78 protein-coding genes and 1 tRNA gene are annotated in these 50,676 nt (G+C 71.0%); 16 read left to right on the top strand and 63 right to left on the bottom strand.

Annotation, left to right across the window (positions count from 1 at the left end; genetic code table 11):
• Window positions 1–124 precede the first annotated feature (124 nt).
• Window positions 125–532: a GntR family transcriptional regulator gene (locus ACLQ2T_RS24720; RefSeq protein ID WP_425768755.1), complete on the bottom strand. Its 408-nt coding sequence runs from the start codon at window positions 530–532 to the stop codon at window positions 125–127.
• 55 nt (window positions 533–587) lie between these two features.
• Window positions 588–821 carry a winged helix-turn-helix domain-containing protein gene (locus ACLQ2T_RS24715; RefSeq protein ID WP_425768754.1) on the bottom strand — a complete coding sequence of 78 codons (234 nt, stop codon included), beginning with the start codon at window positions 819–821 and terminating at the stop codon, window positions 588–590.
• Between the two features lie 215 nt (window positions 822–1,036).
• On the opposite strand from ACLQ2T_RS24715, the gene ACLQ2T_RS24710 reads away from it, so the two are divergent.
• Together ACLQ2T_RS24710 and ACLQ2T_RS24705 are read left to right on the top strand one after the other, a co-directional pair.
• On the top strand, window positions 1,037–1,231 hold the full coding sequence (locus tag ACLQ2T_RS24710; RefSeq protein WP_425768753.1) for a hypothetical protein: 195 nt from the start codon (window positions 1,037–1,039) through the stop codon (window positions 1,229–1,231).
• Window positions 1,228–1,428 (top strand): hypothetical protein, encoded by a 201-nt coding sequence (locus ACLQ2T_RS24705; RefSeq protein ID WP_425768752.1) that lies wholly within the window; start codon window positions 1,228–1,230, stop codon window positions 1,426–1,428. The genes ACLQ2T_RS24710 and ACLQ2T_RS24705 overlap by 4 nt, the downstream gene beginning before the upstream one ends.
• A 55-nt stretch (window positions 1,429–1,483) precedes the next feature.
• Here the strand turns inward: ACLQ2T_RS24705 and ACLQ2T_RS24700 are convergent, their stop codons facing one another.
• Window positions 1,484–2,119, bottom strand: a complete 636-nt coding sequence (locus tag ACLQ2T_RS24700; RefSeq protein WP_425768751.1) for an NUDIX hydrolase — start codon at window positions 2,117–2,119, stop codon at window positions 1,484–1,486.
• A 145-nt stretch (window positions 2,120–2,264) separates the two neighbouring features.
• Here ACLQ2T_RS24700 and ACLQ2T_RS24695 point away from each other — a divergent pair, with 145 nt between their 5' ends.
• The 5 genes from ACLQ2T_RS24695 (at window position 2,265) to ACLQ2T_RS24675 (ending at window position 6,757) form a co-directional block, all read left to right on the top strand.
• The gene (locus ACLQ2T_RS24695) at window positions 2,265–3,428 is read left to right on the top strand and encodes a hypothetical protein (RefSeq protein WP_425768750.1); all 1,164 of its coding nucleotides are present in this window, start codon (window positions 2,265–2,267) and stop codon (window positions 3,426–3,428) included.
• 82 nt (window positions 3,429–3,510) lie between these two features.
• Complete coding sequence (locus ACLQ2T_RS24690) at window positions 3,511–4,056, top strand: hypothetical protein (RefSeq protein ID WP_425768749.1); 546 nt, start codon at window positions 3,511–3,513, stop codon at window positions 4,054–4,056.
• 9 nt (window positions 4,057–4,065) lie between these two features.
• Complete coding sequence (locus ACLQ2T_RS24685) at window positions 4,066–4,440, top strand: hypothetical protein (RefSeq protein WP_425768748.1); 375 nt, start codon at window positions 4,066–4,068, stop codon at window positions 4,438–4,440.
• Window positions 4,441–4,464: 24 nt separating this feature from the next.
• Window positions 4,465–6,390 carry a conjugal transfer protein TraB gene (locus ACLQ2T_RS24680; protein ID WP_425768747.1) on the top strand — a complete coding sequence of 642 codons (1,926 nt, stop codon included), beginning with the start codon at window positions 4,465–4,467 and terminating at the stop codon, window positions 6,388–6,390.
• A gap of 148 nt (window positions 6,391–6,538) precedes the next feature.
• On the top strand, window positions 6,539–6,757 hold the full coding sequence (locus ACLQ2T_RS24675; RefSeq protein ID WP_425768746.1) for a hypothetical protein: 219 nt from the start codon (window positions 6,539–6,541) through the stop codon (window positions 6,755–6,757).
• Window positions 6,758–6,837: 80 nt separating this feature from the next.
• Here the strand turns inward: ACLQ2T_RS24675 and ACLQ2T_RS24670 are convergent, their stop codons facing one another.
• A complete protein-coding gene (locus tag ACLQ2T_RS24670) occupies window positions 6,838–7,116 on the bottom strand; it encodes a hypothetical protein (protein ID WP_425768745.1) in 279 nt (92 codons plus the stop codon).
• Between the two features lie 88 nt (window positions 7,117–7,204).
• Between ACLQ2T_RS24670 and ACLQ2T_RS24665 the strand changes: the two genes are divergently transcribed.
• Window positions 7,205–7,480, top strand: a complete 276-nt coding sequence (locus tag ACLQ2T_RS24665) for a hypothetical protein (RefSeq protein ID WP_425768744.1) — start codon at window positions 7,205–7,207, stop codon at window positions 7,478–7,480.
• 107 nt (window positions 7,481–7,587) lie between these two features.
• Here the strand turns inward: ACLQ2T_RS24665 and ACLQ2T_RS24660 are convergent, their stop codons facing one another.
• Entirely contained in the window at window positions 7,588–7,944 is a 357-nt protein-coding gene (locus ACLQ2T_RS24660) for a hypothetical protein (RefSeq protein ID WP_425768743.1), read from the bottom strand.
• A gap of 31 nt (window positions 7,945–7,975) precedes the next feature.
• Here ACLQ2T_RS24660 and ACLQ2T_RS24655 point away from each other — a divergent pair, with 31 nt between their 5' ends.
• Complete coding sequence (locus tag ACLQ2T_RS24655; protein WP_425768742.1) at window positions 7,976–8,197, top strand: hypothetical protein; 222 nt, start codon at window positions 7,976–7,978, stop codon at window positions 8,195–8,197.
• Here the strand turns inward: ACLQ2T_RS24655 and ACLQ2T_RS24650 are convergent.
• The 3 genes from ACLQ2T_RS24650 to ACLQ2T_RS24640 are packed head-to-tail and all read right to left on the bottom strand — an operon-like array spanning window position 8,178 to window position 9,921.
• The gene (locus ACLQ2T_RS24650; protein WP_425768741.1) at window positions 8,178–8,558 is read right to left on the bottom strand and encodes a hypothetical protein; all 381 of its coding nucleotides are present in this window, start codon (window positions 8,556–8,558) and stop codon (window positions 8,178–8,180) included. The two genes, ACLQ2T_RS24655 and ACLQ2T_RS24650, sit on opposite strands and share 20 nt — an antisense overlap.
• Window positions 8,531–8,959, bottom strand: coding sequence for a hypothetical protein (locus tag ACLQ2T_RS24645; RefSeq protein WP_425768740.1), 429 nt, complete (start codon window positions 8,957–8,959; stop codon window positions 8,531–8,533). Before ACLQ2T_RS24645 ends, ACLQ2T_RS24650 begins: the two co-directional genes overlap by 28 nt.
• The gene (locus ACLQ2T_RS24640) at window positions 8,956–9,921 is read right to left on the bottom strand and encodes a hypothetical protein (RefSeq protein ID WP_425768739.1); all 966 of its coding nucleotides are present in this window, start codon (window positions 9,919–9,921) and stop codon (window positions 8,956–8,958) included. Before ACLQ2T_RS24640 ends, ACLQ2T_RS24645 begins: the two co-directional genes overlap by 4 nt.
• Window positions 9,922–9,994: 73 nt before the next feature.
• Here ACLQ2T_RS24640 and ACLQ2T_RS24635 point away from each other — a divergent pair, with 73 nt between their 5' ends.
• Complete coding sequence (locus tag ACLQ2T_RS24635) at window positions 9,995–10,117, top strand: hypothetical protein (RefSeq protein WP_425768738.1); 123 nt, start codon at window positions 9,995–9,997, stop codon at window positions 10,115–10,117.
• Here ACLQ2T_RS24635 and ACLQ2T_RS24630 read toward each other — a convergent pair.
• From ACLQ2T_RS24630 to ACLQ2T_RS24590, 9 genes are all read right to left on the bottom strand, one after another.
• Complete coding sequence (locus ACLQ2T_RS24630; protein WP_425768737.1) at window positions 10,114–10,623, bottom strand: hypothetical protein; 510 nt, start codon at window positions 10,621–10,623, stop codon at window positions 10,114–10,116. The two genes, ACLQ2T_RS24635 and ACLQ2T_RS24630, sit on opposite strands and share 4 nt — an antisense overlap.
• Window positions 10,624–10,634: 11 nt before the next feature.
• A complete protein-coding gene (locus ACLQ2T_RS24625; protein WP_425768736.1) occupies window positions 10,635–11,894 on the bottom strand; it encodes a poly-gamma-glutamate hydrolase family protein in 1,260 nt (419 codons plus the stop codon).
• On the bottom strand, window positions 11,843–13,921 hold the full coding sequence (locus ACLQ2T_RS24620) for a hypothetical protein (RefSeq protein WP_425768735.1): 2,079 nt from the start codon (window positions 13,919–13,921) through the stop codon (window positions 11,843–11,845). The genes ACLQ2T_RS24625 and ACLQ2T_RS24620 overlap by 52 nt, the downstream gene beginning before the upstream one ends.
• Entirely contained in the window at window positions 13,918–17,250 is a 3,333-nt protein-coding gene (locus tag ACLQ2T_RS24615) for a phage tail tape measure protein (protein WP_425768734.1), read from the bottom strand. The genes ACLQ2T_RS24620 and ACLQ2T_RS24615 overlap by 4 nt, the downstream gene beginning before the upstream one ends.
• A 4-nt stretch (window positions 17,251–17,254) precedes the next feature.
• Window positions 17,255–17,569, bottom strand: a complete 315-nt coding sequence (locus ACLQ2T_RS24610; RefSeq protein WP_425768733.1) for a hypothetical protein — start codon at window positions 17,567–17,569, stop codon at window positions 17,255–17,257.
• Window positions 17,570–17,625: 56 nt separating this feature from the next.
• Complete coding sequence (locus ACLQ2T_RS24605) at window positions 17,626–18,165, bottom strand: hypothetical protein (RefSeq protein ID WP_425768732.1); 540 nt, start codon at window positions 18,163–18,165, stop codon at window positions 17,626–17,628.
• A gap of 79 nt (window positions 18,166–18,244) precedes the next feature.
• A complete protein-coding gene (locus ACLQ2T_RS24600) occupies window positions 18,245–18,727 on the bottom strand; it encodes a hypothetical protein (protein ID WP_425768731.1) in 483 nt (160 codons plus the stop codon).
• Entirely contained in the window at window positions 18,720–19,067 is a 348-nt protein-coding gene (locus ACLQ2T_RS24595) for a hypothetical protein (RefSeq protein WP_425768730.1), read from the bottom strand. The genes ACLQ2T_RS24600 and ACLQ2T_RS24595 overlap by 8 nt, the downstream gene beginning before the upstream one ends.
• Window positions 19,068–19,077: 10 nt before the next feature.
• Window positions 19,078–19,416, bottom strand: a complete 339-nt coding sequence (locus tag ACLQ2T_RS24590) for a hypothetical protein (RefSeq protein ID WP_425768729.1) — start codon at window positions 19,414–19,416, stop codon at window positions 19,078–19,080.
• Between the two features lie 76 nt (window positions 19,417–19,492).
• On the opposite strand from ACLQ2T_RS24590, the gene ACLQ2T_RS24585 reads away from it, so the two are divergent.
• On the top strand, window positions 19,493–20,002 hold the full coding sequence (locus tag ACLQ2T_RS24585; RefSeq protein ID WP_425768728.1) for a hypothetical protein: 510 nt from the start codon (window positions 19,493–19,495) through the stop codon (window positions 20,000–20,002).
• Here ACLQ2T_RS24585 and ACLQ2T_RS24580 read toward each other — a convergent pair.
• The 43 genes from ACLQ2T_RS24580 to ACLQ2T_RS24370 all read right to left on the bottom strand — a co-directional run bounded on the left by ACLQ2T_RS24580 (window position 19,999) and on the right by ACLQ2T_RS24370 (window position 44,450).
• Window positions 19,999–20,412, bottom strand: coding sequence for a hypothetical protein (locus ACLQ2T_RS24580; protein WP_425768727.1), 414 nt, complete (start codon window positions 20,410–20,412; stop codon window positions 19,999–20,001). The two genes, ACLQ2T_RS24585 and ACLQ2T_RS24580, sit on opposite strands and share 4 nt — an antisense overlap.
• Window positions 20,409–20,798 carry a hypothetical protein gene (locus tag ACLQ2T_RS24575; RefSeq protein ID WP_425768726.1) on the bottom strand — a complete coding sequence of 130 codons (390 nt, stop codon included), beginning with the start codon at window positions 20,796–20,798 and terminating at the stop codon, window positions 20,409–20,411. The genes ACLQ2T_RS24580 and ACLQ2T_RS24575 overlap by 4 nt, the downstream gene beginning before the upstream one ends.
• Window positions 20,795–21,199: a DUF6093 family protein gene (locus ACLQ2T_RS24570; RefSeq protein ID WP_425768807.1), complete on the bottom strand. Its 405-nt coding sequence runs from the start codon at window positions 21,197–21,199 to the stop codon at window positions 20,795–20,797. Before ACLQ2T_RS24570 ends, ACLQ2T_RS24575 begins: the two co-directional genes overlap by 4 nt.
• Window positions 21,193–21,606: a hypothetical protein gene (locus tag ACLQ2T_RS24565; RefSeq protein ID WP_425768725.1), complete on the bottom strand. Its 414-nt coding sequence runs from the start codon at window positions 21,604–21,606 to the stop codon at window positions 21,193–21,195. The genes ACLQ2T_RS24570 and ACLQ2T_RS24565 overlap by 7 nt, the downstream gene beginning before the upstream one ends.
• Window positions 21,607–21,672: 66 nt before the next feature.
• Window positions 21,673–22,107 (bottom strand): hypothetical protein, encoded by a 435-nt coding sequence (locus ACLQ2T_RS24560; RefSeq protein ID WP_425768724.1) that lies wholly within the window; start codon window positions 22,105–22,107, stop codon window positions 21,673–21,675.
• Window positions 22,104–23,141, bottom strand: coding sequence for a major capsid protein (locus ACLQ2T_RS24555; RefSeq protein WP_425768723.1), 1,038 nt, complete (start codon window positions 23,139–23,141; stop codon window positions 22,104–22,106). The genes ACLQ2T_RS24560 and ACLQ2T_RS24555 overlap by 4 nt, the downstream gene beginning before the upstream one ends.
• Before the next feature lie 18 nt (window positions 23,142–23,159).
• On the bottom strand, window positions 23,160–23,873 hold the full coding sequence (locus tag ACLQ2T_RS24550) for a hypothetical protein (protein WP_425768722.1): 714 nt from the start codon (window positions 23,871–23,873) through the stop codon (window positions 23,160–23,162).
• A gap of 11 nt (window positions 23,874–23,884) precedes the next feature.
• Window positions 23,885–24,616 (bottom strand): hypothetical protein, encoded by a 732-nt coding sequence (locus ACLQ2T_RS24545; protein ID WP_425768721.1) that lies wholly within the window; start codon window positions 24,614–24,616, stop codon window positions 23,885–23,887.
• 35 nt (window positions 24,617–24,651) lie between these two features.
• The gene (locus tag ACLQ2T_RS24540; protein ID WP_425768720.1) at window positions 24,652–25,716 is read right to left on the bottom strand and encodes a hypothetical protein; all 1,065 of its coding nucleotides are present in this window, start codon (window positions 25,714–25,716) and stop codon (window positions 24,652–24,654) included.
• Window positions 25,706–27,157: a phage portal protein gene (locus ACLQ2T_RS24535; protein WP_425768806.1), complete on the bottom strand. Its 1,452-nt coding sequence runs from the start codon at window positions 27,155–27,157 to the stop codon at window positions 25,706–25,708. Before ACLQ2T_RS24535 ends, ACLQ2T_RS24540 begins: the two co-directional genes overlap by 11 nt.
• Window positions 27,158–27,166: 9 nt before the next feature.
• On the bottom strand, window positions 27,167–28,858 hold the full coding sequence (locus tag ACLQ2T_RS24530; protein ID WP_425768719.1) for a hypothetical protein: 1,692 nt from the start codon (window positions 28,856–28,858) through the stop codon (window positions 27,167–27,169).
• A complete protein-coding gene (locus ACLQ2T_RS24525) occupies window positions 28,842–29,327 on the bottom strand; it encodes a hypothetical protein (RefSeq protein ID WP_425768718.1) in 486 nt (161 codons plus the stop codon). The genes ACLQ2T_RS24530 and ACLQ2T_RS24525 overlap by 17 nt, the downstream gene beginning before the upstream one ends.
• Window positions 29,328–30,139: 812 nt before the next feature.
• Window positions 30,140–30,418, bottom strand: coding sequence for a hypothetical protein (locus tag ACLQ2T_RS24520; protein WP_425768717.1), 279 nt, complete (start codon window positions 30,416–30,418; stop codon window positions 30,140–30,142).
• Window positions 30,415–30,756, bottom strand: coding sequence for a DUF6221 family protein (locus tag ACLQ2T_RS24515; protein WP_425768716.1), 342 nt, complete (start codon window positions 30,754–30,756; stop codon window positions 30,415–30,417). Before ACLQ2T_RS24515 ends, ACLQ2T_RS24520 begins: the two co-directional genes overlap by 4 nt.
• On the bottom strand, window positions 30,753–31,145 hold the full coding sequence (locus ACLQ2T_RS24510) for a DUF6221 family protein (protein WP_425768715.1): 393 nt from the start codon (window positions 31,143–31,145) through the stop codon (window positions 30,753–30,755). Before ACLQ2T_RS24510 ends, ACLQ2T_RS24515 begins: the two co-directional genes overlap by 4 nt.
• On the bottom strand, window positions 31,138–31,368 hold the full coding sequence (locus ACLQ2T_RS24505; RefSeq protein WP_425768714.1) for a hypothetical protein: 231 nt from the start codon (window positions 31,366–31,368) through the stop codon (window positions 31,138–31,140). The genes ACLQ2T_RS24510 and ACLQ2T_RS24505 overlap by 8 nt, the downstream gene beginning before the upstream one ends.
• 26 nt (window positions 31,369–31,394) lie before the next feature.
• A complete protein-coding gene (locus ACLQ2T_RS24500) occupies window positions 31,395–31,928 on the bottom strand; it encodes an endonuclease domain-containing protein (protein ID WP_425768713.1) in 534 nt (177 codons plus the stop codon).
• Between the two features lie 62 nt (window positions 31,929–31,990).
• A complete protein-coding gene (locus ACLQ2T_RS24495) occupies window positions 31,991–32,587 on the bottom strand; it encodes a recombinase family protein (protein ID WP_425768712.1) in 597 nt (198 codons plus the stop codon).
• 161 nt (window positions 32,588–32,748) lie between these two features.
• Window positions 32,749–33,012 carry a hypothetical protein gene (locus ACLQ2T_RS24490; RefSeq protein ID WP_425768711.1) on the bottom strand — a complete coding sequence of 88 codons (264 nt, stop codon included), beginning with the start codon at window positions 33,010–33,012 and terminating at the stop codon, window positions 32,749–32,751.
• 60 nt (window positions 33,013–33,072) lie between these two features.
• Window positions 33,073–33,378, bottom strand: coding sequence for a hypothetical protein (locus ACLQ2T_RS24485; protein WP_425768710.1), 306 nt, complete (start codon window positions 33,376–33,378; stop codon window positions 33,073–33,075).
• An 18-nt stretch (window positions 33,379–33,396) separates the two neighbouring features.
• A complete protein-coding gene (locus ACLQ2T_RS24480; RefSeq protein WP_425768709.1) occupies window positions 33,397–33,642 on the bottom strand; it encodes a hypothetical protein in 246 nt (81 codons plus the stop codon).
• The gene (locus ACLQ2T_RS24475; RefSeq protein ID WP_425768708.1) at window positions 33,639–34,286 is read right to left on the bottom strand and encodes a hypothetical protein; all 648 of its coding nucleotides are present in this window, start codon (window positions 34,284–34,286) and stop codon (window positions 33,639–33,641) included. Before ACLQ2T_RS24475 ends, ACLQ2T_RS24480 begins: the two co-directional genes overlap by 4 nt.
• Window positions 34,287–34,295: 9 nt before the next feature.
• Window positions 34,296–34,649, bottom strand: a complete 354-nt coding sequence (locus tag ACLQ2T_RS24470) for a hypothetical protein (protein WP_425768707.1) — start codon at window positions 34,647–34,649, stop codon at window positions 34,296–34,298.
• Window positions 34,650–34,652: 3 nt separating this feature from the next.
• The gene (locus ACLQ2T_RS24465; RefSeq protein ID WP_425768706.1) at window positions 34,653–35,669 is read right to left on the bottom strand and encodes a hypothetical protein; all 1,017 of its coding nucleotides are present in this window, start codon (window positions 35,667–35,669) and stop codon (window positions 34,653–34,655) included.
• A gap of 12 nt (window positions 35,670–35,681) precedes the next feature.
• Window positions 35,682–36,137: a helix-turn-helix domain-containing protein gene (locus tag ACLQ2T_RS24460; protein WP_425768705.1), complete on the bottom strand. Its 456-nt coding sequence runs from the start codon at window positions 36,135–36,137 to the stop codon at window positions 35,682–35,684.
• On the bottom strand, window positions 36,137–36,736 hold the full coding sequence (locus ACLQ2T_RS24455; protein ID WP_425768704.1) for a hypothetical protein: 600 nt from the start codon (window positions 36,734–36,736) through the stop codon (window positions 36,137–36,139). Before ACLQ2T_RS24455 ends, ACLQ2T_RS24460 begins: the two co-directional genes overlap by 1 nt.
• Window positions 36,733–37,926: a hypothetical protein gene (locus ACLQ2T_RS24450; RefSeq protein WP_425768703.1), complete on the bottom strand. Its 1,194-nt coding sequence runs from the start codon at window positions 37,924–37,926 to the stop codon at window positions 36,733–36,735. The genes ACLQ2T_RS24455 and ACLQ2T_RS24450 overlap by 4 nt, the downstream gene beginning before the upstream one ends.
• Window positions 37,927–38,215: 289 nt before the next feature.
• A complete protein-coding gene (locus ACLQ2T_RS24445) occupies window positions 38,216–38,587 on the bottom strand; it encodes a hypothetical protein (protein WP_425768702.1) in 372 nt (123 codons plus the stop codon).
• The gene (locus tag ACLQ2T_RS24440; RefSeq protein ID WP_425768701.1) at window positions 38,584–38,739 is read right to left on the bottom strand and encodes a hypothetical protein; all 156 of its coding nucleotides are present in this window, start codon (window positions 38,737–38,739) and stop codon (window positions 38,584–38,586) included. The genes ACLQ2T_RS24445 and ACLQ2T_RS24440 overlap by 4 nt, the downstream gene beginning before the upstream one ends.
• The gene (locus ACLQ2T_RS24435) at window positions 38,736–38,909 is read right to left on the bottom strand and encodes a hypothetical protein (protein ID WP_425768700.1); all 174 of its coding nucleotides are present in this window, start codon (window positions 38,907–38,909) and stop codon (window positions 38,736–38,738) included. Before ACLQ2T_RS24435 ends, ACLQ2T_RS24440 begins: the two co-directional genes overlap by 4 nt.
• Window positions 38,906–39,289, bottom strand: coding sequence for a hypothetical protein (locus ACLQ2T_RS24430; protein WP_425768699.1), 384 nt, complete (start codon window positions 39,287–39,289; stop codon window positions 38,906–38,908). The genes ACLQ2T_RS24435 and ACLQ2T_RS24430 overlap by 4 nt, the downstream gene beginning before the upstream one ends.
• Complete coding sequence (locus tag ACLQ2T_RS24425) at window positions 39,286–40,131, bottom strand: recombinase RecT (RefSeq protein ID WP_425768698.1); 846 nt, start codon at window positions 40,129–40,131, stop codon at window positions 39,286–39,288. The genes ACLQ2T_RS24430 and ACLQ2T_RS24425 overlap by 4 nt, the downstream gene beginning before the upstream one ends.
• A 14-nt stretch (window positions 40,132–40,145) precedes the next feature.
• The gene (locus ACLQ2T_RS24420) at window positions 40,146–40,688 is read right to left on the bottom strand and encodes a hypothetical protein (RefSeq protein ID WP_366650752.1); all 543 of its coding nucleotides are present in this window, start codon (window positions 40,686–40,688) and stop codon (window positions 40,146–40,148) included.
• Window positions 40,689–40,693: 5 nt separating this feature from the next.
• Window positions 40,694–41,731, bottom strand: coding sequence for a YqaJ viral recombinase family protein (locus tag ACLQ2T_RS24415; protein ID WP_366650753.1), 1,038 nt, complete (start codon window positions 41,729–41,731; stop codon window positions 40,694–40,696).
• On the bottom strand, window positions 41,728–41,973 hold the full coding sequence (locus tag ACLQ2T_RS24410; protein ID WP_425768697.1) for a WhiB family transcriptional regulator: 246 nt from the start codon (window positions 41,971–41,973) through the stop codon (window positions 41,728–41,730). The genes ACLQ2T_RS24415 and ACLQ2T_RS24410 overlap by 4 nt, the downstream gene beginning before the upstream one ends.
• Window positions 41,970–42,329 carry a hypothetical protein gene (locus ACLQ2T_RS24405; RefSeq protein ID WP_425768696.1) on the bottom strand — a complete coding sequence of 120 codons (360 nt, stop codon included), beginning with the start codon at window positions 42,327–42,329 and terminating at the stop codon, window positions 41,970–41,972. The genes ACLQ2T_RS24410 and ACLQ2T_RS24405 overlap by 4 nt, the downstream gene beginning before the upstream one ends.
• A 93-nt stretch (window positions 42,330–42,422) precedes the next feature.
• Window positions 42,423–42,608: a hypothetical protein gene (locus tag ACLQ2T_RS24400; RefSeq protein WP_425768695.1), complete on the bottom strand. Its 186-nt coding sequence runs from the start codon at window positions 42,606–42,608 to the stop codon at window positions 42,423–42,425.
• Window positions 42,608–42,871 carry a hypothetical protein gene (locus tag ACLQ2T_RS24395; protein ID WP_425768694.1) on the bottom strand — a complete coding sequence of 88 codons (264 nt, stop codon included), beginning with the start codon at window positions 42,869–42,871 and terminating at the stop codon, window positions 42,608–42,610. The genes ACLQ2T_RS24400 and ACLQ2T_RS24395 overlap by 1 nt, the downstream gene beginning before the upstream one ends.
• Window position 42,872: 1 nt before the next feature.
• The gene (locus ACLQ2T_RS24390) at window positions 42,873–43,127 is read right to left on the bottom strand and encodes a hypothetical protein (RefSeq protein WP_425768693.1); all 255 of its coding nucleotides are present in this window, start codon (window positions 43,125–43,127) and stop codon (window positions 42,873–42,875) included.
• Complete coding sequence (locus ACLQ2T_RS24385) at window positions 43,124–43,708, bottom strand: hypothetical protein (protein ID WP_425768692.1); 585 nt, start codon at window positions 43,706–43,708, stop codon at window positions 43,124–43,126. The genes ACLQ2T_RS24390 and ACLQ2T_RS24385 overlap by 4 nt, the downstream gene beginning before the upstream one ends.
• Window positions 43,709–43,780: 72 nt before the next feature.
• Complete coding sequence (locus tag ACLQ2T_RS24380; RefSeq protein WP_425768691.1) at window positions 43,781–44,005, bottom strand: hypothetical protein; 225 nt, start codon at window positions 44,003–44,005, stop codon at window positions 43,781–43,783.
• Complete coding sequence (locus ACLQ2T_RS24375; protein WP_425768690.1) at window positions 44,002–44,196, bottom strand: hypothetical protein; 195 nt, start codon at window positions 44,194–44,196, stop codon at window positions 44,002–44,004. Before ACLQ2T_RS24375 ends, ACLQ2T_RS24380 begins: the two co-directional genes overlap by 4 nt.
• Entirely contained in the window at window positions 44,193–44,450 is a 258-nt protein-coding gene (locus ACLQ2T_RS24370) for a hypothetical protein (protein ID WP_425768689.1), read from the bottom strand. Before ACLQ2T_RS24370 ends, ACLQ2T_RS24375 begins: the two co-directional genes overlap by 4 nt.
• A gap of 273 nt (window positions 44,451–44,723) precedes the next feature.
• Here ACLQ2T_RS24370 and ACLQ2T_RS24365 point away from each other — a divergent pair, with 273 nt between their 5' ends.
• From ACLQ2T_RS24365 to ACLQ2T_RS24345, 5 genes are all read left to right on the top strand, one after another.
• On the top strand, window positions 44,724–45,110 hold the full coding sequence (locus ACLQ2T_RS24365; RefSeq protein WP_425768688.1) for a helix-turn-helix domain-containing protein: 387 nt from the start codon (window positions 44,724–44,726) through the stop codon (window positions 45,108–45,110).
• Window positions 45,110–46,534 (top strand): recombinase family protein, encoded by a 1,425-nt coding sequence (locus tag ACLQ2T_RS24360; RefSeq protein ID WP_425768687.1) that lies wholly within the window; start codon window positions 45,110–45,112, stop codon window positions 46,532–46,534. Before ACLQ2T_RS24365 ends, ACLQ2T_RS24360 begins: the two co-directional genes overlap by 1 nt.
• A gap of 376 nt (window positions 46,535–46,910) precedes the next feature.
• Window positions 46,911–47,330, top strand: coding sequence for an HPF/RaiA family ribosome-associated protein (locus ACLQ2T_RS24355; RefSeq protein ID WP_425768686.1), 420 nt, complete (start codon window positions 46,911–46,913; stop codon window positions 47,328–47,330).
• A gap of 106 nt (window positions 47,331–47,436) precedes the next feature.
• Window positions 47,437–48,480 (top strand): alpha/beta hydrolase, encoded by a 1,044-nt coding sequence (locus ACLQ2T_RS24350; RefSeq protein ID WP_425768805.1) that lies wholly within the window; start codon window positions 47,437–47,439, stop codon window positions 48,478–48,480.
• A gap of 122 nt (window positions 48,481–48,602) precedes the next feature.
• Window positions 48,603–48,678 (top strand) — tRNA-Arg (locus ACLQ2T_RS24345).
• An 80-nt stretch (window positions 48,679–48,758) separates the two neighbouring features.
• Here the strand turns inward: ACLQ2T_RS24345 and ACLQ2T_RS24340 are convergent.
• From ACLQ2T_RS24340 to ACLQ2T_RS24330, 3 genes are all read right to left on the bottom strand, one after another.
• The gene (locus tag ACLQ2T_RS24340; protein WP_425768685.1) at window positions 48,759–48,923 is read right to left on the bottom strand and encodes a hypothetical protein; all 165 of its coding nucleotides are present in this window, start codon (window positions 48,921–48,923) and stop codon (window positions 48,759–48,761) included.
• Between the two features lie 172 nt (window positions 48,924–49,095).
• A complete protein-coding gene (locus tag ACLQ2T_RS24335; RefSeq protein ID WP_425768684.1) occupies window positions 49,096–49,578 on the bottom strand; it encodes an SRPBCC family protein in 483 nt (160 codons plus the stop codon).
• Entirely contained in the window at window positions 49,575–49,895 is a 321-nt protein-coding gene (locus ACLQ2T_RS24330; protein ID WP_425768683.1) for an ArsR/SmtB family transcription factor, read from the bottom strand. Before ACLQ2T_RS24330 ends, ACLQ2T_RS24335 begins: the two co-directional genes overlap by 4 nt.
• Window positions 49,896–50,676 lie beyond the last annotated feature (781 nt).

Genomic DNA, 50,676 nt, shown 5'->3' with positions numbered 1-50,676 from the left:
CGTCCGATTCGCGGCGGTGGATCACGGTTGCTGACGGTTATCCGCACCGTGACTTTGCGCTATCTGCAAATTGCGGGGTGCGCCCGTATCCAGCCCCGATGGCCCAATCGCCCATGATCGCCCGTCAGGCGGTGGACAAAGCCACCCGATCGGCCGCATAGACCCCGCGCAACCGGCCGCCGACAGTGACCTCCAGGACGTGCACCCCCTCCGGGATGCCCATCCGGGCTCGCTCATCCGGCGTAGGCGGCCTGGCCGTGATCAGCGCACCCCGCGGCACCGACTCACGCATCCGATCCACCGGCTCCCGTACCCGGATGCCGACACCCCGCTCCACGGTGATCAGCCCTTCGGACCGCAGCGCCGTGATGGCGGCCTGGACCGTCGCCTTCCCCACCCCGTAGTCGTACCCGATCCGGGCCTGCGCGGGCAGCAGGGTGCCCGCCGGCCACTCGCCGGCCCCGATCCGGGCGCGCAGTGCGGCAGCCAGCTGCCGATGCAGCGGTACGCCGGAATGCGGGTCGAGAGCCACGGCACGGACCGTATGGACGGCCGGCCGGACCACCGGTTCGCCGGTTAACCGGTCATCAGGTGATCTCGTCTGTTCGACGGCGGACGTACATGCCCTTGCCCTGCCACGTCTCGATGAGCCCCATCTCCTCGAGGAGCCGCAGGGCTGATTTCACCGGCGTATTGCTGGCCTGGTACTGCTCGCAGAGGGCGGCGATCGTGGGTAGCCGGTCGCCTGGCTTGAGCTGTCCGGTCTCGATGGCGGTGCGGATGTCGGCGATGATCTGCCGATACACGGGCGTGCGGGGCATGGTGGTACCTCGTCGTCTCGTTGGCACCTCCGAGCCTGCCAGGGGACATGACTCTGTGTGTGTCCTGGGTTGACTAGGAGCACTTGGAGTCCTACGTTCGGGTCGGCCGCTGGTCTCGTTGGCGCGAATCGCGGCTGATGGCCGGCGCGGTGGCGTCCCCCGTTCGCCGCCGCGCCGGCATCACCTCCCCGCACCACCGGACGGAGGCACCGACGATGGATGAGCGTCCGCACACTGGCCCGCTGCCGCCCGCACGCCCTGTGCCCTACGGCCGGGCCCCGCACCCGGACGGCAGCGAGCGGTACCCGGTGCCCCCACCCCTGCCGCGACGGCAGCTGGCCGCCGGATGGGTCGCGGCAGGCATCGTCCTGGTCGTGATGGTCGCCGGGATCGCCGGGTGGCTGGCGTGACCGCCACCGTCGACGACCTCGGCCAGGACGAGACGGCCGCCGCAGCGGGGCTGATCGTCCTCGCTCACCACGGTTGCCGGGACTGCCGGGCTGACCGGGAGCAGCCTCTGCCGGTGGCCCGCTGCGAGCCGGGCGGGTGGGCTGCTGCGCGGCTTGCCGAGCATCAGGCGCGGCGGCGCGACGCCGCCGGCCGGTAGAGACAGCACTGCGCCCCACCAGCCCAGCGGCGGTGGGGCGCAGTCGTGTCCGGGGTCAGCCCAGCTCGGCGCGAAGGTGCGCGGCCACCGGCTCGAACATGCCCGGCAGCAGCTCGACGGCCTCTGCGAGGGACAGCCACCGCACCTCGGCCAACTCGTCCTCGTCGCCCACCACCACGTCCAGCTTCCCGGCGGGCTGGCAGGCCAGGTAGATCATGGTCCGGCCGGTCTTCGGGTGCACGCGGCGGCCGATCTCCCGCTCCCCGGCGGTGACCAGCAGGCCAGTCTCTTCCTTCACCTCGCGGACCGCCGCGTCGGCGGGTGACTCGCCGGGCTCGATCTCCCCGGCGATGAACGTCCACGGGGGTTTGCTGTCGTGGCGGCGGCCGGCGAGGACACCGAGGGGGCTGGTGACGATCGCGGCGACGACCGGACTGGGTTCGGGCGTGGTTGCGGGTTCGGGCACGTGGTCCCCCTTCGGGTCACCGCCGCGTCTGCGGGCGATGAGTCGGTCGACGCCTGCTGCGGCGACTCGCCGGTGACCTCCGCGTGTGCGGTAGGAGTCGAGCGAGCCGCTGGTGACGAGGTCGTCGATCTCGCGGCGGATGGTCGATTCGGCGTCGTGGAACCCGGCGGCCCGGTATCGGGCGATGACTTCGCCGAGTGTGAGCCACGTGCCGTCGCCTGCCACCAGACCTCCCAGACCTGTCGAGTTGGTCAAGTCTCGCAGACGTGGGGCAGGTGGAGCGACGGTTGGTCGGGGTGGATCCACCGTCATCATGTCCTGAGTCTGTCAGACCTTTCTAAACTGTCAATGCTGTGCCATGCTTGCCGGCATGACGACCGAACGATCCTGGTTCCGCGCCGATGCCGCCTCCTGGGGCGAGCGCATCGCCCTCAGCACTGCGGTGGCGCTGACCGCCAGAGGTGAGTTCGACCTGGCGGTGATGGCTCACTTCACGCCGGGAATCGCCTGGATGTTCCCCGTCATGATCGACGTGTACGTGGTCACCGCCTTCCACAAGCGCCGGTGGCTCGACGTCTCGATCAGCCTCTTCCTGATGCTGTTCTGCCAGGTCGCCGTTCACCTCCTTCCGGTGTTCATCACCGAAGGCGAGGAGACGCCCTGGGCGCTGGTGATGGCGGTCGCCTGCATCGCGCCGATCGTCGTAGTCCGCGTGAAGGCGCTCGCCGGGAAGACGGCGGCCGAGCGCGAGGCGGAAGCCGCCGCAGCCCGGAAGGCGGAAGAGATCACCCGACTGCGGCAGGCGGCGGAAGACGCCGACCGGAAGAGCGCCGAACTGGAGACCGCACTCCGGGCGGAAGAGCGGAAGAGCGCCGACGCGGAGAAGCGCGCCCAGGCGGAAGCCGAGCAGCGCCGGAAGGCGGAAGAGCGGGTGGCCGCCGAGGCGGAAGCCAGGGCGGAAGAGAGCCGCGAATCGGAGGCGGAAATCGCCCGGCTGATCCGGCACGCCGAGGAAGTGCAGGCCTCCGCCCGTGACGCCCGCACCCAGGCCGCCGAGCAGTCCGAACTGGCCGCGAAAGTCGCCGGCCAGTTGACGGAAGCGCGGCTGCTCGCCGAGAGGGCCATCGCCGAGAAGTTGACCGCTGAGCAGCACATCTCCGCGGTGACTGAGTCGCGGGCGGCGGTGGTTGAAGAGCTGGAGCGGGTCCGGCAGGCGTACGGACGACTCCAGCAGCGGGCGGAAGGTGCGGGCCGGAAGACGCCTGCCGTTTCCGCCCCGGCCGGGCGGAAGAAGGTGGAAGCTCTTCCGGCTTCCGTTCCGGCGGACCTTCCGGTCGTGGACGAGGTCAGCCCGGCCACGGTCGCCCGGGTGGTTTCCGCCTACCTCCGCCTTCCGGGTGCCACCCGGGAGCAGATCGCTTCCGCTGCTTCCGTGTCGGACCGGACGGTCCGGAAGGTACTCAACTCCATCCCCGCTGACCATCCGGTGCTCGCGATCGAGGCCGGCGAGATTGACGACCGCGCTGCGGTCTGAGCCACCCACCAAGCCGCGGGGCCGGCCCCACCTCCTACAGCCGGACCGGCCCCGCCCCAATCTCCCGAAGGAGGAGACCATCATGCCCCGCACCGACAAGAACCCCACACCTACCGCGGTACCCGCCAGCCAGCTCGCCGAGTTCTGGCGCGTCGTCGAGATCTTCAACGACCTGCCCGAGAGCGCAACCAACCAGATGCAGAAGGTCTACGAGCGGCAGTGGGACGGCGGGCAGAACCGCATCGCCGGGCGCGCCCTCAAGCTGCTCGCCCAGGCCGGACGGCTGACCGACGATGTCGACTACGCCCTCGACAGCCTGTGCGGGATCGTCGGCGGCGCCTCCGACGTCGCCATCGCGATCCTGGCCCGCGACCTGATCAGCGCCGACGACTACAACCGGCTGACCCGCTGGTGGGACCAGTACTCCGACGGCACCATCGACCCGCCGGCCCGTCCGTCCGTGGCCTACCAGCTGGCCCGCGCGCTCGTCGCCCTGTCCCTGACCGCCGCGTTCGTCGCCGCGGCCGCCGGGCGGCTCGCCCTCGACTCGAAGGCGCTGCCCGGCGTCATCGCCCTGGTGACGGTCCTCGCCGCGATCACCGCCGCCCTCCGCCCCGTCAACCACTGAGGAGCACCTGTGCCGAACCAGCAGCAGGGCCAGCACGCCCGGAACTTCTTCGCGGGCGCCGACAGCCTCACCGACAACATCGCCCTACTGGAATGGTGCGAGACCAGCCGCCGCATCCTCCACGCCGGAGCCCTGGAGCTGGGCATCGTCGCGTCCGAACTGGACGCGCGGCTCCGCGCCATCCGCACCGGCCCGATGGGCGGCATGTCGGGGCGCGCCCGCGCCCGCCAGGTCGCCCGCCCCATCCAGCAGGCGTCCGAGGCCCTCGTCATCGGCGGCCGGTACATCGTCACCGCCGCCACCCGCTTCCAGGCCGTCTACATGCCGGAGCTGGAGCAGGCCGGCCACCGGCCACGCCGTAACGACTTCAAGTTCAAGGCCTGATCTGAGGATCTGAGGAGCAGCATCATGGCGAAGACCACGACGAGGATGCCCCGCAACGCCGGCTACGACGGCGTCGCGACCGTCCACACCGTGCGGATCCCCCTCTGGCCGTACCTGGTCACCCCGGCCAGCGCGGTCGGACTGTGGGCGGCCACCGCCGGAGCGCACGCCTACTGGGCGGACAGCCCCGCCGTGGCCGGCGCCGCAGCCGCCGGGCTCACCCTGGCGGGCACCGCACTCACCGGCCTGACCTGGCGGGCCGCTGCCGCCCGCGGCATCGTCCGCCAGGCCACGGCCACCCTTTCCTGCATCGCGGGTAGCGCTTGGACCATCGGGGCCATGCTGGCCGCGCCGTGGGAGCGGCCCTGGCTGGACATGTGGCTCATCGGTGCGCCTGTGGCTTCGATCGCCATGGCGGTGGTGCGGGTCATGCGCTCCGGTGGCGACGGCGATCAGGCGGACAACGGCGGGCTCAAGGAGGCCGTGAAGAGCCTGCGTGGGGCCCGATTCGGTCGGCCCCGCATCGACGGCGCCCGGGCCACCGCCCCCGTCGTCCTGGAGGCAGGCACCACCGCGGCCGACCTGGCCAGCGACCGGGGTGCGCTGGCGTCCGCCTTGGACGTCCGGACCACCGCCGTGCGGATCATTCCCGACCCTGACTCGGCGCAACGGGCCACCGTGTCGGTGGTGCCCGTCGACCAGCTCGCCGACACGCTCCACTGGCCCGGCCCCTCCGCTCCCGGCCAGTCGATCGCCGACGCCCCGGTCCGGCTTGGGGTGATGGAGGACGGGGAGCCGCTGGAGATCTGGCTGCCCGGCGACCACTCCAAGGGCCGCAACAGCGTGCACCTGTCCGTGGTCGGCATGTCGGGTGCGGGTAAGACCGAACTGGTGCTGAACCTGTGTGCTGACGTGCTCACCCGCAGCGACGTACGGCTGGTCGTCACCGACACCCGCAAGGGCGACCAGCTTCCCGAGTGGCTGCGCAAGAGCGCCCACGAGGCGCACCTCGACGGCGAGGCGGCCGAGGACTACATGGAGGACCTGCCCCGGATCATCGCCGAGCGGGCCCGCTACCTGGGTCAGCGTGGACTCAAGCAGTGGGTGAAGGGCTGCGGCCTGCCGTACGTGGTGGTGGTGAACTTCGAGGCCGCCGGCTTGGTCGCCAACAACGGAACGTTCGTGGACGTGACCGAGTCGGCCCGGTCGGTGGGCATCTGCCTGCTGGTCGAGTTGCAGCGGGCCACGCACGACCGCTTCCCGACCAGCGCTCGGGCCAACATCTCCGCCCGCATCTGCCTGGGTGTGGCGCGTCCCGAGGACGCTGAAGCGGCGCTGTCGGAGAGCACCCTCGACGCTGGTGCGGCGCCGTGGGAGTGGAAGAACATGAAGCCCGGATACCTGTACGCCGAACTGCCCGGCGTGGAGCAGGAGCGCTGGTCGATGCCGGCGCGGGCAGCCATCGCCCGCAGCGAGGACGACCGGGCGGCGGTCGTCGCCCAGCACCGGCACATCCCTGCGCCGGGCCAGCCGGAGGCCGCCCCTCGTCGAGAGGACCCACCTGTGACCACCACCCCGCTGGCCGACGACGACCAGGAGAAGCGCGAGCTGAACAAGGCGCTCGATCTGGCTGACCCGCCGGACGACGTCGACCCCGCCCAGCCCATCACTATCCCCGCCGACATGCCTCGACTCGCCCTCGGCCAGCTCCGCACTCCGCCAATGGGCACCGAGGAGGCGCGGGCGTGGATGCGGGACTACCTGCTGCGTCTGCACGACGAGGGCGTCGACCGGATCCGCCCGTCGGAGCTGGGTGACGTCATCGAGGCGACCGGCCTCACCGCGGCGTGGGTGGGCAAGGAACTGCGCCGGCTCACCAGCGGCCCGGACGCCCTGCTCCAGAAGACCGACCGGGGCGTCTACCGCATCCGCGTACCCGAACCGGCGTGACGCACAGTAACGCAGGCTGCGCCCGTCCAGACCATCCGTACGGTCTGGACGGGCGCAGCCGGGTCCAGATAAAGGCCCGTACGGATGCCGTCCGTACGCCAGGTGTACGGATTGTCCGTACGCCCGACCTGACCACGGAGAGTGAATCATGAGGAGCCTGGTCATCACCTACGGGGCCGGGGTCATCACCGGAGTCCTCGTCACCTGGGAGGCCGCCCGGCGGTGGGAGCGGGCCGCCTGGGCGTGGTCGTGGGCGGCCGGGTGGCTGTCCGAGGCGGCATGGCTGGCCCGTGCGGCTGCAGGGTGGATTCTGGCCGTGGTGGTGGTGCTCGTCGCCGCCGGCGCGCTGGTGTGGTTGGCGCTGTAGCCCCCGTAGATGCGCAGAGGCCCCGAACCCCTCTTGGGGCGGGGCCTCTGGCGTTGGGCGGCGCACAGGAAAGCGCTCTCCTATGTGGCCTTCGGGGGGCGGCCGGGACGCCGGTCGACGCCGGTCCGCTTGCCGTGGGCGGTCACCCGGCGACGCACCTCGGAGACGCTGACGCCCGCCTGCTCGGCGACCTGATCCTCGGGGGTGGCTTGCCGGGCTTCGGCGATGGCGGTGTCCTGGGCGGCGGCGAGGGCGGCCTTGATTTCGGGGGCGAGGTCGCGGAGGGCGCGGTACCGCTGGAGTGGGTCGGGGAGGTGGTTGGCGGCGGCGAGGCGGGTGCCGAGGTCGGGGAGGTCCATGCCAGAAATTCTACACCACTATGTTGCGGAGAATGCTAGGGCAGTGTAGAATTTAGGTACAGGCAAGGGGAGAACAAGGGAGACCGAGATGCGGACCATGACCACCGAGCGAGCCGCCACCGAGATCAAGCGCGCCTACGGCACCCACACCAGCCAGTACGGCCCCGGTGCCCTGATGAGCATGGCGCAGCTCGCCGAGCGGGTCGACCTGACCGCCGACGAGATCGCCGACGGCGCCCGCCACCTCGCCCGCAACGACCGCGCCCGGCTCACCCCCGAGTCCAACCAGAAGATGCTGACGCCCCTGGACCGCGAACTCGCGGTGTGGCACGGCGGCCAGTGGAAGCACCTGATCAGCTGGTGACAGCACGAAAGCGCCCCACCCGCCACAAGGCAGGTGGGGCGCTTCAACGTTGGTCGGCACCTCCGGGAGCTCACCGGCGGCACCGCATCGACGAGTCTAGCGACCGCCTACGACAGCGACCCGGCGCGGATCGACTGGCGCGGGTCCGCCGCCGGAGTGACCTGCGGCCGGACCCCGAACAGCGCGAACCCGGCCAGCACCGCCCCGCCGATCGCCGCGACCGCCTCGTCGGACACGTTGAAGCCGTACTCGGCGAGCAGCACCGCGACGGCGGCGACCGCACCCACGTACAGGGCCGGGGCGACCGGACGGGTCGTCCAGGCGGTGATGCCGGCGGTGACCAGCGCGGTGATGGCGGCGGCCTGCCCGGCGGACAGGCCGGGCAGGTTGAGCGCGGCCAGGACGGTGATGAGTGAGCCGATGGCGCCGATGACCAGCGCCGGCTCACGGCCGAAGATCTTCACGATGGGTCCTCCGTGGGTACGGTGATGAGCTGTGACGAGATTCCGGCGCACCCCTGGCGGCATCGCCGAGGTGCCCGAGGTGTGCCCGGCCGGACACGTCGATCCGGACGGCAACCCACGCACCACCCCAGGCTGGGGTGGCTGCGGAGTGTGTGACCAGATGGGCCGACAGTGGGGCTGCCAGGCACCCGGCTGCCGGTGGGTGGTGCAGACCTGCCACCAGTGGCAGCGGCCTACAGGTGACGCCCGTTGACGCCCGGTGCCGACGGACGGCCCACCAGCCGGCGCAACGCGGCGATGTCCGGCTCAGGTCGCCACACCTCCGCCGCCACCGACGTCAGCGTGTCCGTCAGCCGGGCGGCTAACCCTTGGGCCTCCCGCAGCTGCTCCATCACCCCGTCGAGCTTCGTGCGCAGTTCCTCGACATCGGCATCGGCCTCGTCGCGGATCCGGTCGGCCCGCTGCCGGGCCGCTTCCTCCGACGCGCGTAGCTGCTCGGCCCACCGCAGCAGGTTGTCCCGGCGTGACGCCCGCCCGGCGACCCGGTTGGTGATGACGCTGGCCAGTAACGCGGCCAGCCCGGACGCTATCGCCGCCGCAATGGTGGGGTCCACGCCGGCCCCTTTCCGTTGACAGGCTCAGGCCACCCCGCGATCAGCCACACCACCGCCGCGAACGCGGCCCAGATGCACGCTGACACCCACCCGTCGGGCACCTCCCCGAGCAGCCAGCCGGACAGGTAGAGGGAACACCAGAGCACCTTGATGCCGATTGCCGCCGTGAACGCGACCCGGTCGCAGTCCTGCCACGCGCCGATGGTGCACAGCGCGGCGACGGCCAGCCACAGCGCCCCCCACGCCCACAGCGGCATGGGTAGGTGCAGCCATGCGTAGAAGTCGGTGGCGGGGGGTTGCACGGTGGTGAGGCGGGTTGCGTAGGCCACGTCGAGGGCGGCGAAGACGAGCAGGGCGCTGCCGCGGCGGCCGACGCGACCTCGTAGCCGCGCCTCGGTCACGACTGCTTGCCGGCCGCCTGGAGCGCCCGGGACAGCTCGTCGACGACCTGCCGGGCCAGGGACTCCGGCATCACCGACACGATGTGCGCGGCCAGCACCTCCGGGGCCAGCCCAGCGAGCACGCCCTGCACGATGACCTGCGGGTCGACCGGCGCCTGCCCAGTCACCCGGGCCACCTCGGCGCGCAGTGCCTCGACGGCCTGGAGGGTGGCGCGGGTGCCCTCGACGCCAGTCTGGAGCGCGTACCCGAGACGCCACTCCTTGTTGGCCTCGAAATCGGCGTTGTTCCACGGCGGGCGGGCGGCGGGCACCGCGTCCACGCCGACGACCGCCTTCGGCATGCCCTCCAGCATCTTGAGCACCTGGTCGAGCTTCTTCTCCTGAGCCGGAGTCATGATGTCCCCCTTGGGCGTGATGCCGGTCGGGCCTTTGATTAGGCCGATGGTGGTCAGGTAGCGGCGGAACAGCGGCGTCTGGTCGCGGTTCGCCTTGATCGAGTCGCGGAAGAAACTGAAGTGGGTGTGCCACAGGTGGGAGCGGTCGCCGGTGTTGCGGCGGCCGAGCCGGTCCCAGCGGCGCACCACCTTGCCGTCCGGGCTGTAGATGATCTCCCGGATGTCGCGGGCGTCCGGCGCGTCGGCCTGGCACTGCGCCACACACCAGGCCGAGAAGGTGGCCAGGTTGTGGTTACGGCCACCGACGCTGACCTGGAACATGCCCACGTCGAGCGCGGCGGCGTCGAGGGTCAGGCCGTTGCGGTCGCGCGACGACTCGACCACCGAGTAGTCGTTGGTCACCACCCGGTCGGAACCACAGTGGTAGCCGCCCCGGTGGGCGGCGTCGCCGATGATCCCGACCTCGTTCGGCTCCAGGTCCTGGTCGCGGACCTTGCCGGGGTCAACGTCGAGGTGGTCGAGCAGCAGCCGGCGGACCGCCATCAGGTTTTCTGGTGCCCGCGTCATCGGGTGCCTCCGTCAGAAGTCGTGGTCCCGCGCAAGCGAGCGAGCGGGGAGTGATGGCGTTACGGTCGGTGGCATGCCTCGCCGTCGATACGAGTACACGGCCGCCGACCGAAAGCTGATGCGCCGCATGGCGTGGATCACCGTGGGCGCTCTGGTGTGGATCGCCGCGATGTGGGCGATCCTGCTGCTGCGCTAGGGCCTGCGCATCCGCCGGACCGTCGCGAAGGAAGCCGCGTGCAGGCTGGTGGCGCTGGCGTTGCTGGACGCCTGCGCGAACCGGAAGACCAGCGTGCCCGCCCCGTCAACGATCAGGCGCTCACGGATGAGCTGCGTCGTCGTCGTGCTGTACTGCGCGCTGACCTGCTCCTCGTCCAACGTGGCGATCTGCCGCCACCGCATCTCTCCGATGTTGTGGCTGGCGTCCGTGGTGGATGCCGCCGACCCGGCCGACCCGATGTCACGGGACAGGCCGGTCACCGTGCCGGTGGACCGCCACGCCCACCTGATCCCGCCCCCGTTGGCGGTGTACCGCACCGACAGCTCCACCTCGCTGATGGAGACGATGGGTACGACCAGGACGGTGTCTTGCAGCGTTGCCTGCGACGTGAGGCTCGGTGTCGCATCCAGCGGGTAGTAGGCCGTCATTGGCGCGTTGAGTCGGGCGGGGGTGAGCCGCTGCCCCGACAGGATCGTGATCGGCACTCAGGTCTCCTCTACAGGGCGGCCACAGCGGGCAGCCACACGTCGACAGGTGCCCCGGTGGGCACGGTGGTGCGCCGGTTGCCGGGGGCCAGGTGCACGGTCTGGTAGCCGGCCCGCACCCGCACGTCCCCCCACCGGGCCACCACGGTTCCGTTGGTGTTGGCGGTGGACAGGATGCTGCGAGTACCGACCAGGCCAGGCGCGGTCAGGTCGGTATCAGTGGTGGTCAGCTGCCATCCGGGGATGGGCTGGCCGGGCTGCCAGGCACGGGCCCGCAACCGGCTGCCGGACACGTCCAACTCGAAGGCGACCCGCCCACCGACCGCGTGGGCGACCCCCGACAGGGTGTGCTGCACCAGGAACGTCTCCGTGCCGCCCACGCGCTTGCGGATGGTCAGGATCACCGTCTGGCTGGTCGACATCTCCAGCCTGGCCAGGTAGCAGTTGTTCGGGTCCGCATACCGGGCGACCAGGGACAGGAACTGTCCGCCGCCGGTGGCCAGCTTGTCCGTCGACACGGTGGCCGAGACGGTGACGTCGGCGGTGGAGATGGGCAGCAGGGTCCACCGGGAGTTGTTGACGCTGCCGATCGACACGGTGCCGTACCCGATGTACGCCCGCTGGACGGCTGCCGCGTACCGGTAGAAGGCGTCCGTGCGCTGACCGGACGCGGACATTGCGGCCGACAGGACGCCGCCGGGGAAGAACGAGCGCCGCAGCGCGTTGCTCATCTCCAGCTGCACGCCCGCGCTGGTCGCGTTCCGGTTGCAGATGTTCGCCGGGTTCGTCCCCGCGATCTCCGACGGCGCCGTGATGACGCGGAAATCGGCGTCCACCAGTTCGGCGGTGACCCGGGCCACCAGTTCGGTGTCCAGGCCACCGATCGCCGTCTCAGCGACGTCGGCGGTGCCCGCGTAGCCGTGGAAGCTGAGGGTGCGCCGGGAAGCCCCCACCAGGGCCACACACTGAGGCTCGTCCCAGAGTGTTGAGGTGATGTGAAGATCCCCATTGCCGGACGGCTTCAGCCCGGCGAACTCGTAGAAGCTCATGAAGCCGCCGGCCACCTGGCGGGCCATCTCCCCGCTGCCCCGCTCGATCCCCCCGCCGTGGATGGCGATGCTGGCCCAGGTCGCCCCCGGCACCGTGACCGCAGTCCGTGACCAGGCCGACCCCTCCGGTTCGGCCGCCGCCAGCTCGGCGAATGACGCGTACGCCACCGTCAGCCCCCCGTCACGCTGTAGTCGCTGCTGCTGCCACCCGACGTCGTCCACGCCATGCCCGAGGTGGTCGTGCCCCAGCCGCCCGTCACCAGCCGGTCAAACCAGTCGGCGGCCGTCGGGAAGATGGCGGTCGCCGTGACCGGCTGCCCGTCCACCCGCAACGGCAACGGCATGTCGTCCAGCGACTCCGTCCACCGGCCGTTGGTGGCGGTGCTGGCCAGCCGCAGCACCGTGTCCCCCGGGGCCAGCGACGCGGCCAGCGTGGACCCGTCGGCGGGCACGCGCGGCTCCCCGTCGGCGTCGGCTACCTGCCACGGCGACGCCGGCGACGTGGCCACGTCGACCTGCCAGCTGAACTTGTCGATGACTTCGGTGTATCCCTCGATGTGCTGGTCAATCACTCCATCGCCCATCGCCGGCGGCACCTCGGACACCTGCATGCGGGAGCCGACGTCGCAGCCCAGCCACGCCGGGATGGCCGGCAGCGTCGCTGGGCGGCGCAGATTCAGGGTGAGCACCGGGTAGCGGTACTCCTCGACGGTGCCGAGGTGCACCCGCCACGCCGCCCGGTCAGCCAGGGTCGCGTCGCCTGAGATGTTGACCGACGTCGTGTCGTCGTACCGGCCGTACCGCGCGACGTGCTCCTCGTCGGCGTACCGGGCTGACCCGCCGTCAGGGCGACTGATCGTCCAATCGTTGCGGGTGTACCGGTCGTCATCGGTCGGGGCCAGCGGCGGCGCCAACTGCCCGTAGGTGAGCGCCAGGGCCACCGCCCGGTTGTAGCGGGACACCCTGGGCAGGTAGGCCAGCCGGCCGTCCCTCGCCTCGAACAGGATCCCGCCGTCGGCGTCCTCGACATCCCGCAGCACCTCCAGCAGGCTGCCCTGCGGCTGCGGACCCATCGCCGTGCCCGTCGTGCCCACCGACGCGAGCTGCACACCAGCGGTGGCGCACGCTCGGGTGAGCCGGTTGTTGGCGCTCTCGCCGAGGTACCCGGATGCGGGCCACGCCGTGTCAGGCGGGTCGACCGTCCTGTTGACGATGCTCATGTGCGACCAGGAGCTGCCGCCCCCCGACATGGCCGTCAGCGACGCGAAGCCGCCGTTGTTGCCGGAGGTGCTGAAGGTGGACTGAAACGCCTGCCAGGTTGTGGAGCCGACGCCGTGGATGCGGGTACGGATCACCAGCGCAGCCACCAGGCTGGGCCGCTCCAGCTGCACCTGAATGCCGATCCACCGCTCAGCGGGGTGGGCGTTGTCCTGCCACGGCGAGAAGAGGCTGCCCAGAGTCGCACCGCTGCTGTCCAACGCCAGCGTGGAGAGTCCCGTCTCATTGGCGCGCACCGACAGCCGAGCCACCGTCTCACTGCGCACGGCGATCGACGCGATCTCCACCGCCGAGCTGCCCAACGACGACGCCGACCAGTACCACGACGCCGTGCTCATGAACCGGTTACCGACGCCGAGCAGATCCCCGCCGCCGGCCGGCATCACGATCCGGGACTGCGGCGACTCCAGACGTGCTACTGACGCCGCACCAGGCAGACCCTCGTCACGCTGCCCCCACTGCACCGCCGTCGCCACCGGCCGCGGCTGACGCGACACCCCCGACGCCGGCTGATCGGTACCGGCGCGGTCCTCCAGGGGTAGCCACGCCGTCAGATCCGACTGGCCGGACAGGAAGTGCAGGAGCGGGCTGCGCAGCTGTGCGCCCTTGGCCAGCCGATGCATCGTCCCCGACGCCCGCACCTCCACCACGTACGTGTCGATCGCGTCCACGGTCACCAGGCGCGGACGCAGCTCGTCGATGACCCCGGTCATGCGGGTATGCCACACGCCAGCCACCTGCACCTGAGCGCGCACACCCCACCCTCGGCGCAGCCGCAACCCCTCCGCGAAGTCGACGGTCAAGGAGCACCGAGAAGGTTGGGTCTCACTCGCCTCGGCGGTGCTGCCCCGGGTGACGGAGATGCCGGGACGCACCGACGAGGTGACGGTCTGCCACGTCCACCCGGCCGGGTCGGACGTCGGATCGACGCCCGGCGCCACCTGCACGCGGATAACCAGCGGAAACGTCACCGCTTCTTCCTTCCGAGATAACCCTGGACGTCCCCGCCTGCATCCTCGATCTCCTCGCGCAGGTTGCGCAGTAGACCGGTGCCCTCGACGACGATGTGATGCCGATGAACGTGCTCCACGACGGTCCGGCCGCCGGCCATCGCCCCCACGCCGGGCACGACCGTCTCCGGGCCACGCTCGCCGAGCGAATAGCTGTTGCCGCTGCTCAGGCCCACCCCGACGACCGGCTCACGGATCACCCCGCCATCCGCCATCGCAATGTGGATGTGGTTGCGGTGCGCCTCCATCAGGGCCGAGTTGAACGAGCCCTTGTTGACACCCCGCGTGTACGCGTAGTCCCGCGTCGCCGTGCGGTGGATCAGCTCCAGGGGCCGCCACGACGCCAACCATGTGGCCAGGGCGTCCTGGTTGTAGCCCATCCAGTCCACAGCCCGGCCACTGCCGTGCCACAGCGGGTCACCCGGCCGGTAGCCGTTACCGAAGCTGCCCGACATCGGGCCGGTGGCGCGGATCGCGCGGGCGATACCCCCCCACACCTCCGAATCGCCACGCTGCGCCGACGGGCTCGCAGGCCACGCCCCGAAGTCCGGACGCACCACCGAGGCGACCTCAGACCGCGACGGGATACGGGTTTTCCGTACCGTCGTCGGATACCGCCACGCCAGCCCACCATCGGCATACCCACGCAACTGCCCGGTGGCGTTCATCTCGTCCAGCAGGCCCGGATGCCGCTGCTCGATCCGCTGCCTCGACTCCTTCTTGATGACGTACTCATCGGCGTGCACCACACCGGCCGGCTCATACTTGCTGCCCGGCCCCGTCCAGCCGCCGGCGTGGTAGTCGCGGCCCTGCACCGGGCCCTGGAAGCCAGCGGGGATTGTGCCCTTCTTCAACGCCTGCTGATACGTCGACAGCCGCTTCAGCCGGTCCAGGGCCACCGGGTAGCCCACCACGTCGATTGCAGCCTTGTACTTGCCGTCGAACGCGTCAGCGGCCTTCTTGCCATCCCGCAGCTGATCCTTGGCCTTGTCGGCCCCCGGTGCCGACACGTTGGCCTTGTAGTGGCCGTCGTACCGCTCAGCCTCCCGCCGAGCCGCCCGGAACTGCCGCTCCACGTCCTCGATCTGAGCCCTGGTCAGGCCGGCAGCACGCAGCGTCTGCCGCATCGCGGGCGTCATCTTGCCGTCGAAGGTGGTGCCCACCTCACCGGCCGCACCCTGCAACGCGATCGCCGCCACCGCCAGCTTGCGGGTCGCCTCCCGGGCCTCATCGGAGTTGCGGCCGTGTTCCTTGACCGCCTTCGCCGCCGCCTTCTGCGCCTCGGTCAGATCACGCTGCGCCTCCAGCAGCCCGAACACCGGATCCGTCTCCGCGCGCATCTTCGCCGCAAGGTCGACCAGGGCGTCACGCTGGCCACGGCTCGCCGCAGCAGCAGCCTCAGCCGCGGTCGTGTATTCCTTCGTTTCCGCCGTCAGCCCGTCGGTCGCGCCCGCCAGCTCGCCCGTCGGGCCGGTGGCCTTGCCCGCCGCCGAGCCGGCCACCTCAAGCGCACCCGCGTAAGCCGGGAAGATTCGCTTCAGCTCTTCGACGCTGACACCCTGCGCGGCAGCGGCGGCAGCGAGCCGATCGAACGCAGCCTTCGCCTGATCGACCTGCCCCTGCTGGACCAGACCAGCCAGGGCCTGGTCCATCGCGTCAACCCGCTCCCGGGTCCGCGCCAGCGAACGGTTCGTACCGTCCAGGCCGGGGACCAGGGTCTCCAGGCCATCCTGAAGCCGGCGCGTCCACTGCCGGCGGCTGTTGTCGGTGTCGGCGAGGTACTTCAGGCCCGTCGCCAGATGCCCCATGTCGTCGCCGAGGACCCGCGCCGACTCGCCCGCCAGGTTCCCCGACTGGCCCCACACCGCCAAACCCTTGCCGAGCGCCTCGACCTGCGGCTTCAGCTCCGTCTGCATCGACGAGATAGCCGCACCGGCCAACTGGAGCGCCACGAACGCGGCAGCAGCTCGAGTCGCCCCACGCTGCGCCGACTCCAGGCCACGCGCAGCCTGGCGGCCCGCCGGACCCGTCGCACGCAGCTCCGCCAGCATCTCCTGGTTGGAGCGGCGGGCCTTGACCCAGCCGCCGCCGAGCAGCAGCACGCCACCGGCGAGCCCGGTCAACGCCAGGGCGGTCCCGGACACGGCGGGCGGCAGCGACCCGAAGCTAGCTACCGTCGCTTCAGCAGCCTGAGCCAGCCACCGCAGGCCACCCGCCGAGCCCTCCCCGGCCTGGATGGCCAGGTTGTCCAACTCGCCCCGCAGCCGCTCCAGGTCACCGATCAGGTTGTCGGTCTTGAGGCGGGCGGTTTCGGCGGCATAGCCCTGGTCGTCGACCTTGGCGATCCACTCGCCCATGCCCTGAGCGCCCTGCTCGTACAGGATCGCCGCAGCCCGGATCGCGTCGCTGCCGAAGATCGTGGCGAGGGCGCTGTTGCGCTGCTCCTGCGTCAGCTGACCGAGTTGCGTCTTGAGCTGCCCGGCCAGACTGGTGATGCCCACGAAGTTGCCAGACGCGTCGTACGTCTGGATGCCGAGATCCTTCATCAGATCCGCGGCTTTGTCCGTCGGGTTGGCGAGCATCAGCAGGGCGGTCTTGAGGCTGGTGCCGGCGTCTGAGCCGAGCAGACCGGCGGAGGCGAAGGACGCCAGGGTGCCGACCGTGTCCTCGATCGTCAAACCCATCTGCGCGGCCACCAGACCGCTCTGCGACAGGGCGTAGCCCATGTCATGCACGGAGCCCTGCGCTTTACCTGCCGCCGCCGCCAGCAAATCGGCGATGTGCGGCACCTGGGAGCCGGACAGCTTGAACTGGGTCATGGCCGACGCCGCGGTCTCCGCCGCCTCGGCCACGTCGAGCTGGCCAGCCGCCGCCAGGTCCAGCGCACCGGCCAGACCGCCCCGCAGGATGTCGCCGGTCTCGACGCCAGCCTTGGCCAGCTCCTCGACTGCCTGACCCGCCTCGGTGGCGCTGAAAGCCGTGTCCTTGCCGGCCTGCATCGCGGCCGTGCGTAGGAGCTCCATCTCCTGCGCGCTCGCCTGCGTGGCAGCCTGGACGCTGCTCATCTGCTTCTCGAACTTGGCGAACTGGTTGATCGCGACACCGAACCCGGCGACCAGACCGGCGCCCATCATCGTCGCGGCGTCCGCCACCTGGTCGAGCTGGCCGCCACGCGCCGCCTTGTCCATCTCGGCAGTCAGGCCCTTGGTGGCGGTGCTGGCCTGCCGCATCCCAGCCATGTAGCCCGACACCTCGGCCTGCAACTTCACACCGACCGTGCGCAGCGCCACCCCGTCACCCCCTCACCGTTCGGACCTGCCACAGCCGGGACCCGGCGATAGCGGCGTTGTTCGTCTCGGCACCCTGCTGGGCCTCCAGCAGCGTCATCCGCGCCCGGCACACCTTCCGAGACGCGACGAACTGCGGCCCCGTGTCCTCCGGCGACGTGGTGTCGGCGTACCTCTGACCACACCCACACGGGCACAACTGCGACCGGTACAAGGCCAGGGCGAGCACCTCGGCCCGGTCCTGCTCCGTCCACGACGACTCCCGGGTCGTCACCGACCTCACGAGCCGGCCACGCCGGTTGTAGACGTACCGGGTCGTCACGACCGGCTCCCGACCATCCAGCCGCGACGGCGGGATACCGAGCCGCTCGGCCGCCTCTACTCGGTCCCGGAACCCCGGATCATCCGCGAGGCGGCGGGCGAGAAAGGGATGTCCACCTCACGCCGGTTCAGGCCCCACGCCGCATCCGCCAGTTCATCGAACTGCCGCGAGGTGAGCGCCTCGATGAGCACCGGCCAGTCCTCGGCGTCGATGACCGGCGCGATCACCGACTCCTGGATGAGCGCCTCGTAGAACGTGTCCATGTTGACGCCGGTGGCCCGGTCCCGCTCGTCCACCTCACCGTCCTCACCCTTGCGGGGCGGATGCTCGGCGATGAATGCGCGCCAGCGAGGCCGCGGCATCGCCCGCAGACGGAAAATCTCCGTCTCGTCGCGCATCTCCTGCCGCAGCTGCTCCATCCGCTCAGCGATGCCCTCCGGGGCGGCCTTCTCCAGCGAGTCGGTTGACGCCTGGAGTGCTTCGGTGAGCTGACGCTCCAGGTCCTCGAACTCGGCGACCAGGTCGCCGCGAAGGCAGATCGGTACGGTGCGTTCCGGCAGCTTGGCGTTCGCCAGTCGGCTCTTGAAGTCGGTCATGTCCTGGCCCTTCCTTCCTGGCCCTGGACTGGAGCGGGGGCAGACCGGGCCAGGTGGTCTGCCCCCGCGCTCATGGGGATCAGGCGACGTTGACCCGCAGAGCGGGCTGAATCCGCATCTTGAGGGGCACCTCGTAGCGCTCGACCGTGTTCGGCTCGCTGTCCAGCCACGCCGTCTCACCGCAGATCACCGGGTACACGCCCTGGAGGTGCTGCGCCGAGGCGTACGCCGTGGCCGCCGCCACCGACCGCCGGACGACGACGTAGCCCTCGACATCGGGCAGCAGCGTCAGGTACGCCACGTCACTACCGGTCTGCTTCTTGATCCGCACCAGCGTGCCCGAGAAGCTGCGCCGACCGTTCGTCGCGGTGTCGAAGGTGTCCTCCAGCCCGGACGTCGGCACATCCGCCGTCTCAGGCCGGAAACCGACCACACCGTCAGCGGTCATCCACTGACTGATCCGCACGCCGGAGTTCAGTTCCTCCGCCGTCGGCTCGTAGATGTTGGCGATCGCCGGGACCCAGTCGACCCGAACCTTGCCGTCGCCGGGGATGTCACCCATCCGCCTTCTCCTTCTTCGTCGCGGCCGGCGACGCCGGCTCGGAAACCTGAACCGCCACCGGCTCGACCACGTCAGCCGGAGTCTCGGCGCTGAACGGATCCGCCACCGGCGGCGGCTCGCACTCCGACCAGCCGCGGGGGCGCCACAGCTCCACCGACGCGAACGGGAACTTCGCCCGCCCGCCGTGCGTCTCGTGCCGCATCCACACCTGCGATCCCGGCCCCGGCGGCTCCGAATCGACCCAGCCGAGCGGCTTCCACCGGTCCCGCTCGTCGGCACCCTCGACCAGGGCGACGGTGCCGTACCCGTCGTGCATCCAGTACGTCTTCTTCGCTGCCATCGGCCCTCCCTCAGCCCCGGACGAGTTCCGCGGTCACCGAGGTGGTGCCGGAGAACGTGATCGTGGCGACGCCCGTCGCCGGATTGACATGGCCCGGCAGCACCCGCAGGTAGCGGGACTGGCTGGCCGGCACCGACTGCGCGGCCGTCGTGCCCGCGTTCCCGACGGCGGTCTTCCCCGGGTCGGCGATCGTCGCGGTGATGGCCGAGCCGCCACCGTTCGTGACCCGCACCAGCACGCCGAACCGGCCGATGTCCGAAGCGGAGATCGTGTCGGATGAACTGACGGTCGCCGGCGTGACGTTGACCGCCGTGCCGCCGGGGACCGAGGTTGCGGTGAGCAGCGCCATCCGGCGCCCCCCTTCCATGTGTCGTGATCCCGTCGCCGGGCGGTACAAAGTGCGCGCACCCGCTACGGTGCGCGGCATGAATCTGGGAGACACCGAACGCGAGCAGATCGTCGCCGCGTACGCGACCGGGGCTGACGTAGGCGACATCTCACGGCAGTACGGGCTGACCCGCGACGACGTCGAGATGATCGTCGCTGCGGACGCAGACGGGGACGTTGCACCGATCACCCACCCGACGCCGCAGCGGCGGCGTGCACCAGCGCCGATCGTCGCCGCGATGCTGATCGTGGCCCTCTACGGCCTCGTCCAGATCGCCGCCTCGGCCACCAACCCCGACCTCGGCGGGCCCGCCTTCCGGGCCGGAGTCTCCGTGGTCGGGCTGCTGTTCTACGGCCTGATTGCCGTCGGTATCTGGCGAGGAGTACGTGCAGCCCAATGGGTCGCCGCCCTGGGTGGTGCCCTCGCCGTCGTCGCCGGAGTGGTGCTGACCGACAGCCTGAACGTGGTGGCTGTCGCTGCCGGTGCCCTGCTCGTCGGCCTGCTGTTTGTGCCCGTCCAGTCGCGGGACTGGTTCGCGGGCCGCTAGGCCCGGACGGTACGCAGCCGGTACACGTCGATCTGATCCATCACCGGCGTACCGGTGCTCTCATCCCGCACTGGCGGTGACGAGAAGTCCTTGCGGATCATCCCGGCGGTTCGCCCCGTCACCGTCGGTTCCTTGTCGAGCAGCTGCTCACGCACCCAGCCAGCCACAGTCCGCGCCGCCTGAGCCGACCCGCCCACCGAGTGGCAGTACGCCCGCGCCGTCACCACCCCGCTGACGCCGTCCAGGCCGTCACCCCACTCCGGGGATTGCCCATCGCTGTCGTCCACGACGACGTACACCACCACGTACGGCGGCAGAGTCTTCGCCGGCACCACCCCGTCGTGCACAGGGAAGCGGGGCGTGGCGCGCAGCAGGCCCAGGTACGCATCGGCGTGCTCTTGGACCGTCATCGCCGCCTCAACAGCCGTTCAGCCAGGTCCGCCAGGGCCCGCTCGAACTTGGGCTCCTCAGCCTGGGCGGCCGGAATCATGTGCGGCCTCGGCGGGTTCTTCACCGTGCCCAGCTCCAGGATGTTCCCGAGCGCGCCCTGACGGCGGTTCTTATCAGGGCCGATCTCCGCGACCGCACCGCCCGGCGTCTCCTTCGTGTCGTACGTGATGGAGTGCGGGTACGCCGGGGCGTGCTTGAGCCCAGAGATGCGCTGCTGAGCGTCCCGCTTGATCTGCAACGCACCGCGCTGCACCACCTTGCGGGCCTCCGCCGGAGCGTCCTCAGCCGCACTGTCCAGCGTCCGCACCCAGCGATCCAACTCCCGGTGCTCGATGTCCACGCTCACGACGTCCGCTCCTCGATCTCGACCCGACGCATCACCGGATGGGTCTTGTGCGACAAGCCGCGCACGACGAACTCGCGGTCAACCAGATCCGGATCGAACTGCGACGCGGTCAGCAGCACCTCGTCATCCGCCGCGATCCCCACCGCGCTGATCGGCACCTGCAGCTCAAAGCGCAGCATCAGCAGCACCGCCTGGCCCGGCGACTCCTCGCGGGCCGCCGACGTCGGCTGCTGGATGCGGCACTTCCCGACGTACACCACGGTGTACTCCGGCGTCACCACCGCCGTGTCCGGGTCCGTCACCGCACCAGTGCGACGCCGGACCACACACTCGTCGACCATCAGCGCCTCGGCCATCGCCCGGCCACGGGCCAGCGGCGCCGCCACGTCCACCATCAGCACCGCCTCCAAGCTGGCCCGCACGCGGCAGGCCGAACCGGGGCACCCGGGCGGATCGTGAACGCCCCACCAGTCGGCAAGCCCACCGCGCGGCGGATCCGCTCCACCTCACCCGCGGTCAGCTCCGCCGGGGCGAGGGACTCCACCGCCCACGTGTCGGTCTCCGTGTAGTCGTCGACCGACCTCGAGGTCGACCGGCGACCGCCGGGGTGATCCACCATCCGCCTGGCCAGCGCCAGCGCCACCGCCTTGAGCGGCGACAGGTCGGTCAGCCGGTCGTAGCGGTCAGCACCCACCACGGCCCGGATCTCCGCCGTCACCAGCGACAACACCAGCGCCGCAGTCTCCTCCGGCACCGACACCGGCGGCGGGTACGCCTCCAGCTCGCTCCTGGTGAACAGGTCAGGCACGATGCTCACCCCTTCCCGGGTGGTCCGGCCGGCCCAGGCCCGTGTCTTCCTGGACCGGCCGGAGTCTCACTCGGTCGGCACGCCCGCCTCAGCCAGCAGCGACCAGACCTGCTCGCGCTTCGCGTCCGCCGGCACCTCGACGTCCCGGTCGGCCGCGTACGCCCGCCAGGCCTTGTCACCCGACCCGGCGCCACTCTTCGGCGGCGGACCGTGCTGGTCCTCGCCCTGGCCGTGCCCCTCGCTGTCGGTGGACCCGTCGCCCTGGTTCTCGGCCCCACCGTCGCCGATGGCGGCCTTCAGGGCGTTGATCCGGGCTTGCAGCCGGACCAGCTCATCCTCCGGCGACTCGGACGGGCCCGGAACCTTGCCGCCCTTCCACGCCTTCGGGTTGACGATCTTCCCGACCGCCCAGTCCGGCACCCGGTCACCCGGGCCGAACACGTGCACCGCGCCCTGCTCGTCTGCCACGTGCACGAACGTGGCCAGCTCCGGCCGACTCATGCCACGTCCGCCACGAAGCTCAGGTCCGGGTTCACGGACACCGGCAGGCCGATCGCCGCGGCCTTCGTCCACACCGCGATCGGGTCCTCGGTCGTGTAGGCGCCCGCGACGATGCCCGGCCGGTCCGCTTCCTCCAGGCTGTACCGCGGGTCCAGCGACTCGGCGGTGGTGCCCAGCAGGGTCGCGCCGAGCTGGGTGCCGTCCGCGTCGTTCGGATCCACCGGTGCCGGGAGGTACAGGAACTTGTCGACCGGGATCGGTCGCACCGCCGCACCGTTGACGTTGATCTGCTCGTCGACGATGTACCACGGCGGCAGTCCGTGGTCATCGAGGATGCCCCGCAGGGCCGCCTGCGACACCCGCGACGGCGCGCCGAGCGTCGACCCGACCAGGGCGCGGATCTCGGCGTTGCGCAGCAGGTAGCCCAGCACGGTGGTGGACATGACCATCGCGCCGGGGGCCTCACCGTTGCTGGTGATGTAGGTCTGCTGCCACGACAGCAGGTCCGCCAGCGGCGTCGCCGACGCGATCGTCGACCAGGGCGTACCCGGCGCGACGGAGTGCGAGCCGGACCGACCGAAGCCGACCGTCGCGATGACGCCGTTCTCGTTGATGGTGACGGAGCCGTTGACCAGCGCGTCACCGCGGGCCAGCTCCAGGCGGGCCGCCACCGACCGGGCCATCCGCTCGGCATCGGTGAGGATCGCGTCCCGGATCGCGTTGGCGTTCGCGGACCGCTGGCGCAGCCGGTCGTACTCGCCGAGCCGGATCTTCCGCGAGATCGGCGGAAGCTCACCCGACACCCGGGTCAGGCCCGGACGGTGCCCGATCGGGCTCTCCGCGTCGTAGGCGCGGAACGTGGCGGCCTCGATCAGGCCCTCACCACCGCGGGTGAAGCGGTACTCCAGGTCGTCGATGGGCCGGTTCGGCAGCCACCGCGCCAGGCTGAACTGGTTGACCGGCAGATTCGCCGCAGCCTCCCGGACGTACCCGGTCAGCTCGACGGGCTCGATGTAGTCAGCGTTGAGCAGCATGTTCGGCTACCCCCCTTCTCAGACGTACTGGATCCGGCCGGCGACGTCGCGCTTACCCGCGTCGTCGACACCGATGGGCAGGTGGGACTCGATGACCCGGCCGTGCCAGAACAGCGCACCCTGCGGGTCCTGGGTGTTGTCGGACGGGGCGTCGACCGTGCACAGCAGGTGCCCGGCGAGCACCTCGGTGCCGTCGGTGGCGCCACCCGCGCCGCCGGTCGAGGTGGTCACCGCGGCGGTCGGCGTCGAGCCGCCGGTCAGTGACCCCGACCCGGCGGTCATCTGCGGGACGTTGTCCCCGGCGAACCGGCCGCCGAACGTGACGGTCACCGGCGTGCCCGGCAGCTGCCCGCCCGCCGTGGTGACCTCGCCCGTGTTGATGCTGGCGAGCGCCTCCAACGCGGCCCGCACCTGCGCGGCAGTCGCGTTGTAGGGGATGGCGGCCGTGGTCTCACCCGCGAAGGTGAGCGTGAACGTGCCGCCGGTCGGGCCGCCGGTGATGCTGACGGTCTGCACCTCGGAGGTGCGGCCGGCGTACGGCCCGTACTTGCCCGACGCGGTGATCCTGCCGAGCGGCAGGCCGGACGGGAAGTACCCGTTGGGGTAGTGGACGCCGCTGGTGAACGCGCTCGTGTCGAGCGTGATCGACTGGGCGGATTCGGTGCCGTGGGCGGACCCCAGCCACCGCTGGTCCTCGTTGTGGAAGGTTTCGGTCACGGGGTTGAGGTTCATCCCTCGCGCTCCTATGTCGTCGTGGTCTTCGTCTTGTTGTGCCGCTCGGCGTACAGCGACCTGCCCGCGTCCAGCGATGACGTCTTCTGCCCGGGCCTCGCGCCCTGAGCCGGATCCGGACGCATGCCCGGACGCCGGGTGCCGTTCTGGCCCGTCTGGTCGCCGCCGAACGCGGCGAGCAGGTCGTCGGCGTCCGCCGCCATCTCCTCCCTGGTCGAGCCGACCAGGCGGGCAGCCTGCGCCGCCGTCAGACCCTTCTCGGCCTGCACCTCGGCCCGCCACCGGGCGGTCCGCTCGTCGGCGATGGCCTGCTCCTGCGCGGCGAGCCGCTCCGTGAGCTGCTCCACCTCGCTCTTGCCCTTGTCGACGTCACCGCCGCCGAGGGCCGCGGCTAGCTTCTCCAGCGGCGCCAGCGTGGCGAGCTTCTTCTCCAGCGCCTTGCGGGCCTCCCGCTCCTTACGGAGTGCCTCCTGGCCGGCTGGACGAAGTGGCTTGTCGCCCTCGCCCTCGGGCTTCCCGGCCTCACCCTCCGGCTTGCCGCCTTCGGTCCCGCCGGACTCCCCGCCGCCCTCGCTCTCGCCCCCGTCGTCGGGAGCGGCACCGAGGGCCGGCCAGATCACCTGGCCGTTGCGGCGCACACCCAGAGCCCGAATCGGAGCACCGGTGTGCGGGTGGGTCAGCGTGGGGTGCAGCGGCAGGTCGCCTACGGCGCGCAGCCCCGGCTTGATGCTGGTGAGGGTCATCGCGACCTCCAGTAGGACCGGGCATCGCGCCCTGGTCAGGTGATGTATCCGAACCGCCTGAGCAGGCGGACCGCCTCATTCCGGTTGCCGCCAGCGATCGCCAGGATCGACTCGGGCATGAGCCGCGGCGGGCGAGCCGACCGATACCGGCCCCCGTCCTGCTTCTCCCCGGACTCGCGAGCGCCCAGCCGGACACCGGCCTGCCCGCGGGTCGTCACCCCTTCACTGGTGACGAACAACTGCCGACCGAACACGTCGACCGCCTCCAGGCGGCCAAGCTCACGGCCGCCACGTAGCATCCGCGCCTCGTCAGCGGTGATCCGGGCACCGGCCGGCGTCAGCCCGAACGCGCCGCGCCGGGCGTTGACCACCTGCGAGATGTCCGCACCGAGCCGGATCGCCTCAGCACCGGCCTTGGTGAACTGCTTGTCCTGCTCGGCCGCACTGAGGCTGTCGAACCATGCCCGCGGGTTCGTCCGCACATCGTCGGCGGTGTCGTCCGCAGCCGGAACGTGGATGCAGTCGCAGTGCGGGTGCCGGTCAAACCCTGCATTCCAGCCGTAGTGCCGGCCCGCCAGGACCACGCACCGGCCGCAGGTACGGCCCACCACCATCCGCACGTACCCGGTGGCCCGACGCCGGGCCACCAGCGCCGTCTGGTCGGCCACACGGCCCGCATCCGCCACCTGCGTACGCACCATCGTGTCCAGAGCCGCGTACCCGCCAGCGAGCGCCCGCTCTACCGTCGCCCCGTCGCGGATCGCCACCAGCGTGCCAACGGCCGGCTCGTACAGCAGCGACGCCAGCGGCCTGCCGTCCGACGCCACCCCCGCCACCCCGGCCGGCACCAGACGGCCCTCGCGGGCCGGGTCGATGCGCTGCGCGTCGAGCACCTCGTCGAGATACCCGTCGGCTGACCGGGCCGCGGCCAGCTGCGCCGCGTTGGTCAGCGGCACCAGCTCGGCCAGCAGACCAGTCCACGACCGGGCGATGTTGTCCGGGTCGACGCGCAGCCACAGCAGCCGCGCCACCGTCGCCAAGGCGTCCACGAGCCGCCGACGATGCCGGTAGTGGGCCTGAGCGACCTGCTCAACCGACACCGGCCGTCTCCGGCTCCTCAGCCGGCGGCGTCACCGGACGGTCAGCGGCCAGCTCGGCGGCGATCTGCCGCACCGGGTCGCGGGCCGCCTCCAGGTCGTCCTCTTCCTCCATGCGCCGGATCTCCTCCGGCGAGTAGCCGAGGTCGATGCGGGTCTGCCGCAGCGTCGTGATGCCCTGCTGGCGCTTCTTCACCGCCGCGTCGGCGGCCTGCGCGACCGTCGGCGTGGACGCGTCCCGCCACACCACCTTCATCCGGCGGGCCCGCTTGTCCCAGCCCTCACCGTCACGGATCCGCAGCGCGATCGCCATCACCCGCCGCCAGTCCGCACCCAGACCGGTCTGCTTACGCTCCACCCGCTTCACCATCTGCGCCTCACTGGAGCGGATGGCGTCCGCGCTGGCCGGGTTGTCCGTCGTGAAGCTCATGTAGTGCGGCGGCAGGGCCGCAAGCTGCGCGGCAAGCTGCGCCAGCACCCGGATCGTGTTGTGAAAGACGGCCAGATCCGACTCGGGGAACTGCCCGACCGCCACCTCGCCTGGCTTCTTCGGATGCGCCCAGATCCGGCCCGCGATCTGCTCGAACGGCGAGATCTCGTTGCCGTCCTCGTCCTCGAAGTCTTCCCGGGCCATGCCCATCGCCCAGCGGCGCGGCATCGCGTGGAACTCGCCGGACACCATCATGTCCGTGGCCATCTTGTTGGCCGCGTCCGCAATCGGAATCACCGAGGCGAACTCACTGCGCCCGTCGTGCTTGAGTAGCCGACCTCGGTTGACCAGCGGCACCACCGGCACCACGCCCAGGCGGTGCTCGTCGCGGTCCTGCTCCACCCAGCGGCGGGCCCGCACGAAGTGGCGGGTCGAGTCCGGCAGGTACAGCGTGGCCCGCTGCACCCCATCAGCGTCCTTCCACCGCTTGAGCGCCGACACAGGCTGTCGGGTGCGCGGATCCTGCTCGGTGATGCACTGCGTCGGATGCTCCACCGTGATCAGCGGCGAATCGGTGTCCTCGTCGAACGGATCATCGGCGTCACCATCGGCCCCCGGCGGGCCCTGAACAAGCGCACCCCGGGCACCGACGATCGCGTACGCGCGACCCAGGGCGATGGACTCCAGATGCGCCTGCGGGGCCTGGCGGTCCATGTCGTTGTCCTGCCAGATGCCCCACACGTCGGCGTCCGCCTCGTCGACATCCACCCCGTTCGAGGTGCTCCCGGGGAAACGGAACCCAGTCAGGTCCAGACGGGCCTCGTAGGCGTCAGCGACCATCTCCGGCCAGTTGATGACCATCTCCGCCAGACGCTCCCCGAACTCCTGCTTCAGCTCCAGGGCCAGGAAGCGCAGCGGCTGCTCGCCCTCGTAGTAGGCGTCCAGCTTCCGCAGATGCCGCTGCGCCTTCAGCAGCTTCGCGTCGAGGTAGGAGACGGTCTCCTCCGGGGTCATCGCCACCGCCTACCTCCTTCCCGCTCGGGCCCTGCTCCGGAAGACGACCATCTTGTTGCTGGCCGCCGGCGGGGGCCACAACCCGGCCGCCGTCACATCGCCGGCCGCCTCGTGGGCCAGGATCGACACGATCGTCATGTCGATCTTCCGGCCGTCCTCCGGCTTGGCCAGCTTGTACCGCTTCCCCGGCCGCGGCTCCTTGTGCGTCGCCTCGATATGCGCCTGCGTGACCAGGCACCCGTCGTGAGCGAACGAGGAATCCTTCTTCGTCACATCCGTGTGCAGCCGGTCCGCGGCGGCCTGCATCTGCAACGGCCGCGACGTGTACCAGCGGATCACCCGCTTCTCCCCGTACTCGGCCGCCCACTCGTCGACCTCCGTCGACCAGTACGGCGGATCCATGTACGCGCGGACCACCACAAACCGGCGCATCAGCTCAGCCAGAGCCGCCTTGACCTCCTGACGCGGCACCTGACCGCCCCACTCCGCCGGATTCCACACCGTCGGCAGCTTCGCCCCGTCCGGCCCGTACAGCGGCGTGAACTGGAAGCCGTCCTGCGTCTCCGCCCGAAACCCGGTCCAGTCGTCCAGGTCCGAGCCGTCGAACCCGAGCACGATCGGCGTACCGTCCGGCACCTCACGAACCCTCTTGCGGGCCTTCCACAGGTCCGCGTCCATGAACTTGCCGGCACCCGCAGCCATCCGATTACCGAAGAACCGTTCCGCCTGGGCGAGGTCGCCCTTCTCGATCAGCTCCTCAGCCTCGGACTCGATCGACTCCAGCTTGATGTGCCGGGCCCCCGCATACACCGCAGCGTGGATCTTCCGCCGGTCCGCCTTCCGCTCATACTTCAGATGCTTCGGCGGCGGCCGGTGGAACTTGAAGATGTCCGGGCGCTTCGACTGGTAGGTCAGCTGCGCCTGCGACTGCTGCGTCGGATCGAACGCGTTCGTCGTCTCCTGCGAGCGGCCCTTCATGCCGGCCAGACCGCGCCGCTGTGTGTCCGCGACCCCGATCATCTTGTTCTGCCGGGTCCAGATGCCCGTCTCGTCCTGCGCCGCATACGAGATCGGGTTACCGAGCCGCGCCTGCGCCGACGACGTCACCACATCGATCCGGCCGTCCTCGCGGTCCACGATGCGGGTGAACTCCTCACCCACCCGCAGCAGATCACCGAGCGGGCCCTGCCGGATCATCGCCTTCAGCGGCCGGTAGATGTTGTCCGTCTGATCCTCGGCGAACGCCGTGATCTGGATCAGCGGCGACGGATGCCGCATCGCCATCGGCTCACCCGGCGCGTACTCGTACTCCCAGCCACACCCGCAGCCGTGATCCGAACACGCCCACCCGTCACCCCGCCCCGCCCAGCCCGCGAACACCGACGGGCCCACCGCCTCGACGCTGATCCCCGTCGCCGACCACGGGCCCTTGCCCATCTTCTGCGGCGCGATGACCTGGCTGCGGCGGTAGTGGAACGCGGTACCCAGCAGCGGATCCTCCGGGATCCACTCGGCATCCGGACGGACCCGGTAGTGGTTCAGGGTGCAGAACGCCTGCCAGTCGTACATCTCGAACGGCTGGCCGCGCTTGAAGCCGTCCGGGACGACGCAATGCGCCTCGATCCAGTCGACCGTGACGAACAGGGCAGGGAAGTCGATGACGAACTGGCCGAGCGGCTCCGGCTCAGCCCGCCGAGCCATTGATGACCTGGAAGCGGTCCCTTGCCGCCTTCCGGGCCGGCGCCGCCGCCTTCTTCGCTGCCGGCCGCTTCACCTCGGTTGCCTCAGCGATCCGCCACCGGTGCGTGTGCATGCCGGGGATCGTCAGCCCCAGGGCGTCACCGAGCTGCCGCACCAACGTGTGCAGATTCGCCCGCGCCCCAGGCTGCTCCACCTCGACCAGCCGCCGCACGTACTGCGCGACCTCCAGCTCCTGGCCGAGCCGCTCCCACATCACCGCCTGCGGCTTGCGCCACAACGTCCGCCACAACTCCAGCTCACGGTCAGCCCACCCGGCATCCTCGTGGTCGACCAGCGGCCACGCCGGCGGATCGCCCGCCCGGCCCTCGACCGGCAACACCGTCCACTCGCCATCGGACTTACGGTCCCGGCGCAGCGCATTCGGATCCGGCGGAGGACCCGACCGGGTACGCGCACCACCACTCGCCATCACTGATCATCTCCTCAGCCGCATCGCGCGACATCGGGGCGGTCGTCACATCGCGTGACGGCCCGAAGTTTTGAACCCGCCGGACCAGAGAGCCACCTCCCCGGCGGTCCTGGTCAGGGGCTTGGCGGGGGGTCACCCCCCACCCCCGGTGACGCAGAGTCACATCCGCCCGGTCGGGGGTCGGGTCCGTCGCGCTTGTCGTCGCGTCTCGCCGATCCGTTCGCTGCTGCGTCGGCGCGCACGCTGGCTCGGGTCGTGGGCGACGGGTGCTGGTGGCGGCGGTGGCCCGCCCTGCGGGCGTCGGGGTCATGCGCGGTCGCGTCGCCAGCCTCGGTTGCATGGTGCATGGGCCGGGCCGCGGTATCCGCTGCGGTCGTCCGTGTGGTCTAGGTCCCAGGGCTGCCCGGGTTGGATGCGCCTGGTGGGCATGACGCAGGTGGTGGCGTGGCAGTCGACCTGCCCGGCGTCCACCTGGGGTTGCCATCGGCGGCGTTCCCGTTCGTGTTCTGACCCGTAGCCGCGTTGCTGTCTGGTGCCGCGTGCCTGGTCGGCTTGGCGGGCGTGGGTGGTGCAGCGGCCGGTGGCGACCAGTGCGGGGCATCCTGGTGCCGGGCAGGTCTTGAGCGCTCGGGGCATGGCCACCTCCTGCTGGGTGTGCGGGCAGGCTGGTCGCCTCAGCCAGCCTGCCCGCTTTCCCCACCACCGCGTCCCGACCCTGGACGCACAACAGCCCGGCGGGATCTGAGATCGACCGTCCGGGGCTGTGGGCATAGTCCACCTGCTCAGTGGATGTGTGAAACATGATCGTACGGTCAGGCGGCGTGCGTCAACTCGACCCGCCCGGCACGCTGCCGGCCACGTCGTTCGAGCCGTGTAGCGCGTTCTACGCGGGCGGCGTCGGTGAGCCGATACCAGGTGGTTCCGCGCCCCTGGCCTGGAATGTGGCGGCCGGGCAGCATCCCGTGGAGCTTGTCGCCCGCCTTGCGGGAGCGGCGCGCCCAGTCACGGACCCGGGCGGCGTCGATGTCTGTGCCGAGGGCGGCGGCGATGTCGGCGGCCTGGCCGTAGTCGTGCCCGTCGTGGTGAATCACTCGGGCCGCCACTCGTCGCGGTAGCCGGGCCGGTCGGCGTACGGCAGGGCGAGGTACGCCACCACGCGGCCAGCCAGCCCGTCCGTGGCCGCCTCCATGCCGTCCGCGATGTATCCGGCGGCGTCGTCGAGGATGCGCCGCTTGGCGTCCACCTCGGCGAGCCGTTCACGGCACAGCCGCTCAACCTTCGGCCAGTCGTGCCAGCCCGGGATGTACTTCCCGAGCAGTTTCGGCTCCTTCAGCGCGAGGATGGTTTGCTGCGTCCAGTAGAGCAGCTCCCGGGTGCGCTCCTCGTCCTCGTCGAGCTGGGCTCGCAGCCACGTCACCAGGTCGTTCATGCTGTCACCCGCCACTCGTCGAGGTAGCCCGGTCGGTCCGCGTACGTCAACGCCAACGCCCGCACCGTGTGCTTCATCAGCTCCCACCCGTCGGGGCTGAGCTGCTCGTCGGTGGACACGTCGTACAGGTCGAGGATGCGCCGGTTCGCGGCCACGTCCCGCAGTACCCGGTCGGGGTGGTGGCGGGCGGCGTGCACGGCGAGGGCGCCGGTGTCGGCGGTGAGGACGTGGCTGGTGGAGCCTGCCTGCGGGTCGATGGCGTGGACGTCGCGGTGCATTCCGGCCCAGGTGCCGGGTGCGGCTTGGCGGGCGGCGGTGGCGATGCGCTCGTCGTCGTCGAGCTGCTGCCGCAGCCAGGCGATCAGGGCGGAGATCAGGTCGTCAGCCACGGGTCACCTGCCGCCCGAGGATGGTCTGCCGCATCCGCTCCAGGGCGTCCACGACAGGCTGCCCGTCGGCACCGTCTCGGCGGAGCACGTACCGCTGCGTCCGGGCGATGGACCGGGCGATGAGGCGGCCCGCCACCCATCGGACGGCGGGGGCGGCGAGCAGGACGATGAGGACGGCGGCGACCGTCGTGGCCCATGTCGGCCAGTTGGCGAAGTCGGGCATGAGTCGATTCTCCCTCACTGGTCGAGTCACAGGCCGATGCCGGCGGCCGGGTTCTTCCGCCACCGGTCCGTCGGTGGCGGGGTGGGTAGAAGCGACTGCGGGTTGAGCACTTCGGCGACGTCGTTCCAGTACTGCTCGCGAACGCCGAGGATCGTGGCGGGGTTGCGCTGCCGGTACAGGTCGAAGACGCCGCCCGTGTGGGCCTCGCGAACGTTGCAGGACCGGCAGAGGTAGCCCCGGATCAGCGTGGTGGCGTGGTCATGGTCGAGCACCAGGCCCTGGCCGTCGTGGCGGCCGCAGAGGGCACAGAGGTCTTCTTGCCAGGTCCGTACGGCGAGCGCACCGGTCGGTGCGCTCAGGATGAGAGCCCGGGTCGCCTCGGCGAACCCATCGCAGGCGATGTCGAGTAGCGCGGCAACGTCGAGTACCGGCCATCGCCAGCATGCCGGCTCTACCGGGTCGGTCCACGCCTGGTCGAACGGTGTGGACTGTGCTCGATGCCGGTCATAGTCGGCGCGCTCCTCGGCGGTCAGATGCTGGGCGCACACGCTCTGGCTCATGGTCGGGGGTGCGCTGCAACGACCACCCTTCCGGGTCGCGCGCCCGCAGGTTGCCCGGGTGGTCACTTCGGGGCCTCGGCGGTGGCCAGGTAGCGGCGTACGGAGGACTTCGGAATTCCGGTCTTCGCCACGATCTGAGACAGGCTGTTGCCCTGGGCGTGGAGAAGTCGGGCGTACTCGATGCGCTCCGGCGGGTGTGCCATCGGGCGGCCGACCTGGCGGCCTTGGGCCTGGGCGACGGCGCGGGCGTGCGCGGCGCGTTCGGCGGTGAAGACGCGCTCCATCTCGGCGATGAGCGCCAGCAGCAGGAACGCGATGCGGCCCATGCCGGTGGCGTTGGTGTCGATGGGCATCGGGTCGGCCAGGGAGCGGACGCCGACGCCCCGGTCGTTGAGGTCGTGCACGAGGTTGAGCACTTCACGCAGGTTCCGGCCGAGCCGGTCGAGGGTGTAGACGACGATGGTGTCGCCGGGCCGGACGTAGGCGAGCAGCTTCTTGAGTCCGTCGCGGTCGACGGTGGCGCCGGTGCGCTTGTCGACGTAGATCCGATCGACGGGGATGCCGGCTTTCTCAAGGGCGTCGATCTGCCGGTCGAGGTGTTGCTTGGTGGTGGAGACCCGGGCGTAGCCGAGTTCCATGCCGGGGGGTGGTCCGCTCACTGTGTCTCAATCCTGTTCTGTGACTCTATTGTGGTCCATCTATTCTGGCACGACTTGTGGCACAGCGGGTGGCCGGTCAGGGCGTGTCGCCGGTATCGCTGTCCGTGCCTGTGCCACATCCAACGAAGTGGCACAGGCCGAGAACGAGACTTCTGGTGGCATCAGGGTTGGGTCGGGTGCCCCCATGAGGTGCAGCCGTCCTTGTGCTTCTGCCCGGCGTCGAGGTGACCGGCGGGCAGTTTGCACACCAGCGGTTCACCGGGCGCCGGGAACACGGCGAGGCAGAGCGTGGCGGCGTCACGGAGGTGCGGGGTGCCGCGCTTGGCGGCGAGCCGACGTTGGGCGCGACTGCCGTTCGGGTCGGGTGCCGGGCCGGTGCGGAATCCTCGTACGGGGCGCGGCTGGCCGGTGGTGACTCGCTTCATCAGGTCGGTCCTCTCGAGTCGGTGGCCCGGGGCGCGTGCACACCCCGGGCCGGGAACAGGTCAGCGGTAGCCGTGACGGCGGAGACTCCGCATCGCCCGACGCTTCGTCCAGCCAGAGCCGCAGCGGCTCATGTGGTCGGGAAACGGGTTCGGCTCGGCGAGGTAGCCATTGAACGCGCTCTTGACCGCCCGCCAGTCGCCCTTTCGGATACGCCATGCCAGGGTTCGGGCCGTCACCCGCAGGTCGATGAGCGCCCAGCGGATCAGGTCCGGTCGGCGGGTGGCGATGGCGCGACGCACCCGCAGCAGGCAGGCGAGTACGCCAACCGGGTAGATGTCGACGGGGCCGGTGGTCGTGTGCTTCATGGTGCGGGTCCTCTCGGGTTAGCTGGTCTGGGTCGGCGTGGCCCCCGCGACCGCGCCGCTGATGAACGGGGCAAGGTCGGTGGTGCCGAGCCACAGCAGCAGCCGCACAAGGCCATTGGCGTCGGGTCGGTGGCCTTGGCCGATGCGGGTCAAGGTGGACGCGCTGACGCCCGCCTCGGCGGCGACGGTCCGCCACTGCATCCGGCGGCGACGGCGCTGCCGGTCGATCGCGACGTAGAGAGCGTCCGGATCGAGCGCGCTCACCGGGTACCTCCCGCGACCGCGCCGATGACGTCTGCACGCCGCCAGATGTGCGGGGCCCCCTCCACCGCGCCGGGCATCCCGCATCCGCAGCCGGGGCCGACGCAGCGGCAGTCGTCGCGGCACACCACCGGCCGATCCCCCGGCGCGCAGGCCAGCTCGAACAACAACCTGCCCCGGCAGGCGGGGCACTCCTGGCCGCTCAGGTGCCGCCACGGCGACGGCGCACCCAGACGCCGGCGGACCACCCCGTCGAGGTGCTCCAGCGCCTGGGCGGTGCGCGTAGCGGCCAGGACGCTCATGACCGGGATGGCCTGCCGTATGCGGGTCAGCGGGTCCATGCCGGGCGCGCCGGGCAGGTGGGCGGCGGCCGGGTCGAGCTGGCGGAGGATGTCGCCGAGGAGGGTGGCGTGTGGGTCGGGTCCGCCGGGTGCCCACGCACCCAGCGCGAGGTTGGCGGTGGGGTCGCCGTGGCCGCCGAGGGCGTGACGCCCGCCCCAGATGGGGCTGCGGAGCCCTGCGTCGCGGATGCTGCTGGTGCCGACGAGGGCGGTGCGGACTGCCTCCAGGGCTTGCAGCTCCAGGGCGGCGAGGGAGTCGCGGAGGGTGTCGGCGGCGGCGGTGGCGGCGAGGTGGTGCGGGGTCACGGTGCTCCCTCAGGCGGCGAGGCGGGTGGTGGCAGTCCGGCGGCTCGCCGGGCGGTGTGGTGTCCAGTGCGCGTCGAAGTCGAGCGACCAGCCGGGCCACTGGTCGCGGCGCTCGCAGGGCATGTTGACGGTGCGCGGGTCGCAGCAGCCGTGGTGGCGCTCGACGCCGTAGCTGTTGATTTCGACGCCGCCGCACATGCAGCACAGCCAGGCGGGGATGACGGTGCCGGGCGGGGTGAAGTCGGCGAGGGGGCGGGGGAGGGTGATCCAGCCGCGCTGGTGCTGCTCTGCGGTGAGGGTGTGGCGGGCACCGATGATGCGTTCGGTGGCGCGGACGTCGAGGGCGAGCTGGGTGGTGGTCACCGGTCAGCCCTCCGTCTGCTCGGCGGTCGGCTTGGGTGGCGTCCACCGCATGGCGCCGCCGCCGTCCGGGCGCGCTCCGTCGAGGGTCAGCTCCACCGAGCTGGCGACGGCGAGCACCTCGGGCAGCCCGTCCTGCTGCTCGGTCTCGCACGTCCAGCACAGCGGGTCCTGGTCGGCGGGCAGGGTGCGCGGGAACGTCTGCCCGCACTGGCGGCAGCGTCCACCGGCCCCGGCGAGTCCGGCGTCGATGACGGCACGCACGGCGGTGATGGCGATCTGCTCGGTGTGGACGGGGTCCTCGGTGAGGTGGCCCCACGCGTCGGCGAGGGCGGCCTGGACGGCGTCGATGGCCTGCTGCTCCCAGTCGGCGGGCCGGATCTCCTGTGCGGGCGCGGGCGGAACCGGGGCGGTGGCCGGGCACTGGTCGGCACGGTGCATGTGCCGCATGGTGCGGGCCTTCGACGGCGGGTGCTGGTCGCAGGTCGGGTTGGTGTGCTCGGTGTCGACGGCGCCGCACGCGGCCTTGGGGCAGGGGCAGCCGTTCTCCAGGTCGGAGGGTCCGGTGCCGCGGGTGATGTGCCAGCCGGTGGGGAGGGTGGTGGTCTGGGCGGTGCCGCCGGTGTCGAGGCCGGCCATGGCCCGGTCGATGCGCTCCAGGCTGTCGCGGATGACGGAGAGTGCGTCGAGGTGGTCGCCGCGCTGCTGCCGGAGTCCGGCGTTGACGGCGGTCAGCTCGCGGTTGGCGCGGAGTGCGCTGCGGTGGTCGTTGCGGAGTCCGTCGAGGGCACGTTGGAGGTCGGTGCACATGCGGTCGAGGCGGCCGGCTCGGGCGATCCAGTCGGCTGCGGCGGCGGGGACGGCGTCCAGGTCGGACGGCGGCGCCGGGGGCAGGGTGGGCGCGGCGGCGAGTTCGGACGGCACGTGGATGCCGAGGGTTTCGGCGGTCGCGTGGAGGATGGCGGCGTAGCGGTCCCGGTCGGTGGCGGCGAGCGCGTCGGGGCGGATCTGCTCGGTGGTCATGGTCGTCTCCGTTCAGGCGGTCGGGTCGGCGGGCTGGCACAGGCCGAGCGGGTAGCTGCCGGGGTAGGTGTCGGCGTCCAGGGCGGTTTTGGCGAGGGCGGACAGCAGGTGCGGGTCGGGTTGGTCGGCGGGCAGCCCGGACGCCTCGCCGTCGGTGGCCCACTGGTCGGCGTGTGCGGCTGCGGCGTGGATCAGGGCGGCGACCTCAGCGGCGGTCAGGTCGAGCAGCGGCAGGTGGTGCTCGCCGGCTAGCGCCACCTCGAGGCCGACGGCGGCGGCGACGTCGATGAGCGTGCCGGTGAGCACGTCGCTGCTGGCGTGCTCGATGGCGTACATCTGGGCTTTGCCGGTGCCGACGCGTTGCTGGATGTCGGGTTGGGTGAGGCCGCGGGCGATGCGGTGGGCGCGGATCTGGCGGCCGAGGGTCAGCCGTTCGGCTTGGGCGCGGTCGTTGCGGCGGGCGGACATCAGGCGGCTTCCTCGCCGCTGGTCGGGCGCAACCGGCCAGCCTCGGCGAGCAGGGTCTTGGAGTGCCGTTCGCGGGCCTCGGCGTCTTCCCACCAGGCACCGGCGGGCTGCTTGGCCTTCCCGGCGTTCCACTCGGCGACCGGCTGCATGGCGGGGTCGTACGCCGGGTTGGGTTCGGCGTCGGCCTGGCGCTGGTGCTGGCGGTGCTCACGTTCCCAGGCGACGGCGCGCGGCATGAGCGCTTCGCGGTCGCCCTCGGGGATGACCGTGCGGACCTGGCCGACGAGGGCCTGGATGTCGGCGGACCGGTCACGGAGCGGGCCGGCGTTGGCCGCGTACGCCTCGATGGCTTTCTGCTCTTCGGCTTCGCGGAGTGCCCGGCGTCGTTCCCGGTTGAGTTCGGCGGCGCGGGCGCGGATCTCGGCGACCTTGGGCAGGAAGGTGGAGCGTTGAATCATCTGGATGGCGGCGGCGCGGGCGAGGTCGAATGGCACGTCTTGCATGGCGGCGAACCACACTTCGTCGATGCCGTCGGGCTTTTCGCGGTCGTAGGCGGTGAAGATGATCGCGGTGAGGGCTTGGGCCTCTTCGTAGTTCATGCGGGCCTCGTGAGTGCGTCGCGGATGAGTGCGGCGTTGCTGCTGGTGCCGTTGCGGGCGATGGATGCTTCGGTGCGGGTGGCGCGGCGGGGCGGTAGTTCGGGGCCCTGTTGGGCGCGCACCAGGTAGTTGTCGAGCAGGGCGGGCCGGCTGGCGACGCGGTCGGTGAGCATCTGGCCGAGCGCGGCCTTGATGAGCGCGGGCGGGAAGTCCTGCTTGAGGGCTTTGGCGATGCCGGCGGCGTACCGCTTGATGATCGTGTCGGTGAGCTTCACCTGGTTGGCGGTGCAGTGGTCGATCCACTGCTTGGTGATGTGTCCGGCGTTCTCCGGTCCGGGCTCGTCGGCGACGAGTGCGAGGGTCCGGGGGGTGTCGACGATCTCGCCGTCGACGGCGTCGTCCTCGCCCGGCCGCGCAGCGGACGGAGGGGGTACGGGGCCCGGGGAATCGGGGAACGGGGAACCACTACTTACGGCCGTAACTACTCCCCGTTCCCCGGGAGTGGCGGCGCTAGGGTTCTCGGAACCCTTCGCCGAACCCTTACCGGAGGGGTTCTGAGCTGCGGATACGGCCGATTCTCGCGGTTCGGCGGGCGTTTCACCGGTCGAGGCGTCTTCCGGGCTGCGCGACCTGTCCGGGGCCTCGCCGGGAGGGTTCGGCGACCCTTCGTCGCTCTCGGCCTGACCCCCGCTGGCGGGGTTCGCTGAAGGGTCCGGGGAAGGGTTCCCGGAAGGGTTCCCGATGGCGTCGAGCATCTCGGCGACGATCCGGACCGCTTCGCCCTTCAGGTCTTCGGAGTTGGCGATGCGGCGCAACTCCACCCCGATGGCGGCCCGGACGATCGGGCTCGTCACCACCTCGAGGTGGTCCTGTGCGGCACGCAGGACGTTGGGCTGGCGGTACACCTTGTCGCGGCGGATGAACGAGCGGATGAGCAGTTCCTCGGCGTCTTCGTCGATGACGACGAAGCGGGCGGCTGCGAGGTCGAGTAGGGCCTTCTCGACGTCGGTGCGGGTGAGGCCGGCGGCGGACTTGGACCAGCGGCGTTCGCGGAGGGCGATCACGCCGTCGTGGGCCAGGTCGGGCTGGCTGATGAGGAACATGAACATGCGCTGCGCGTCGGGGGCGAGCGCGAGGAAGTCGGGGTCCGTCCAGATGCTGACGGAGAGTCGTGCTTCGGAGCGTGCCATTAGCGGCCACCTCCGAGGGTGGCGGCGGGCACGGGGAGAACGGCGCGCACAACGGCGCGGCCGGCCCATGGCATCATGTGGCCAGGGCTCCTTCCGTGTGGCTTAGCGGCTACGGATGGGGTCACAGGCCCGGGTTGCGGTGTTACCAGCACCGTCCGGGCCGTCTTCAGTTGTGCCCTGATCATACCCGATCCGCACATTCGTTCGATCACCGCCGTGCCTCTTCCGATGGGTCGTAACTGCTGCTCAGGGGTGGTGGGCCGGGCCGGGTTGACCCGGCCCACCGGCGTCAGGCGGCGATGTGGTGATCGCCGGTCCGGGCGAGGTAGGCGCGGGCGACGTTCAGGGCGTGGAAGGTGTGGCCCTCGGGGCTGTTGTCCCGCTTCTCGGCCATGCGGGCTTCGGTCTCCAGCCAGGCGGCGACGGCCAGGGCAACGGCCGGCGGCCAGCCTCCGAGGTGGGCCAGGTTGGCCTCGGACATGGACTCGCCGATTAGGTGGCCGTCGTAGCCCTGGTCTTCGGGGTGACCGTCGGAGGGGGTGGCGACGAGACCGCCGTAGCGGGCGGACTTGCCGGTGGTGAAGTAGGGGCCGGGCGATGCGGCTTCGGCGCGCTCACGGATGAGACGGGCGGCTTCGCGGATGGTGTCGGCGGTGTTCATGCTGCTCGGGTCTCCTTGGGTGCAGGTACGGGGCGGGCGGGTGTCTTGCGGGTCGGGTGCAGCTCGCGGACGGTGTCGTCGACCGGACCGAACCGCTCGGCGACGAGTGCGCGGACCAGCTCGGCGTCGATGCGCTCGGCCGGGCGAGTCACCGGTCGTCCTCTCCGATGCGGCGGAGGTGTTCGGCCTGGGCCGCGTCCTGTTCGGCGGTGTCGTGGGCCTGGTTGGGCTTGGGGCGACCGCACCGGCACGGCGGCTCGGCGTCGGTGGTGAGCGGGTCGCCCGGCACGTCCGGGTCAGGCCGGTACAGGTGGGGGCTCACCGGGGCCGCCCCAGGGCGACGGTGAGGCGGTGGATCTCGTCACGGAGCAGCGGCACGTCATCGGCGCACGCCTGAGCCAGCAGACCGGCGGTGTGCTCGTCGCCGCGGGCTCGGGCCTCCAGCAGGTCGGTGTAGCGGTCACCGATGGCGTCGAGGTCGACGTGCCTCGTCGGCGGCCCGGCCGGGGCCGGCGCGATGCCGACCCCGGGGACCAGGGCGAGCGCGGCGCTCGCCGGCTCGAACCGCTTGCAGCCGACGGCCGGGAACCCGCCGCGGCTGCCGTCGGGCCGAACCGGGTGGAAGGTCTCCATCCGTCCGCAGACGCAGCGGCGGGGCTCCCGTGGTTGACCGCCGGTGGCGGCACCCTGGTCGCGGCTCACCGGTCACCGCCCGGCTGTGCCGTCTCCGGCCACTCGTCCTCGGCGAAGCCACCAGCGGCGTCGGGGCCGGGAACGTCGACCAGCACGCCGTCGAGCACGTCGCCGCGCTGCGGTGGGATGGGGCTGCCTGATGCCGGGGCACCGGCGGCGCGTTCGGCGGCGGCCTGGGCGCGCAGCTCCTCCCGCCGATACTCGGAGCTCGACGGCACCCACTTCTCCAGCTCGTGGGCGGCGCACTTCAGCCACATCGACTCCTCCCACTTCTGCCAGGGGGAGTCCGCGCGGTCGGAGCTGCGGTTCATCTCCTTGTGCCGCATCACCTCGTCGCGGCCCATCTCGACCACGCGGGAGATACCGCCGCCGCGCATCTCGGCGAACGCGTACACCCCGACGAGGCGGCCGCGCTGTTCTGCGCTGGCGAACCGCTCGAACCGGTGGACCGGCCGGGGCATGCCCTCTTCGTAGTCGTAGAAGTCCTTTTGGCGGACGACCGCGGCACGCACCGACTGGACGGCACCGGCCCGGTAGATGCGTTCGATGACGCCCCGGTAGCCCTCCCATCCCTCGATCGAGCCCTTGATGGCGACCAGGTAGTAGGCGGGGGTGCCGGGTTCGTGGCCGAGCCGGGCGCAGTCGAGCAGTGCGGCGGTGAGCGACAGGGGGTTGGACATGGCCGCGTGGGCGAGGTCGTCGTTGCGGCGCAGGACGCCCTGGGCGAGACGAACGAACGCCTCGGCAGTCATGTGCGAGGGCAGGATGCCCTCGTAGGTGTCCTTGTAGGACTCGACGAGTCCGTACAGCTTGTCTCGCTGGGCGACGGCGTTGCTGACGGTCTGGGTCATCGGTGGGGCTCCGATCAGTGGAAGCGGACGAGGCCGCTGTTGGCGGCGAGACGGAAGGCGCGGGTCCAGTCGGCGTACTTCTCGTGGCCGTACTGGCCCCAGCTCTCGGGGCTGCGGTACGCGGCGGCGTGCTGCTCGAAGTCGGCGAGCAGATCGCGGGCGGCGTCGGGGCCGATGGAGCCCTCGTTGTCGGCGAACCAGATCAGCTCGTAGAACGGGCCGTCCGGGTGGCGCTCCGGGTTGAACTGCTCCTGGAGGTCGGCGCGCCACTGGTTGTAGCCGCCGTACGAGCCGGCCCGGAATCCGTGGCGCTCGGTCTCGGCGGTGATCTCGTAGCAGCCGCCCTCGATGAAGCGGGCACCGCCGGACGTCTTCGCGCCGAGGATGGGAATGCCTCGGAACGACTGCGGGAACGAGTCGTAGGCGAACGCCTGAACGTGCTCGTCGTAGTAGCACCAGTCGTTGAGGCCGCCGGGCTCTCCCTCGTTCCTAGCGGGGTCCTTCTCGTGCTTGCCGACGTGCTTGAGGTTGCTGTAGGCGGTGATGTCGAGTCCCATGGCTCCTACTTCTTGGCTCGGGCGGGCGTGAGGCGGTCGGTGGTGGACGTCGCGGCGTACGCCTCGGCGACCTCCGGGTGATCGGCACGGAGGCGGGTCGTGTCGATGCGGGTCGTGTCGTAGATCGAGCGGGAAGCGACCTTCACGCCGTCGTGGACGGCCACCCGGGCCGCACCCATCTCGGTGCGCAGCCGGGCCTCGAACGAGGCACACAGCCGCTCGGCGGCCTTCTTCAAGGCGCGGGCCCGCCGGTAGCCGGCGGCCGTCGCCGCACTGATCTCCGCCTCGTCGTCGACCAGGTCGGGGTGCAGCCGCTTGACGGTGGCGAGGGTCGCGGAGTGCTCGTCGACGTCCGGCGGGTCTCCGGCGTCGATGCGGGCCAGCAGCCGGCGGGCGGCTTCCCGCATGACGGTGAGGTCTTTCTCGTCGCGGCGGATCGGCCCGTACGCCCGGAACCCACCCGGCCCGAGCATGGCGAGGTGTCCCTCGTCGACGCCGAGGACGTCGATCTGCCAGAGGAGTTGGGCGCGGTAGTAGACGGGGATGTCGTCGGTGCCCGGGTCGCCCCAGCCGTCCCACGACCCGGTCCACTTGCACTCCAGGACGGCCAGGGGTGTGTCGTCTCGGTCGCGGCAGTCCCAGCACATCCCTTCCCCGATCGCAGGGTCGAGGATGATGCCCGAGCCATCGCATCCGGGGCACGCCTGGTAGATCAGCCGGTCGGGGGTGGCAAGCTGCCACGGTCGCTCCGGGTGGGCGTACAGGCCGGCCCGGACGACGGCGAGGTTCTCGTGCGGGTCGTTCTCGTCGGCCCACCACTCGGCCACCACCGGTTCGACGCGGCGGCCGTTGGACATGTACTCGTTGTCGGGCGTGTCCCAGCCGTTGACCTTGCGCCAGTACAAGCTGAACGGCGAGTCCCACGGGCTGAGGCCGAGGACGGCGGCGATCTCCGACGCCGAGATGCCCTCACGACGAAGCTTGTGCCACTCCGGGTTGCCCGGCCGGGCCTGGTCGGCGGGCAGCAGCTCGACGGCGCTCATGCCGCCACCTGCCCGCCGGTCGTGGCGGTGGCGGAGCGCAGGATCTTGCGGCGCTCACCCTCGGTCTTTCCGCCCCAGATGCCGTACGGCTCCCGGCGGTCGAGGGCGTACTCCAGGCACTCGACGCGCACCTCGCAGCCCGCGCAGATGCGCTTGGCGGGTGCCGCCGATGCGCCCTTCTCCGGGTAGAAGCTCTCCGGGTCGGTCTGGTTGCAGAGGCCGAGCTCCTGCCAGCCGCTCACCGCTCCTCCCCTTCCATGACGGTGGTGAAGATCTGGTCGACGGCGGTCAGGGCCGGGTCCGGGTCGTCGAGCTGGTCGCGCATCTCGGCGAGCACCGCCACCCGGGCCCCGTCGGGTGCGGGGACGGTCCACTGGCTGGTGCTGCGGATCGCGGCGGCGTCGAGGAGACCGGTGGCGTCACCCGGCCCGGCGGGCACGTGCTCGGTGGTGTGGGTGTGGGTCTGGTAGGCGGCGGGCGTGAGGCCGTGGGTGGCGGCGACTTCGGTGACGGTGTCGGCGCGGTGCCGGCCGATGTACTCGGCGGCGGGCTGGGTGGTGCGGCCGGTGAGCCGGCGCAGCACGGTCGTGGCGGTCATGCGAGGCTCCAGACGATCAGGGCGGCCAGCAGCCAGCCAGCGACGCCGAGGGGTAGGCCGATGAGCAGTGCGTGGCGGATGTCGCGGGGCCGGTCAGCCATGGCGCACCACCCGCAGGCGTCGCTGCCACTCGGCCAGCACCTGCTGCCGGTGCTGTCCGGTGGTGGCGATGTCGGCGGCACGCACGGAGGCGATCCAGGCGCGCAGGTGCCGGCGGTCGGCGAGGGCACCGAGGGGGATGCCGGCGAGGAGTCCGGCGGCGAGGGTGAGGATCTCCATCACACGCTCCCGAAGCCGTCGGAGACCTTGCGCTGCCACTCCTGCCACTCGGCGCAGCCGGTCTCCCGGTCGCCGGTCATGGCGTCGAGGCACTTCTCGCACTGGCCGTCCAGCAGCGCGTTGATCAGGTGCGCGGACTGGGCGTGTGAGGCCAGGAACGCCTCCCACATGCGGTGGGCCACCTTGCGCAGCTGCTCGATGTCCTCGATCTGGTCGATGGCGTACGACTTGGTGATCGGGTTGTGGACGCTCGGCCGGGGCATCTCAGGCCACCTCCCGCAGCGCCGGGTCGGTGAGCGGGGTCAGGCCGGGCGCGTGCGGCGGCAGGGTGATCACCGGGTCGGCGTACTCACCGCCCGCGACGCCCCACCAGAAGGCGCACTGGTCGTCATGGACGTCGCCGGGCAGGTGTCCGCACGGCAGGTCCGGCACGGTGATCGGCTCGGCGGTGCTGGTGGCGGGCCAGGCGGTGGGGCCACCCGGCGGGATCTGCGGCGGGTTCGGCCACGGCGACGTCATGCCGCACCACCGGTGGACTGCTGCGCCTCCAGCTCGGCGATCCGGGCCCGCAGCGCGGCCTTCTCCGGGTCCTCCGGCTCCGGGATGTACCCGTACGCCTCGACCCGCAGGAGGCCCTGCCTCACGCTGGCCCCGTGCTCGTAGAAGCCGCCGGCGGACTTGCGGGTCGACGCCGTCACCCCGAACGCGGCCGCGATGGTGTCGACGCGCCCGATGGCGGCCAGGTCCTGGCTGCCCGGGTCGGCCATCTGGATGCTGAGGTTGGCCCACGGCGGCTTGCACTCGGTGCCGGCGAGGGTGGCGACCTTGTCGGCGGCGGCCCGCAGGTCGTCGGCGAGGGTCAGCCAGTAGTCCGACTTCGGCACCACGGTGCCGTGCTCGATCACGTCGCCGTCGGCGCGCACCACCACCGTGCCCGCCGGGATGTCGATCGCCACGCTGAACTCGTCGTCAACGTCCACCGCCTCGGCGGCGAGGAACGCCCGGTGGATCTGCTCGTCCATCTGGTCGGCCGAGACGGCCAGCGGTCCGACGCCGGCCATCGGGTCGAAGGTGACGGTGTAGGTAGGCTGCTGGTGCATCTGGACTCCTTGCTTGACGTGGGTTGTCCGGGTGGAGCCCTCGGCCGGTGGTGCGGTCGGGGGCTCGTTTGCTCAGGTGAGCGGGTTGCGGTGCAGCTCCCGCTGGAGCTGCCACAGGCCGGCGGTGGCGATGAGCAGGCCCGGCCAGATGGCGGCGAGGGCGGCACGGCCGGCGGGGTGGGTGTGGGCGTCGGCCACCACGGCGGCGACCAGGCGGCGGGGCTTGGGTGCCTCCGGGTCCGGCTGGATCGGCGCTGGCGGCTGGCCCGGGTCAGGCAGTCGGGATGTCGTGGTCATGCGGCTACCTCGCTTGCGCTCGCGGCAGCCTTGCGCCGCCAGATGGCGACCTGGATCTCGGCGAGCGTCTGCGACATCTCGGCCGCTGCGGCCCGCCCGGCGTCGCTGTCGGGGTCGATCGGCTGAACCTGCGGGACCTTGGGACCGGCGGGCCGGGGCGGCGGTGCCGGAGCGGACGGCGGGTGAGTCATGCCGCCACCCGCCCAAACAGCGCCTCAACGGTGGTTTCCAGATCGTTCGCCATCCGCATGGCCAGCGGCAGGCTGACGCCCTTGCGGCCAGCGCGGATCAGCGACATGTGGGGGCGGCCAATGCCGTGGCGCTGGGCCTGGCTGGTGACCGACGTCAGTCCCTTCTTCTCAGCGAGTGCGTCGTACACCTCAATGCGAAGTCGGATCCCGTCGCCCTTGGGCAACGGTGCATCGCTCTTTTCCGTCGCTTCCATGCTGCTGACCGTAGACCGTCGCCTAAAGGCAACGCAACACCTGACGGGAAAAGTCGCCGATATCAGCTGAAGGGATGGGTGCCGCTGGACCGTGCGGATGCCTTATCGTTGCCAGCAGACAACGCCACGAAGGGAACGTCATCGATGCCTCAGCGGGTGAACGCCAAGGAAGCCGACTGGATCAGGAGACGGCGAAAGGTGATCTCAACCGTCGCCAAAGAGCAACGGCCGCCAAACTACCGTTGCCGCTGGCTGAGCGCCTACCGTGCGCCTATGGGCGACGATCCGATGCCAGTCGAGGACTGGGCCAGCTACCTCCGGCGCATGACCAAGCGCCCCGGCTGGAGTGTCGCCCGCCTCGCCCGCGAAGCCGGCATCAACAAGTCCACGATCTTCGGGTGGATGAAGGGCGACGGGGTGACGGTCGCCAGCGTCAAGGCCATCGCCAAGGCTCTGGGTGACGACGAGGCCCACGCCCTGGCCGCCGCCGGTGGAGCGCAGCGCGGCGACGCCCTCGACTCAGACCTGCGGATCATCCTGCGCCGCCTCGCCTCGCCCGACGCGAGTGAGGCAGAGCGGGCCACGATCCGCGCCACCCTGAAGTACCTGGCCGACCTCGCCGACCAGGCCGAGCGTGGCGAGGGTCGCGCCGCCAGCTGATGCCCCGCCGCCGACTCACCGCCGTACCCGACCGGCCCACCCGCGTCGTCCTCTACCGCCGCGTCTCCGCGCTCATGGGACGCGGCGGCGACGATTTCCACTCGCCCGAGGTGCAGCTGGCGGCGATGCGCCGCGCCACCCACGGCATGACCGAGGTCGCCGTCATCGACGACATCGACGTCAGCGGCCGCCATTTCAGCCGCGAGGGCATCGACCGCATCCGCCGCATGGCCGCCGCCCGGCAACTCGACGCCCTCGCCGTATTCGACGTGTCCCGCCTCGGCCGCAACGTCCGCGAATCTCTGACGTTCCTTGCCGAGCTGGCCGACCAGGGCGTCACCATCCTGTCCGCCAGCGAGCAGGTCGACACGTCCACCCCGTCCGGCCGGCTGATGCTGACCAACATGCTGGCCATCGCCGAGTACCGCTCGGACGAGATTGGCCGCGGCTGGTCGGGGGCGATCCAACGTCGCGCCGAGCTGGGCCAGCATCACGGTCGCCCTCTGGGCTACATCAGGCGCGACAAGCGGCTGGTGCCCGATCCGGTGATCGGTCCGGCGATCACCGAGGCGTACCGGCGGTACGCGGCCGGGGAGCCGATCGGAGAGGTGACCGACTACCTGGCCGGGGTCAGGGGCACCGTGATGGTCACCGCGAATGTGAAGAAGATGCTCCGCAATCCCGTCTATCTCGGGAAGGTGGTCATCGGCGGCGACGTGCTGCCCGGCGAGCATGACGCGCTCACCGACCCGGAAACGTGGGAGCGGGTGCAGCAGCGGCTGGCCGAAGAGGCCGGCACCCCGCCGAGGGCTCTGGCGGCCGGATGGGCGCTCGTCGGCCTGGTCGAGTGTCCACGTGGCCACAAGCTCCAGCGGCAGGGCGAGCGGCTCGTCTGCGGCCACGGGCGGGGCGACACGAAAGGCGGCGACTGCCCGGGGGTGGGCCGCCCGCTGATCGCCCGGGTTGAGGCGGAGGCGCTGCGGCAGGTGACGGAGTACGCGGCCCTGCTGCGTACCGACGCGGGGGCGCGGGCGTCCCGGATGGCCCGGGTCGACGCGAGTAGGGCGGACCGGGAGCGCCTGGAGCGTGACCTGGCTGATGCGCGGTCGGCGATGACGCGGCTGGCGGTCAGCCACGCGCGCAACCAGCTGCCTGACGAGGTGTACGCCGAGGCGCTCGGCGAGCTGCGCCGGGCCGAGGCGACGGCAGTGGCTGAGCTGGCCCGGCTGGCGCCGGCGGTGGACGCGCCGGACCCGGTCGACGAGGCGGCGATGGTGGATCAGCTGATGGGGCTGTGGCCGGACATGACGATGCGGGAGCGCGGCCGGGCGTTACGTTCCGTGGTGGATGCGGTGGTGGTGCGGCCGGCGGAGCGTTGGCGGCAGCCTGAGGAGCAGCGCGTGAGGGTGCGTTTCCGCTGGTAGCGGTTATGGAGCTTTGTGATCCCCCACGATGGTGACATAGGTATCGAACATCGCCCCTCCACCGGGGTTCGGGGCTCACCTGCGTGAGCCGACTCGCCACCGAGCCTGCGCCGCCGTCCGCCGTCGGTCAGCCCCGTACGGAGGATCTGTGGACAGCCACGGCCCCTGTGGACAAACGCCTGATCAAGGTCCCGGTGTGGTAGGCCCCCCGGCCCTGTCAGCCGCCCGCCCGACCGGGCAATGATCGAGACCTACCAACGTTCCGGATGACTCTCGACGGGGTAGGGATCTCCCCGACCGCGACGTCGAACGAAAGGTCAGCGATCATGAGGATGACCATCAGCCGTTGCACCCGCGTCCCCGGTGAGGTGCGGCGATGACCGCCAACCCGGCCACCGTGGCGCAGTGCCTGCGGCTCAACGCCGGCTTCTCGCAGGCCGACCGGGACTGGATCGCCGAACAGTTCGCCACCCTCGACGCCCGGCTGGCCGGCTTCCACGCCGACGCCACCGACCTGGAGCTGTCGATCAAGAACCGGGAGGCGCGGGGCCAGCGGGTCACCCTGGAGTGCCGGATCGCGGGCCGCGAGAAGATCGTCACCACCTCCTCGGAGGAGGACCTGCGCGCCGCGCTCCACGACGTCCGCGACGACCTGCGCCGCAAGCTCAACGACGCCAAGACCCGGCAGGAGCCGCGCAACAACAAACACCTGCGGGTCACCACCCCGCCGGGACCGGACACCCCGGTCGAGGGCGAGGGATTGATCGAGGCGGGGACGACGACCGACGAGAGGTGAGGGCGGTCACCCCGGCGCCTTTCGGAAACCCGAGGTGAGCCCCGTCCGTCAGCCGTGGGCGGACGGGGCTACCACCCGGTAGGTGGGGCGGCGTACCGTCGGCGATGTGGAACCGGATCTGCTGGGACCGCCGTACGAGCGGCACGTCATCGACCTGGGCAACGACGATGAGGGCCGGGTGGTCGCCACCCTGGTCCGCCGCCGGGCCGAGAGCCCGAGCCGGCGGGCCGTGCTGTACGTGCACGGCTTCGTCGACTACTTCTTCCAGACCCATGTGGCGGACTTCTTCGCCGCCCGAGGTTGGGACTTCTACGCCCTCGACCTGCGCAAGTACGGCCGCAGCCTGCTGCCGTACCAGACCCCCAACTTCTGCCGCGACCTCGGCGACTACTTCCCCGAACTGGACGCCGCTGCCGAGATCATCCGCAATGAGGACGGGCACGACACCCTGCTGACCATGGGCCACTCCACCGGCGGCCTGATCATCTCGCTCTGGGCGCACGACCGCCGCGACGCCGGCCTGGTCGACGGCATCGTCCTCAACAGCCCCTTCTTCGACCTCAACGCCCCCTGGCTGGTGCGTAGACCCCTCGCGGCCGCCGTCGCGCGCCTGGGCCGCCGGGCGCCGCAGCGCATCCTCCCGTTCAGCCTGGGCACCGTGTACGGCGAGAGCCTCCACGCCGACCATCGCGGCGAATGGCGGTACGACCTGGCCTGGAAGCCGCTGGCCGGGTTCCCCGTGCGGGCCGGCTGGGTCAACGCCGTCCGCACCGGTCAACGCCGCCTGCGGGCCGGACTCGACATCCAGGTGCCGGTGCTGCTCGCCTGCTCCACCCGTTCCTTCCGCAGCACCAAGTGGCACGAGTCGGCAACCCTGGCCGACGCCGTACTCGACGTGGAACACATGGTCCGCTGGGCCCCCCGCCTAGGCCCGCACGTCACCCTGGCCCGCTTCGACGGCGGCCTGCACGACCTGACCCTCTCCGGCCCCGCCGTACGCGAAAAGGTCTTCGCCGAGGTCGGACGCTGGGCCGACGCCTTCCTGGGCGCCGGACCGACCCCCACCCACCCCGCCGCGCCCGACCCCCGCCGCGCCACCCTTGACGACGAAACCGTGGGCGAGCCCGCGCAGGCCGACGCGACGCCCTGAACACGGCCGACAGCCCCGAGTAACCGAATGCACGACACCCCGACGCGTGCGACGCTGACCCGGCCACCCATTCCGCCACGCGGGGCCGGGGCGGCGGTACCCTTCTCGCGCGATATCACGGCGCGCCCGTAGCTCAGCGGATAGAGCAGGGGACTTCTAATCCCAAGGCCGCAGGTTCGAATCCTGCCGGGCGCACCACCATCGCACCAGTTCAGCGGCTTCCCGCTTCCCGCCGGAACGGTCACCACGTCCCCCGTACAGCCATTCGTACAGCCAAGTCATCCGAAGAGATGCTTCGCGGCCTCGTCAACGGCGGCCCGCTCGATCTCCGGCAGGACGTGGGCGTAGGTGTTCATCGTCAACCCGATCTGGCTGTGACCGAGCACCTTCATCACCGTCCAGGGCGAAGCATCCGATACGAGCAGGAACGTGGCACCATCCACGCCCTGACCGCGAGGGCAGACCGCAGACCCGCGTGAGCCGCTGGTCTAAATGGCCGCAATGGCAGAAATCCTGTGGGGCCAGGATTTCTGCCATTCTCGCCATTCAGGCCAGCACCCGGCCGTCGGCTGCTGCATTTCCCTGCTGCACTCCTGCGCCGGCCTGGTCGCGCCGTTAGCTGTCGCCACCAAAGAGGGAGAGGTAGCGGCTGAGGTAGAGGGGCCACCCAGTGTCGCTGTCGACTCCGTCTCGGACCGACTCCCAGCCAGGGCCGTGCCGGTCAAGGTGCCGGTGTTCTAGCTCGATCCGGGTCTGGTCTGGAGTCTCGGCAACGAATAGGACTTCGACCTCGCTGGTGAGGTCCGGGTCAGCTTCGACTTGCCAGGTCGGTCCGATGTCCCAGCTAAAGACGACCCGAGTCGGCGGCTCGAACGCGAGAATGCGCGCCCACCGGCATTCGCTGCCGTCGGTACCTCGGTCGTAGATGTGCCCGCCGACCTTGGGCTCGAACACGGTCGCGGCGATCGGGACCTGGAGCAGGTTGTGCTCGCGTGGCTTGAAGTCGCCGAACCGCTCGGTGAACACGGTGAAGGCCTGTTCGATCGGCGCGTTGACGACGATCTGTCGGCGGACCACCGCCGTAGCTGCTTGCGTCATGGACTCTCCTCGGTCTCTTCAACGATGTCTTGATAGCCGTCCAGCGCCCGGCGCCAGAAGGTGTCGAGCTGGTCCCGTAGAGCGGCCAACCCGACCGGACTGAGCCGGTAGACGCGGCGGGTTCCCATTGCCTGGTCAGCGACCAGGCCCGCGCTCTTGAGCACCTTGAGGTGCTGCGACACGGCTGGTCGACTGATGGGCAGCTCGTCCGCCAGCTCTCCCACGGCGCGGGGCCGCTCGGCTAGGCGCTGGACGATGGCGAGCCTGCTGGGATCGCCCAACGCCTCCCAGCCCGGGTGCACTCCGTAAGTCACCACGAACGAAAGCTACGACTTACCGATGCGGTCGTCAAGGCGAATCACTGAACGCCCTCGCCCTTTGCCCCCGTCCGGCCATCTCGTCAACCGTCGTCCACACACCGTGGAGCGGGAAGGCCCTGCCTGGGCAAGGTAAAGCACCCTACGTCTGACCGACCTTGACCAGGCAGGGCCTTCCCGCTCGGCTTCGCCTGGACGAGGGTTGATGGGATGGCCCACCATCTCAGAGATCCCGAGGCCCCGCCGGAGGCACTGCCCTTGCGCCTGATCGAACTGAACCTCGGAACTGCCATCCCTCATGGCGGCCCGGGGCTTCTTGGTATGTCGCGCCGCCGGCGGGGCTGCAACCGTTCGGGGTACGCCCGTGCGCTTGCGCTAAGGGCGCGGGGTCCCCGATCGGCGACCCATTCGGGTCGGCCCCTGGTCGGCGGCGCGAGCGGCCTGCGAAGCGGGCCGCCTTGAAGATGTACAGGAAGTTTGACGGCATCGATACCCGACACCCTGCCCGACACCCGACATCGCGTGTCCCGACACTGCGGACACCCAGCCGACGCCAAGCAGCCCGAACCAGCCCCAACCAAAGGCCAGCTTCACAGAGCGTTGCTACGCCTCGAACCCGTCAACCAGGCCAGCTGTGGAGCTATTCGTGGTGCGAAATGCCGGCCACCACGGAAAATCAGGCGCACCAGGAAAGCAGTTTGCGCAGCTAGTACGGCAGCCGCCGTTTGAGATTTCGCTGATGGGAGCGGGTAGAGGTGGCGCGGCCACCGCGTGATCGTCT

The organism is Micromonospora sp. DT229, assembly GCF_049844505.1.
Taxonomy (GTDB): Bacteria; Actinomycetota; Actinomycetes; order Mycobacteriales; family Micromonosporaceae; genus Micromonospora.
This window is presented reverse-complemented; position numbering and strand designations above follow the sequence as displayed.

Bases quoted from the DNA above. Each gene is read 5' to 3' on its own strand.
- ACLQ2T_RS24715 (WP_425768754.1), bottom strand. From the start codon at position 821: ATGCCCCGCACGCCCGTGTATCGGCAGATCATCGCCGACATCCGCACC.
- ACLQ2T_RS24710 (WP_425768753.1), top strand. From the start codon at position 1,037: ATGGATGAGCGTCCGCACACTGGCCCGCTGCCGCCCGCACGCCCTGTG.
- ACLQ2T_RS24695 (WP_425768750.1), top strand. From the start codon at position 2,265: ATGACGACCGAACGATCCTGGTTCCGCGCCGATGCCGCCTCCTGGGGC.
- ACLQ2T_RS24690 (WP_425768749.1), top strand. From the start codon at position 3,511: ATGCCCCGCACCGACAAGAACCCCACACCTACCGCGGTACCCGCCAGC.
- ACLQ2T_RS24680 (WP_425768747.1), top strand. From the start codon at position 4,465: ATGGCGAAGACCACGACGAGGATGCCCCGCAACGCCGGCTACGACGGC.
- ACLQ2T_RS24675 (WP_425768746.1), top strand. From the start codon at position 6,539: ATGAGGAGCCTGGTCATCACCTACGGGGCCGGGGTCATCACCGGAGTC.
- ACLQ2T_RS24670 (WP_425768745.1), bottom strand. From the start codon at position 7,116: ATGGACCTCCCCGACCTCGGCACCCGCCTCGCCGCCGCCAACCACCTC.
- ACLQ2T_RS24665 (WP_425768744.1), top strand. From the start codon at position 7,205: ATGCGGACCATGACCACCGAGCGAGCCGCCACCGAGATCAAGCGCGCC.
- ACLQ2T_RS24640 (WP_425768739.1), bottom strand. From the start codon at position 9,921: ATGACGCGGGCACCAGAAAACCTGATGGCGGTCCGCCGGCTGCTGCTC.
- ACLQ2T_RS24635 (WP_425768738.1), top strand. From the start codon at position 9,995: ATGCCTCGCCGTCGATACGAGTACACGGCCGCCGACCGAAAGCTGATG.
- ACLQ2T_RS24605 (WP_425768732.1), bottom strand. From the start codon at position 18,165: ATGACCGACTTCAAGAGCCGACTGGCGAACGCCAAGCTGCCGGAACGC.
- ACLQ2T_RS24600 (WP_425768731.1), bottom strand. From the start codon at position 18,727: ATGGGTGACATCCCCGGCGACGGCAAGGTTCGGGTCGACTGGGTCCCG.
- ACLQ2T_RS24595 (WP_425768730.1), bottom strand. From the start codon at position 19,067: ATGGCAGCGAAGAAGACGTACTGGATGCACGACGGGTACGGCACCGTC.
- ACLQ2T_RS24590 (WP_425768729.1), bottom strand. From the start codon at position 19,416: ATGGCGCTGCTCACCGCAACCTCGGTCCCCGGCGGCACGGCGGTCAAC.
- ACLQ2T_RS24585 (WP_425768728.1), top strand. From the start codon at position 19,493: ATGAATCTGGGAGACACCGAACGCGAGCAGATCGTCGCCGCGTACGCG.
- ACLQ2T_RS24580 (WP_425768727.1), bottom strand. From the start codon at position 20,412: ATGACGGTCCAAGAGCACGCCGATGCGTACCTGGGCCTGCTGCGCGCC.
- ACLQ2T_RS24560 (WP_425768724.1), bottom strand. From the start codon at position 22,107: ATGAGTCGGCCGGAGCTGGCCACGTTCGTGCACGTGGCAGACGAGCAG.
- ACLQ2T_RS24555 (WP_425768723.1), bottom strand. From the start codon at position 23,141: ATGCTGCTCAACGCTGACTACATCGAGCCCGTCGAGCTGACCGGGTAC.
- ACLQ2T_RS24550 (WP_425768722.1), bottom strand. From the start codon at position 23,873: ATGAACCTCAACCCCGTGACCGAAACCTTCCACAACGAGGACCAGCGG.
- ACLQ2T_RS24545 (WP_425768721.1), bottom strand. From the start codon at position 24,616: ATGACCCTCACCAGCATCAAGCCGGGGCTGCGCGCCGTAGGCGACCTG.
- ACLQ2T_RS24535 (WP_425768806.1), bottom strand. From the start codon at position 27,157: ATGACCCCGGAGGAGACCGTCTCCTACCTCGACGCGAAGCTGCTGAAG.
- ACLQ2T_RS24530 (WP_425768719.1), bottom strand. From the start codon at position 28,858: ATGGCTCGGCGGGCTGAGCCGGAGCCGCTCGGCCAGTTCGTCATCGAC.
- ACLQ2T_RS24525 (WP_425768718.1), bottom strand. From the start codon at position 29,327: ATGGCGAGTGGTGGTGCGCGTACCCGGTCGGGTCCTCCGCCGGATCCG.
- ACLQ2T_RS24515 (WP_425768716.1), bottom strand. From the start codon at position 30,756: ATGAACGACCTGGTGACGTGGCTGCGAGCCCAGCTCGACGAGGACGAG.
- ACLQ2T_RS24505 (WP_425768714.1), bottom strand. From the start codon at position 31,368: ATGCCCGACTTCGCCAACTGGCCGACATGGGCCACGACGGTCGCCGCC.
- ACLQ2T_RS24500 (WP_425768713.1), bottom strand. From the start codon at position 31,928: ATGAGCCAGAGCGTGTGCGCCCAGCATCTGACCGCCGAGGAGCGCGCC.
- ACLQ2T_RS24490 (WP_425768711.1), bottom strand. From the start codon at position 33,012: ATGAAGCGAGTCACCACCGGCCAGCCGCGCCCCGTACGAGGATTCCGC.
- ACLQ2T_RS24485 (WP_425768710.1), bottom strand. From the start codon at position 33,378: ATGAAGCACACGACCACCGGCCCCGTCGACATCTACCCGGTTGGCGTA.
- ACLQ2T_RS24465 (WP_425768706.1), bottom strand. From the start codon at position 35,669: ATGACCACCGAGCAGATCCGCCCCGACGCGCTCGCCGCCACCGACCGG.
- ACLQ2T_RS24460 (WP_425768705.1), bottom strand. From the start codon at position 36,137: ATGTCCGCCCGCCGCAACGACCGCGCCCAAGCCGAACGGCTGACCCTC.
- ACLQ2T_RS24455 (WP_425768704.1), bottom strand. From the start codon at position 36,736: ATGAACTACGAAGAGGCCCAAGCCCTCACCGCGATCATCTTCACCGCC.
- ACLQ2T_RS24450 (WP_425768703.1), bottom strand. From the start codon at position 37,926: ATGGCACGCTCCGAAGCACGACTCTCCGTCAGCATCTGGACGGACCCC.
- ACLQ2T_RS24445 (WP_425768702.1), bottom strand. From the start codon at position 38,587: ATGAACACCGCCGACACCATCCGCGAAGCCGCCCGTCTCATCCGTGAG.
- ACLQ2T_RS24425 (WP_425768698.1), bottom strand. From the start codon at position 40,131: ATGACCCAGACCGTCAGCAACGCCGTCGCCCAGCGAGACAAGCTGTAC.
- ACLQ2T_RS24420 (WP_366650752.1), bottom strand. From the start codon at position 40,688: ATGGGACTCGACATCACCGCCTACAGCAACCTCAAGCACGTCGGCAAG.
- ACLQ2T_RS24415 (WP_366650753.1), bottom strand. From the start codon at position 41,731: ATGAGCGCCGTCGAGCTGCTGCCCGCCGACCAGGCCCGGCCGGGCAAC.
- ACLQ2T_RS24405 (WP_425768696.1), bottom strand. From the start codon at position 42,329: ATGACCGCCACGACCGTGCTGCGCCGGCTCACCGGCCGCACCACCCAG.
- ACLQ2T_RS24400 (WP_425768695.1), bottom strand. From the start codon at position 42,608: ATGGAGATCCTCACCCTCGCCGCCGGACTCCTCGCCGGCATCCCCCTC.
- ACLQ2T_RS24395 (WP_425768694.1), bottom strand. From the start codon at position 42,871: ATGCCCCGGCCGAGCGTCCACAACCCGATCACCAAGTCGTACGCCATC.
- ACLQ2T_RS24390 (WP_425768693.1), bottom strand. From the start codon at position 43,127: ATGACGTCGCCGTGGCCGAACCCGCCGCAGATCCCGCCGGGTGGCCCC.
- ACLQ2T_RS24385 (WP_425768692.1), bottom strand. From the start codon at position 43,708: ATGCACCAGCAGCCTACCTACACCGTCACCTTCGACCCGATGGCCGGC.
- ACLQ2T_RS24380 (WP_425768691.1), bottom strand. From the start codon at position 44,005: ATGACCACGACATCCCGACTGCCTGACCCGGGCCAGCCGCCAGCGCCG.
- ACLQ2T_RS24375 (WP_425768690.1), bottom strand. From the start codon at position 44,196: ATGACTCACCCGCCGTCCGCTCCGGCACCGCCGCCCCGGCCCGCCGGT.
- ACLQ2T_RS24370 (WP_425768689.1), bottom strand. From the start codon at position 44,450: ATGGAAGCGACGGAAAAGAGCGATGCACCGTTGCCCAAGGGCGACGGG.
- ACLQ2T_RS24365 (WP_425768688.1), top strand. From the start codon at position 44,724: ATGGGCGACGATCCGATGCCAGTCGAGGACTGGGCCAGCTACCTCCGG.
- ACLQ2T_RS24360 (WP_425768687.1), top strand. From the start codon at position 45,110: ATGCCCCGCCGCCGACTCACCGCCGTACCCGACCGGCCCACCCGCGTC.
- ACLQ2T_RS24355 (WP_425768686.1), top strand. From the start codon at position 46,911: ATGACCGCCAACCCGGCCACCGTGGCGCAGTGCCTGCGGCTCAACGCC.
- ACLQ2T_RS24335 (WP_425768684.1), bottom strand. From the start codon at position 49,578: ATGACGCAAGCAGCTACGGCGGTGGTCCGCCGACAGATCGTCGTCAAC.